General features: G+C 45.6%; 49 protein-coding genes, 2 tRNA genes and 2 pseudogenes (1 of these 53 running past the window's edge). 26 read left to right on the plus strand and 27 right to left on the minus strand.

The genetic code is table 11. The annotated features are described in order from the left end of the window. The 4 genes and pseudogenes from DLE54_RS12150 to DLE54_RS12160 all read left to right on the plus strand — a co-directional run. Window positions 1-466: pseudogene (locus DLE54_RS12150) on the plus strand (FecCD family ABC transporter permease); its annotated part reaches 28 nt to the left of the window's first position; the annotation flags it as partial. Between the two features lie 54 nt (window positions 467-520). Beyond that, window positions 521-1450, plus strand: coding sequence for an ABC transporter substrate-binding protein (locus DLE54_RS03720; RefSeq protein ID WP_227535636.1), 930 nt, complete (start codon window positions 521-523; stop codon window positions 1448-1450). 125 nt (window positions 1451-1575) lie between these two features. After that, a complete protein-coding gene (locus DLE54_RS12155) occupies window positions 1576-2016 on the plus strand; it encodes an ATP-binding cassette domain-containing protein (RefSeq protein ID WP_264755974.1) in 441 nt (146 codons plus the stop codon). After that, entirely contained in the window at window positions 1988-2266 is a 279-nt protein-coding gene (locus DLE54_RS12160; RefSeq protein WP_197708907.1) for a hypothetical protein, read from the plus strand. The genes DLE54_RS12155 and DLE54_RS12160 overlap by 29 nt, the downstream gene beginning before the upstream one ends. Window positions 2267-2335: 69 nt before the next feature. On the opposite strand, the gene DLE54_RS03730 is transcribed toward DLE54_RS12160, so the two are convergent. The 5 genes from DLE54_RS03730 to DLE54_RS03750 all read right to left on the minus strand — a co-directional run bounded on the left by DLE54_RS03730 (window position 2336) and on the right by DLE54_RS03750 (window position 8063). Then, entirely contained in the window at window positions 2336-3139 is an 804-nt protein-coding gene (locus DLE54_RS03730; RefSeq protein ID WP_110816301.1) for a DMT family transporter, read from the minus strand. 230 nt (window positions 3140-3369) lie between these two features. Beyond that, window positions 3370-3936, minus strand: coding sequence for a DUF3124 domain-containing protein (locus tag DLE54_RS03735; protein ID WP_011960023.1), 567 nt, complete (start codon window positions 3934-3936; stop codon window positions 3370-3372). Between the two features lie 32 nt (window positions 3937-3968). Next, window positions 3969-5294 (minus strand): TrkH family potassium uptake protein, encoded by a 1326-nt coding sequence (locus DLE54_RS03740; protein WP_011960024.1) that lies wholly within the window; start codon window positions 5292-5294, stop codon window positions 3969-3971. 99 nt (window positions 5295-5393) lie between these two features. Then, window positions 5394-6047, minus strand: coding sequence for a potassium channel family protein (locus tag DLE54_RS03745; protein WP_011960025.1), 654 nt, complete (start codon window positions 6045-6047; stop codon window positions 5394-5396). A 285-nt stretch (window positions 6048-6332) separates the two neighbouring features. Beyond that, window positions 6333-8063 (minus strand): proline--tRNA ligase, encoded by a 1731-nt coding sequence (locus DLE54_RS03750; protein ID WP_110816302.1) that lies wholly within the window; start codon window positions 8061-8063, stop codon window positions 6333-6335. Window positions 8064-8576: 513 nt separating this feature from the next. Between DLE54_RS03750 and DLE54_RS03755 the strand changes: the two genes are divergently transcribed. After that, window positions 8577-9311 carry a DUF4230 domain-containing protein gene (locus DLE54_RS03755; RefSeq protein ID WP_110816303.1) on the plus strand — a complete coding sequence of 245 codons (735 nt, stop codon included), beginning with the start codon at window positions 8577-8579 and terminating at the stop codon, window positions 9309-9311. A 19-nt stretch (window positions 9312-9330) separates the two neighbouring features. Here DLE54_RS03755 and DLE54_RS03760 read toward each other — a convergent pair whose 3' ends face one another. Beyond that, window positions 9331-10986 carry a cryptochrome/photolyase family protein gene (locus DLE54_RS03760; RefSeq protein WP_110816304.1) on the minus strand — a complete coding sequence of 552 codons (1656 nt, stop codon included), beginning with the start codon at window positions 10984-10986 and terminating at the stop codon, window positions 9331-9333. Between the two features lie 281 nt (window positions 10987-11267). On the opposite strand from DLE54_RS03760, the gene DLE54_RS03765 reads away from it, so the two are divergent. From DLE54_RS03765 to DLE54_RS03820, 12 genes are all read left to right on the plus strand, one after another. Then, complete coding sequence (locus tag DLE54_RS03765) at window positions 11268-11906, plus strand: phosphoribosylanthranilate isomerase (protein ID WP_110816305.1); 639 nt, start codon at window positions 11268-11270, stop codon at window positions 11904-11906. 100 nt (window positions 11907-12006) lie between these two features. Next, window positions 12007-12375 (plus strand): hypothetical protein, encoded by a 369-nt coding sequence (locus tag DLE54_RS03770; protein ID WP_110816306.1) that lies wholly within the window; start codon window positions 12007-12009, stop codon window positions 12373-12375. A gap of 184 nt (window positions 12376-12559) precedes the next feature. Then, window positions 12560-13810 (plus strand): tryptophan synthase subunit beta, encoded by a 1251-nt coding sequence (gene trpB, locus DLE54_RS03775; RefSeq protein WP_110816307.1) that lies wholly within the window; start codon window positions 12560-12562, stop codon window positions 13808-13810. 71 nt (window positions 13811-13881) lie between these two features. After that, window positions 13882-14709 (plus strand): tryptophan synthase subunit alpha, encoded by an 828-nt coding sequence (trpA, locus tag DLE54_RS03780; RefSeq protein WP_110816308.1) that lies wholly within the window; start codon window positions 13882-13884, stop codon window positions 14707-14709. Window positions 14710-14900: 191 nt separating this feature from the next. Next, window positions 14901-15875, plus strand: coding sequence for an acetyl-CoA carboxylase, carboxyltransferase subunit beta (gene accD, locus DLE54_RS03785; RefSeq protein ID WP_227535515.1), 975 nt, complete (start codon window positions 14901-14903; stop codon window positions 15873-15875). 140 nt (window positions 15876-16015) lie between these two features. Beyond that, on the plus strand, window positions 16016-17371 hold the full coding sequence (locus DLE54_RS03790; RefSeq protein ID WP_110816309.1) for a bifunctional folylpolyglutamate synthase/dihydrofolate synthase: 1356 nt from the start codon (window positions 16016-16018) through the stop codon (window positions 17369-17371). A 279-nt stretch (window positions 17372-17650) separates the two neighbouring features. Continuing rightward, window positions 17651-19255, plus strand: coding sequence for a TolC family protein (locus DLE54_RS03795; RefSeq protein WP_110816310.1), 1605 nt, complete (start codon window positions 17651-17653; stop codon window positions 19253-19255). A gap of 54 nt (window positions 19256-19309) precedes the next feature. Continuing rightward, window positions 19310-21913: a type I secretion system permease/ATPase gene (locus tag DLE54_RS03800; RefSeq protein WP_110816311.1), complete on the plus strand. Its 2604-nt coding sequence runs from the start codon at window positions 19310-19312 to the stop codon at window positions 21911-21913. Between the two features lie 2 nt (window positions 21914-21915). After that, on the plus strand, window positions 21916-23085 hold the full coding sequence (locus DLE54_RS03805) for an HlyD family efflux transporter periplasmic adaptor subunit (RefSeq protein WP_011960036.1): 1170 nt from the start codon (window positions 21916-21918) through the stop codon (window positions 23083-23085). 214 nt (window positions 23086-23299) lie between these two features. Beyond that, a tRNA-Val gene (locus DLE54_RS03810) sits at window positions 23300-23375 on the plus strand. Between the two features lie 38 nt (window positions 23376-23413). After that, window positions 23414-23490 (plus strand) — tRNA-Asp (locus tag DLE54_RS03815). Window positions 23491-23814: 324 nt separating this feature from the next. Beyond that, entirely contained in the window at window positions 23815-25242 is a 1428-nt protein-coding gene (locus DLE54_RS03820) for an aldehyde dehydrogenase family protein (protein ID WP_110816312.1), read from the plus strand. A gap of 155 nt (window positions 25243-25397) precedes the next feature. Here DLE54_RS03820 and DLE54_RS03825 read toward each other — a convergent pair whose 3' ends face one another. Further along, window positions 25398-25925: an Rrf2 family transcriptional regulator gene (locus DLE54_RS03825; protein ID WP_011960038.1), complete on the minus strand. Its 528-nt coding sequence runs from the start codon at window positions 25923-25925 to the stop codon at window positions 25398-25400. 125 nt (window positions 25926-26050) lie between these two features. Between DLE54_RS03825 and DLE54_RS03830 the strand changes: the two genes are divergently transcribed. Continuing rightward, on the plus strand, window positions 26051-26491 hold the full coding sequence (locus DLE54_RS03830) for a CopD family protein (protein ID WP_011960039.1): 441 nt from the start codon (window positions 26051-26053) through the stop codon (window positions 26489-26491). 75 nt (window positions 26492-26566) lie between these two features. Here the strand turns inward: DLE54_RS03830 and DLE54_RS03835 are convergent, their stop codons facing one another. Beyond that, on the minus strand, window positions 26567-27796 hold the full coding sequence (locus tag DLE54_RS03835; protein WP_011960040.1) for an NnrS family protein: 1230 nt from the start codon (window positions 27794-27796) through the stop codon (window positions 26567-26569). A 573-nt stretch (window positions 27797-28369) separates the two neighbouring features. On the opposite strand from DLE54_RS03835, the gene DLE54_RS03840 reads away from it, so the two are divergent. Further along, complete coding sequence (locus tag DLE54_RS03840) at window positions 28370-29206, plus strand: HesA/MoeB/ThiF family protein (protein ID WP_227535517.1); 837 nt, start codon at window positions 28370-28372, stop codon at window positions 29204-29206. Here DLE54_RS03840 and DLE54_RS03845 read toward each other — a convergent pair. Beyond that, window positions 29203-30501, minus strand: a complete 1299-nt coding sequence (locus DLE54_RS03845; RefSeq protein ID WP_110816314.1) for an AarF/ABC1/UbiB kinase family protein — start codon at window positions 30499-30501, stop codon at window positions 29203-29205. The genes DLE54_RS03840 and DLE54_RS03845 overlap by 4 nt on opposite strands. A gap of 300 nt (window positions 30502-30801) precedes the next feature. After that, on the minus strand, window positions 30802-31305 hold the full coding sequence (gene aroQ, locus DLE54_RS03850) for a type II 3-dehydroquinate dehydratase (RefSeq protein WP_110816315.1): 504 nt from the start codon (window positions 31303-31305) through the stop codon (window positions 30802-30804). A gap of 584 nt (window positions 31306-31889) precedes the next feature. Here aroQ and DLE54_RS03855 point away from each other — a divergent pair. Together DLE54_RS03855 and DLE54_RS03860 are read left to right on the plus strand one after the other, a co-directional pair. After that, on the plus strand, window positions 31890-32105 hold the full coding sequence (locus DLE54_RS03855; RefSeq protein WP_011960044.1) for a cold-shock protein: 216 nt from the start codon (window positions 31890-31892) through the stop codon (window positions 32103-32105). A 304-nt stretch (window positions 32106-32409) separates the two neighbouring features. Beyond that, window positions 32410-33561 (plus strand): DEAD/DEAH box helicase, encoded by a 1152-nt coding sequence (locus DLE54_RS03860; RefSeq protein WP_110816316.1) that lies wholly within the window; start codon window positions 32410-32412, stop codon window positions 33559-33561. Between the two features lie 263 nt (window positions 33562-33824). On the opposite strand, the pseudogene DLE54_RS03865 reads toward DLE54_RS03860, so the two are convergent. The 8 genes and pseudogenes from DLE54_RS03865 to ilvA form a co-directional block, all read right to left on the minus strand. After that, window positions 33825-34628, minus strand: a pseudogene (locus tag DLE54_RS03865) (sulfite exporter TauE/SafE family protein); the annotation flags it as partial. 51 nt (window positions 34629-34679) lie between these two features. Continuing rightward, window positions 34680-34922 (minus strand): cbb3-type cytochrome oxidase assembly protein CcoS, encoded by a 243-nt coding sequence (gene ccoS / locus DLE54_RS03870; RefSeq protein ID WP_011960047.1) that lies wholly within the window; start codon window positions 34920-34922, stop codon window positions 34680-34682. A 227-nt stretch (window positions 34923-35149) separates the two neighbouring features. Further along, window positions 35150-36052 carry a YdcF family protein gene (locus DLE54_RS03875; protein ID WP_110816318.1) on the minus strand — a complete coding sequence of 301 codons (903 nt, stop codon included), beginning with the start codon at window positions 36050-36052 and terminating at the stop codon, window positions 35150-35152. 139 nt (window positions 36053-36191) lie between these two features. Continuing rightward, a complete protein-coding gene (gene murB, locus DLE54_RS03880; RefSeq protein WP_110816319.1) occupies window positions 36192-37343 on the minus strand; it encodes a UDP-N-acetylmuramate dehydrogenase in 1152 nt (383 codons plus the stop codon). Window positions 37344-37415: 72 nt separating this feature from the next. Further along, the gene (locus DLE54_RS03885; RefSeq protein ID WP_110816320.1) at window positions 37416-37916 is read right to left on the minus strand and encodes a low molecular weight protein-tyrosine-phosphatase; all 501 of its coding nucleotides are present in this window, start codon (window positions 37914-37916) and stop codon (window positions 37416-37418) included. Between the two features lie 185 nt (window positions 37917-38101). Next, window positions 38102-38530 carry an RNA-binding S4 domain-containing protein gene (locus DLE54_RS03890; protein ID WP_110816321.1) on the minus strand — a complete coding sequence of 143 codons (429 nt, stop codon included), beginning with the start codon at window positions 38528-38530 and terminating at the stop codon, window positions 38102-38104. Between the two features lie 50 nt (window positions 38531-38580). Further along, complete coding sequence (locus DLE54_RS03895; RefSeq protein ID WP_110816322.1) at window positions 38581-39006, minus strand: energy transducer TonB; 426 nt, start codon at window positions 39004-39006, stop codon at window positions 38581-38583. A gap of 3 nt (window positions 39007-39009) precedes the next feature. Further along, window positions 39010-40563 carry a threonine ammonia-lyase, biosynthetic gene (gene ilvA / locus DLE54_RS03900; protein ID WP_110816323.1) on the minus strand — a complete coding sequence of 518 codons (1554 nt, stop codon included), beginning with the start codon at window positions 40561-40563 and terminating at the stop codon, window positions 39010-39012. A 344-nt stretch (window positions 40564-40907) separates the two neighbouring features. On the opposite strand from ilvA, the gene rpiA reads away from it, so the two are divergent. Continuing rightward, entirely contained in the window at window positions 40908-41567 is a 660-nt protein-coding gene (rpiA, locus tag DLE54_RS03905; protein WP_110816324.1) for a ribose-5-phosphate isomerase RpiA, read from the plus strand. 105 nt (window positions 41568-41672) lie between these two features. Continuing rightward, window positions 41673-42503, plus strand: coding sequence for an alpha/beta fold hydrolase (locus DLE54_RS03910; protein ID WP_011960055.1), 831 nt, complete (start codon window positions 41673-41675; stop codon window positions 42501-42503). Window positions 42504-42552: 49 nt separating this feature from the next. Here the strand turns inward: DLE54_RS03910 and argF are convergent, their stop codons facing one another. From argF to DLE54_RS03940, 6 genes are all read right to left on the minus strand, one after another. Further along, window positions 42553-43473, minus strand: a complete 921-nt coding sequence (argF, locus tag DLE54_RS03915) for an ornithine carbamoyltransferase (protein WP_011960056.1) — start codon at window positions 43471-43473, stop codon at window positions 42553-42555. Between the two features lie 200 nt (window positions 43474-43673). Further along, complete coding sequence (gene alr, locus DLE54_RS03920; protein ID WP_110816325.1) at window positions 43674-44798, minus strand: alanine racemase; 1125 nt, start codon at window positions 44796-44798, stop codon at window positions 43674-43676. A 139-nt stretch (window positions 44799-44937) separates the two neighbouring features. Then, window positions 44938-46581 (minus strand): ABC1 kinase family protein, encoded by a 1644-nt coding sequence (locus tag DLE54_RS03925; RefSeq protein ID WP_110817296.1) that lies wholly within the window; start codon window positions 46579-46581, stop codon window positions 44938-44940. A 261-nt stretch (window positions 46582-46842) separates the two neighbouring features. Beyond that, window positions 46843-47565, minus strand: a complete 723-nt coding sequence (locus DLE54_RS03930; RefSeq protein WP_110816326.1) for an SCP2 domain-containing protein — start codon at window positions 47563-47565, stop codon at window positions 46843-46845. A gap of 73 nt (window positions 47566-47638) precedes the next feature. Then, on the minus strand, window positions 47639-48760 hold the full coding sequence (ubiE, locus tag DLE54_RS03935; protein ID WP_110816327.1) for a bifunctional demethylmenaquinone methyltransferase/2-methoxy-6-polyprenyl-1,4-benzoquinol methylase UbiE: 1122 nt from the start codon (window positions 48758-48760) through the stop codon (window positions 47639-47641). A gap of 244 nt (window positions 48761-49004) precedes the next feature. Then, window positions 49005-49682, minus strand: coding sequence for an FFLEELY motif protein (locus tag DLE54_RS03940; protein ID WP_011960061.1), 678 nt, complete (start codon window positions 49680-49682; stop codon window positions 49005-49007). Window positions 49683-50106: 424 nt separating this feature from the next. On the opposite strand from DLE54_RS03940, the gene DLE54_RS03945 reads away from it, so the two are divergent. Both DLE54_RS03945 and DLE54_RS03950 read left to right on the plus strand, forming a co-directional pair. Further along, window positions 50107-51777, plus strand: coding sequence for an ATPase (locus DLE54_RS03945; protein WP_110816328.1), 1671 nt, complete (start codon window positions 50107-50109; stop codon window positions 51775-51777). Window positions 51778-52030: 253 nt separating this feature from the next. Continuing rightward, window positions 52031-53638 (plus strand): inorganic phosphate transporter, encoded by a 1608-nt coding sequence (locus DLE54_RS03950; protein WP_011960063.1) that lies wholly within the window; start codon window positions 52031-52033, stop codon window positions 53636-53638. Between the two features lie 103 nt (window positions 53639-53741). Here the strand turns inward: DLE54_RS03950 and DLE54_RS03955 are convergent, their stop codons facing one another. After that, window positions 53742-54257 carry a DUF697 domain-containing protein gene (locus DLE54_RS03955; protein ID WP_011960064.1) on the minus strand — a complete coding sequence of 172 codons (516 nt, stop codon included), beginning with the start codon at window positions 54255-54257 and terminating at the stop codon, window positions 53742-53744. Between the two features lie 221 nt (window positions 54258-54478). Between DLE54_RS03955 and recJ the strand changes: the two genes are divergently transcribed. After that, entirely contained in the window at window positions 54479-56305 is a 1827-nt protein-coding gene (gene recJ / locus DLE54_RS03960) for a single-stranded-DNA-specific exonuclease RecJ (protein ID WP_110816329.1), read from the plus strand. A gap of 19 nt (window positions 56306-56324) precedes the next feature. On the opposite strand, the gene DLE54_RS03965 is transcribed toward recJ, so the two are convergent. Together DLE54_RS03965 and DLE54_RS03970 are read right to left on the minus strand one after the other, a co-directional pair. Further along, the gene (locus DLE54_RS03965) at window positions 56325-56960 is read right to left on the minus strand and encodes a trimeric intracellular cation channel family protein (protein WP_011960066.1); all 636 of its coding nucleotides are present in this window, start codon (window positions 56958-56960) and stop codon (window positions 56325-56327) included. A gap of 233 nt (window positions 56961-57193) precedes the next feature. Continuing rightward, window positions 57194-57634, minus strand: coding sequence for a ClpXP protease specificity-enhancing factor (locus tag DLE54_RS03970; protein WP_110816330.1), 441 nt, complete (start codon window positions 57632-57634; stop codon window positions 57194-57196). Window positions 57635-57671: the final 37 nt, after the last annotated feature.

Genomic DNA, 57671 nt, shown 5'->3' on the forward strand with positions numbered 1-57671 from the left:
GGGCGGGCGGCGCTGAAATGCAAACCTTATTAAATAACCCGATGGCCAGCCCTTATACATTGGGGTTGGCCGCCGCCGCAGGGTTTGGCGCGTCATTGGTGATTGCCTTTGGCGGCTTTGGGTTGCCTTTGCAATATGCGGTGCCGATCGGGGCATTCGCCATGACCATGCTGGCCTCAGCAGTACTGTTCTTATTCGCCTCTTTAAGCAATTTGCCGCCGCTACTTTGATTTTGGTGGGTATTGCACTTTTGTTTATTTTTCAATCGCTATTATCCTTGGTGCAATTTATCGCATCCCCTGAAGTCTCCCAACAAATTCTATTTTGGCTCTTTGGTAACCTCAACAAAGCCACCTGGACCAACCTTGCCGTGGTTGCTGTGGTCAGTACGGTGTGTATGACCTTACTTATGCGAGATGGTTGGCAATTAACCGCGCTACGTCTGGGCGAAGAAAGAGCAGCGGCCCTTGGTGTCAACTTAACAAGGCTGCGGATCAGAACCCTTATTTTGGTGGCTATGATGACCGATAGAGGCACGTTTTCACTCGAAAAAACTCTGGCCATGAAGCCGGATGTGGTGGTATTAGCAAAGTGGCAATACGATACGCTAAAGGCTGAAATACCACGTTTTGAGGCCGCAAACATTCCTGTGGTAGTGGTGGACTATAATGATCAAAGTGTCGCTAATCACACCAACAGTACCAAGATTTTTGGACAAATTGCAGGGACAGAGCAGCGCGCCAATCAAGCGGCACAAGAGTATGCCGATGGCATTGCTGATATCCAAAAACGGGTTGAAGCGGCAGGGACTGCCAAGCCAAAAATCTATATTGAATTTGGCGATAAAGGCCCACAAGAGCATAGCTTTACCTTTGGCAAAAATATGTGGGGCGCTATTGCCGATACGGTAGGCGGTGAAAACATCAGTAAGCCTTTTGTTGAGAATTGGGGACCCATTAACCCCGAGCAGCTCTTAGTGAGTAAGCCGGACGTGATTATTATCTCAGGTACCGAAGTGGGTATGAAGCAGACTGATGCTATGGCAATGGGTATTGATATTAGTGCTGATGAGGCTCAGCGCCGGTTAAAAGGGTTTACCACCCGAAATGGTTGGGAGAATCTGCCTGCGGTGAAGAACAACCGTGTGTATGGTATCTATCATACCGCTTCTCGCTCGTTGTCTGACTTGGCATCGGCTCAGTTTATGGCAAAAACCTTGTACCCTGAAGCCTTTAAAGATGTTGATCCTGAAAAAACCTATACAGAGTTCCATGAAAAATATCTGCCCGTTAAACCCAGCGGTACGTTCTTTATTCAGCTAGGCTGCGGTGCAAGCCTTTGTAAAGACAAGGCATCTGCTGTAGAACAAGCGGCGCCAACAGAGGCAGCGCCTCAGACCCTGTCATGGTGGGATAAGCTGGTCAATTGGCTACGTCACTTGTTTACCTGATTTTTTGCCATTAACTTTATAAAGATATCATCATGCTTGAACTTGACCAGTTAACCGTGAAGCGTGGCGCACTTACCGTGGCCTAATCTATCAATGCCAAGTTTCATCCGGGCAAAATATACACGCTGCTCGGAGCAAATGGTGCAGGCAAATCAAGCTTATTAAAGGCAATCTTTGGTGAGTTAGCGTTTTCAGGTAACATTCGTTATCATAAAGCCACACAAAGTAAAGCCAACCTGATGTCTTGGCGAAAGCCTATTGCTTATATGCCCCAAGACAGCCATACCGATGCGGAGCTTAACACGCTTGAGGTAGTGCTATTGGGGCGTATGGATGCACTGGGCCGACATATTAGTGATGAGCTGATGCAAGAGGCCATTGAGCTGATGGCACAGTTGAATATCGCCGAGCTGGCACATCGGCCGATCCGTGCGCTAAGCGGGGGACAGCGTCAGCTTACCATGTTTGCTCAAGCCTTATTAAGTTGTCCCCAAATCTTGTTGCTTGATGAGCCTGTTTCAGCACTAGACATGAGACATGGCGCATCAAATCAATCTATTACATAAGGTGAGTCACTATACTCAGCAAAATCAGCTTATTTGCTTGATGGTATTACATGATTTAAGCCTTGCCGCTCAATTCTCTGATGAATTGTTGCTGTTATCTGAGGGTCATATTCAGGCTCAAGGCGCACCTCAAGATGTGCTACAACCGCACATTTTATGCCAAGTATATCAAGTAGATATCGAGATTCTAACCAGCTCTCAAGGGCTACCCGTCGTCTATCCTTACCGAAAAAATATGCAAAGTAAGTGACTAATATAAGTAACTAATATAAGTGGCTAATATAAGTAACCAGTATAAGCGCGTAATATTGGTACAGAGTTACTGTGCGGTTTTTTCGGGCAAGCTACTCACCATCCCTGCTAAGATTACCGCCACAATACCTAAGATCTCTAGTAGACCAATGGTTTCACCGGCAAAAACTACCCCATAAATGGCTGCAAATACCACGGTCAGATAAGACAACGCCGCCACCGTAAATTTTTGGCCAACATGATAGGCATGAGTCATTGCCAGCTGTGCCAATAATCCTGCACCGCCAATGCCCAGAATATAAGGTAAGCTCTCTACAGTTAAGCTGTGCCATCCTATCCAAGTTGCCAATACTGCCGAAATTGCCGCTGCGACTGCCGAGAAATAAAACACAATACGCCAAGCCGGCTCGCCCATAAAAGACAATGCCCGCACTTGTAATAGAGCAAAAGCGGTAAAAATGCCACCACTTAGAGTGATTAGGGTTTCAATTAATCGGTCCGACTCAAAGGCAGGTTGCAACATTAAGCAAATACCGCCTAAGCCCATCAATAGCGCCGTCCATGTCTTTATCGATGGCGTCTCTTTTAGCCAGACAATAGATAAAATAGCGATGAATACCACTGAGGTATAGTTTAGGGTAACCGAGGTCGCTAAAGGCAGCTGGCTTAACCCATAAAAAGATAATAATAAAGCGGTTGTACCGGCGACGCTACGCTTGATATGCCCCACAAAAAAAGGGGTTTTTAGGGTTTGCCCACGTACTAGGGTGCCACAAAAAATCATCAGCGCCGGTAAAAGCGATCGCCAAAAGGCCAACTCATAAAGATGCATACCCAGCTTTGTGCCTGCATTTTTTACCAAAATACTCATTTAGGCAAATAAGAAGGCCGCCACAATCATCCACGCCGAACCTAACCCATACTTTATTTTTATCATAGTACTATATCAAGTCATAAAAACCGTTATTGTACCACTGGCAAGCATTTTCTGATGACTTTGCTATGAAGACTTTGCAAAAGGGTGGGCAAGTTAAGCCTAACAAACAAGACAGCCCCAATATTAGGATTGGGGCTGGCTGATGCTAACTGATGCTGATGTTGTTATTTGGTGCCGAAGTAGTTTTTACCACCAGAGTCTTCAATGGTAGTGGCCTGGCCGGTGAAGGAGAATCCTTTATTGCTAAAGGTGCCGATCATAATGGTCTCAACCAAAGGTTTGGTTTTTTTCTCACTACTTTCAACCGCCACCACGAAGTTGGCACCATCACCACCGGTGTCATCAAGCTTTTCAACGATATAGTTGAGTGTGCCCATGGGCGGCAGCTCTATGGACTTGGTGAGATAAGGGCGGACATAGTCGCCTTTGGTATTGTAGTAATCAATTTTGGTGATATAAATCTTATGGCTTAAGCTGGTATTACGGATGCTTAAAGTGGCTGAAAGCATTACTTTAGGATTGTCCTCATCCACATAGATATTGGAGTATACCGGCACATAAAACAGCTTTTGGTAAGGCATATTACCAGCAGGAACTTTATCTATCTCAAGCTGTTTTATAGGATCTTTGTGCTCGTCGCTGTATAAAATATTGGGGTCATGCTCGGGTGCATTACAAGCACTTAAGCCAGTAATAAGCAATAAGGTAGCTAACGCTGATAATATTTTCATAACGCTCCTTGTGATAGTCCCAACGCTTGAGGTTAACCCACCAAGACGTTGGTTTCAGGATAATGTATCCGCGAGCTTTTTGGCATGGCAATAAGATAAGCTAAGGTTAGCGGACCTACGCGGCCTGCGAACATCATAAACATAATCACCACCTCACCGGTATGACTCAATTGTGTGGTTAGTCCTCGGGTCAGTCCCACGGTACTTAGTGCTGAGACCACTTCAAATAAGACATCTTCTAAAGAGTGCTCCGCTTCCACCACAGACAAGATAAACACACTCATAAATATTAGCATCATAGTAATGCTAATCAAAGCCAGTGATTTGCGCACCAGACGATCGGGAATACGGCGCTTAAAGATAATCACATGATCACGTTGACGCAAAAATGCCCACGTGGTTAAGATTAAAATAACAAAGGTACCAATCTTAATACCACTGGCGGTAGAGAGAGAGCCGCCGCCAATAAACATCAAAAACATGGTCAGTAGTGTACTGGCATCGGTCAGCTGCTCAATCGGTATGGTGTTAAATCCAGCCGTTCTTGGGGTAATGGCTTGGAACCAAGCTGCGGTCAGTTGATCACTAAGGCTTAAGTGGCCAAAGGTATTCGGATTATTGTGTTCCAGTAGCCAAAATAGCACAAAGGCGACAAGGTTTAGCCCAATAGTTGTGCCAACCACCACCTTGGTATTGACGCTGATCTTGTGCCAGCTGCGGTGGTCTATCAAGTCTTTAATAACAATAAAGCCTAGACCACCGATAATGATTAAACTGGTGATAATAAAATTAATGGCTTTGTTGTCCACATAGCCCGTTAGGTTATCACTAGTAAGTGCAAAGCCTGCATTATTAAACGCTGAGACGGTATAAAAAAACCCGTGATATAACGCATCAGATAATGGCATTTCTTGGACAAAGGCGATGCTTAGGGCAATAAAACCTAACAGCTCTACCGACAACGCAATGGTAATAACGGATTTGGCAGTGGTGGTGATATTACCAAAACTGGTCTCAGCAAATGCTTCACGGGCGATTTTTTGTCCGACTAGGTTTAGCCGGCGCTGTAAGCTTAAAAAAGCAAATACCGCGAAAGTCATGAACCCAAGCCCCCCAAGCTGAATGAGTATGGCGATAACCACCTGTCCTAAATGGGTGTAATTGGCCGTATCTACGATGGAGAGTCCGGTTACGGTCACCGCAGAGGTGGCAGTGAAGGCTGCCTGTAGCCAAGACACTGAGTTAATGGTCGCAGCAGGGAGCTTTAATAAACAAGTGCCAAGCGTAATGAGTAATAAAAAGCCTGTGGCTAAAATGGCCGGCGGTGAGGATAAGAGTTTGGTAGGCGTTGACGGCATGATGGTTGCTTTAGACCTCAGTTGTTTTATAGGGTCGTATCTTTATTCACGATAGCCGGTGCCGATGACGAGCATCAGCAGACAGGCATAAGAGCACAATTAGCTTTGAATAAACGACTTTGAGAGATACTTAAGGTCACTGACCAAGCCGGTATACACCAACCGGTCCGGATATTGAATCACCGTATCACTGTCAAAATTACGCTCTACATGATTATCACGAATAATCAGCAGCAAAGAGGTGTCTGGGTGACGGCTTTTGATTTTGCCCACAGTGATGGGCCGCAATTGCTCGGGGACATCAATACGTACCAAAAACTCATCATTACCCAGCGATAAGTACTGCTTCATCATAGGATAGGCCATAGCCTGAGCAATACGGATACCCATATCCTGTTCCGGATGGATGATGTTGGTCACACCAAGGCTGTCTAGAATATCATGATGGGCATCAGTCTTGGCTTTTACCCAAAGATTCTGGACCGGCAGCTTAATTAGATTGAGGGTACACAATAAACTGGCTTCTAAATCCTCACCGATACTGACAATAACCCCATCAAACTGGCTAAGATTGAGCTCCTTTAAGGTATCAATATCTGTGGCATCAGCAATCACCGAGTGGCTTAAGATGTCACTGACCTTATTGACCTCGTTCTCATCCATATCGATACCGAGCACTTCATTGCCTTGGCTTTGTAATTCAAAAGCACAAGCGCGACCAAATACACCCAGTCCTATAACAGCAAATTGCATAAGTTACCTCTATATAGCCATGGCTCAATAGCCAATCCAGTTCTGTACGGTAGATTTCACAGAGCTTTAGCTTAGATTAATAATTTATAGTGCTTATTAAGAGTACTATATTTTTCGGAGAATTATACTCCTAAAGTTTCTTAATAATAACCAACAAGAAAAGTTAAGTTACCAAATATAATAAATAGACGACAAAAAAAGAATCCCAAGTTTTTGGGATTCTTTTTTAAAACGACTAAGGGATACCTTGTAAATAATGTGTCAGCAGCCAAACAGTGTTAGAGATTACAGGCTAACTTTAGCCAGTAGCTCTTCACGGCTTAGTAGCTGCTTCTCGCCATCACGGCGGTCTACATATTCATATTTGTCTTCTGCTAAGTTGCGATCTGAGACCACGATGCGGTGCGGAATACCGATAAGCTCAAGGTCAGCAAACTTCACCCCAGGACGCTCATTACGGTCATCTAAGATAACATTTAAGCCTTTCGCTTTAAGCTCTTCATATAACGCTTCAGCAGTTTGCATCACTGTGTCCTCTTTTGATTTCATCGGCACAATGGCAATATCAAAAGGTGCAATAGAGTCTTTTATATCCGGTGTTTTGGCCCAAATGATACCGTTGTCATCATGGTTTTGTTCAATAGCCGCTGCGATAATACGGCTAACACCAATACCATAACAGCCCATCATTAAGGTCACAGGCTTACCATCTTCACCCATGACAGTGCAGTTTAGCGCTTTTGAGTATTTGTCACCCAGCTGGAAAATATGGCCCACTTCAATACCACGTTTGATACTAAGGGTGCCTTTTCCATCTGGAGAGGCATCACCCTCGACCACGTTACGGATATCGACGACGTCAGTGATAGTGGCATCACGCTCCCAGTTCATACCGGTGGTGTGCATGTCATATTCATTGGCCCCTGACACAAAGTCACTCAAAGCAGCGGCAGCACGGTCAACATAAACCGGCATATCTAAGTCTACCCCAATAAAGCCTTTTTTGAGGCCGGCCGCTTTCATCTCCTCTTCGGTAGCGAAGGTAAGTGGTGTGGCCACTTCAGCGATTTTTTCAGCTTTAATCTCATTTAAGGTATGGTCGCCACGCACAACCAGCGCCACCAACTGCTCATCTCCCTCAGAGCCATCTTCATTAATGCGATGACCTTTGACCACTAAGGTTTTTACCGTAGTGTGTAGAGGAATGTCTAGGAATTTAGCCAATTCTTCATTGGTTTGAATCTTAGGCGTTGAGACATTTTGTTTGTCTTGAGTGGGCGCCGCGCGCTCATCGGTACAAATGGCTTCTGCCAGCTCAACGTTGGCTGCATAGTCTGAGCCATCAGAAAAAGCGATGGCATCTTCACCACTGCCGGCCAGTACATGGAACTCGTGTGAGGCTGAGCCACCAATAGAGCCAGTATCGGCCAATACCGCACGGAAATTTAATCCCAAACGTTGAAAAATGCGGGTATAGGCATCATACATTTGTTGATAGGTTACCTCTAATGAGGCTTGATCTACATGAAAAGAGTAGGCATCTTTCATGGTGAATTCGCGGGCGCGCATGATACCAAAGCGAGGACGAATCTCATCACGGAACTTACCTTGGATTTGGAAAAAGGTCACTGGCAGTTGCTTATAGCTGCGCAGCTCACCGCGGGCCAAATCAGTGATCACCTCTTCGTGGGTGGGGCCCAGCACGAAATCACGGTTGTGACGATCGGTAAAGCGCAGTAGCTCAGGACCATAATCCTCAAAACGTCCTGACTCTTGCCACAGCTCAGCTGGCTGAGTCATTGGCATCAAGACCTCTTGGCCGCCAATATTTTGCATCTCTTCGCGCACAATTTTTTCAACTTTTTGCAGCACCTTAAGTCCCATCGGTAGCCACACATATAGGCCTGAAGCCAACTTGCGGATAAGTCCGGCTCTGAGCATAAGTTGGCTTGATACGATATCGGCATCACTTGGGGTTTCTTTTAGGGTAGCAAATAAAAACTGGCTGGCTCTCATAACTGACTCGACTTTACTCAATGTAGTTAAAGGGTGGTTAACGATAAAAGTTAACTCAAAAAAAATCAAAATAAATTTGAACAAAAAAAGCACCGTCAATAACGCCCGTCTGTTGATGGCTGATAACCAGTATTTAGGCGGGTATTACGGTGTTCAATGATAATAAGGAAAAATCATAGCGATAGCCTGACTATGTTAGGTAAAGTCGGGCTGTGACGCAATCCTTTTTTGACGTCTAACTGGATTTAGACAAATTTTAGCAGCATTTTGGGTCAATTTCCGCCAGATCTGCCTCAAACTTAAAAGGCATTACCCCTTTAATACAACAGACACACACTTATTTATTGGCTATATTTAGAGAACGACTTAACGGTTTTGATTAAAAACAGTTCAATCAACAATAGCGTCACTCAAAATGCCTCGAAATACGACATATTATAGCCGTGGCAAAGCCAATTTCAGCCAAATAACATTCAAATAACATCTAAATAATAACCCTATGAGAGATTCTTTATGAGCAATACTGTGCATACCCAGTCTAACAAAGCGGCTAAAAGCAGTGGCGTACTGTTTAAGCTTTTGTTTTTACTATTAATTATTTTAATAAGTGTCTTGTTATGGCAGCGGTTTCATCAAGACAGCGCCCCCAAGATTCAGACTGTAAGCCGTGACGGGGTGGTGAGTAAGATTCAACAGCTCAACCGTCTTGAGACCGTGGCTTATAATGTCGATACGGTGATTACCAGTGAGCAGCCAGGCAGTTGGCAACGCTTGTGGCAAGACCAGCAAAAGGGGCTGTTTATCGCGCGTGGCCGAGTGGTGGCGGGTGTGGATCTGAGCGAGCTTAGCCCAGAGATGGTACAGGTGAGTGATCCAAGTGCAGAACAAATCGCCAAAGCTCAGGCCACTGCCGAGGCACAAGGCAATAGCGATGTGCCCATTACCTTAATGCCCAATATCATGATTACCTTGCCACCGGCTCAGATATTCACCGTGTACTTAGATGACATTGATGTTTATGATTGGAAATCAGGCGGCTTATTCGGCATGATAAAAGCAGAGCCTGAGATTTTGGCACAAGCTCAAGCCAGCGCCAAGGCCGAGGTGCTAAAGCGCGCCTGTGCTGATGGGGTAATGCAGCAAGCTGAAGACAATGCCAAAAAAGAGATGCAGCAGTTATTTTCTATGACCGGTGCTGATGTTAGTGTGACCACTCAAGGTGCCGGTGCCTGTCAGCCGATGCAGTAGTTGACACTTATAACCTTAGTTAGCCACGAGCCTTAAACTGCTCAATGGCATAACGGCGCGCTTGTTTGTGTTCTACCATAGGTAGAGGGTAGTTAACATGAGCAAACGCGCCTTGTTTGCTAAGGGCTTTACGCAGTTTGTTTTCATCATGCAGTATATTAGCCGGTATGTCTTTAAGCTCAGGTAGCCAGCTTTTAATAAAAATGGCATCCTTATCATGCGTTTTGGCTTGGCTAAACGGGTTCATGATACGAAAGTAGGGCGCTGCATCGGTGCCTGTTGAAGCGCTCCATTGCCAGCCGCCATTGTTAGACGCAAAGTCTGCATCAATCAGATTTTGCATAAAATAACGCTCGCCTAAGCGCCAATCAATAAACAAATCTTTGGTCAAAAACATCGCAGTCACCATACGCAGTCGATTGTGCATAAAGCCAGTTTGATTCAGGCAGCGCATGGCTGCATCGATAAGCGGCACCCCTGTCATCCCTTGACACCACGCTTGAAAGTCATCGTTATCGTATGACCAGTTTAGCTTATTGTCAGTGTCCTTTTTATAAGCAGCGCCTTTGACGATGTCAGGTCTATCGACAATCACATGACGATAAAAGTCACGCCAAGCCAGCTCACTTATCCAGCGCTCGACATCACTTTTGCTGTTATTCTCAAATATTTCAAGCTCTGATTCACTGTCTGCAAGATTTTCGTCTGCAAAGCTTTTAGATTCTAGTCTTGCGTCGGCGGTTAGATAGCATAAGCGCGGGCTAATCATTCCTAGCGTTAGATAGGCTGACAGCTGACTGGTGCCCATCAAGGCAGGCTGATCACGCGTTATGCCATATTCTTCAATGTCTTGTTGCACAAAGCCATTTAGCCGGTCTATCGCGGCTTGCTCACCGGCAGGGTAGGCCGCTCTAGCTGACTCAAGTATCGGTATCGTTTCAGCATTATTCTCTGAGAGCTGATAATGGGATGTAAAGCGCTGTAGTACAGATTGATGACTGTCTTTTATAGATTGCATCGAGCTGGTATGTTGAGTGCTGCTTGTATCTGTCGAAGCTTGATTGATGTTTAAGTCGGTTAATTTCTGTTTGATATCACCCTCAGCTAAGCTGTTAGTATCATACAAAACAGGGGGGCTTATCTCTAATGTCTGCTGCCATTTTTTATAAAATGGGGTGAAGACTTTATACAGGGTATCATCACCGGTTTTGATGGTATTGGGCGGCAAGATACATTGGTCGTGGTATTGATTAAATTTAATATTAAGTTTAGACAGCCGCTTTGCTAATGCGGTATCACGCTGCTGCTCATTGACTTCATACTCATAGTTACAGCCCACATGGGTAATATGATTGTCGACACAAAAAGCTTCGATAACATCAATACTATCTGAATACGACTCAGCTTGTAATACCGATAGCTTCATACCTAGCTTATGATTTAAGTCATTTGTTAAATGCGTCAGGGTACGCATCATCAAGTCAACCTGTGAGATAGACATGTCATGAGCAAGCCACTGCTTTGGGGTCATCACAAACACAGCTTGAAGACAGGACTCTGTGTGTTGTGAGGCTTGCACAACTTGATCTAGCAAAAGCGTCAATGCGGTATTGTCATGCAAGCGTAGGTCACGACGAAACCACATAAGCGCCGATACTTTATAAGAGTGAGACATGTTTTTATCCTTGATATTGTGTGGTGCGCAAGTGGAGAGGCGATAGTGGCAATAGCACAGTCATGGCACAGAATTTAAGCTCAAATTTTGACTGTCTAAGCAGTAACAGAGGGCGTGATAATCGCTATGAAAAGTATGATAGGATAAGTGAGTGATAAAAACCGTTTAATCACGTTAAGAAAACAAGTATATTAAGTCAATTAAGTCTGTTAAATCAATTCAACCTACTAATGAATAAAAGATCATCAATTGACTAAAGCAGATAAATCAATGAGGGCGCGATGCAGATAAAGTTTTGCGGATTTACCCAAATACAAGATGTTAAGCAAGCAGTGGCAGTTGGCGCTGATGCTTTGGGTTTTGTGTTTTATCCGCCAAGCCCTCGAGCAGTGACCGCCATGCAGGCAAGTGAGCTGATGCAGCATATCCCTGCTTTTGTTAGTGTGGTGGCATTGGTTGTCAATATGAATAAAGACGCGCTGATTGAGCTTGCTAATACTGCTACTTTTGATGTGATTCAGTTTCATGGTGATGAGACGCCAGAGCAGTGTCAGTCACTAGCCCAAGCTGTGAACAAACGCTGGATTAAAGCACTTCGTATTAATAAAGAGCAAGATACGCCTGACTCGATTCGAGCCCAGATTGGCGCCTTTGCACAAGCCGGTGCCAGCAGTATCTTACTTGATGCGTATCACAAACAGGCGTATGGCGGAACAGGGGAGCGCTTTGATTGGTCACTCATTCCAAAAGATGCTAGTTTGCCGATTATTTTGGCAGGCGGATTAACACCGCAGAATGTGGGTGAGGTTATTAATCAGAGTTTACCGATACAGGCTGTGGATGTAAGCGGTGGCATTGAGTCGGCAAAGGGTATCAAAGATGCGGGCAAGATGGCGGCCTTTGTTAGGGCGGTTCGTTAAACCTACTCAGTAAGCAACTACTCAGTAAGCAGCTAAGTAGTCAGTTAAATCAACCGTTTGCCTTTTATTGAGCTGTCTTAACTCAGGAGTAAGCCACTAAATGGTAAGTTACATTGAAATTAGACATATGGTCTTAGATAGCTTTTATTCATATTTGCTTGATAAACCTCAAGGTGCTAACGGTTATGAGTCTATTTTAGGATATACGCTATATGATTTTGAAACAGGGTTTTCAGATATAGAAGTCTTTATTATTGATTTTGTCGTCTATGTTCTGTGTCATGATTTTCCGGAATCACAAGATTTGGCTAAAACACTTAAAAAGTCATTATTAAAACGTATTGATTATGATTTTGCTGGATTTATTCGCCAAATTAAGCCTGGAATAGATGATAGAGAGGAGTTTTTAGCTGATGTGTATTCGATGGGTCTGATTTCTGAACAAAGAAGACAAGGTTTCAATAAATAGCGGTGCCAATGTACGTGTCAGGGCATTACCATCAAGGTCAAAAGACCGCAGATTATGGTTGACACGTGATGATGCTATGACGCTGAAATAGATTGTGATGACAAATAAAAAAACAGGCTATATTTAAAGCTATTACACTAGAGTATTAATTTAATAAATAATAAAACAGGGTGAGTGACGATTTATGAATAATTTTGAAAATGTTCCGCATAATGATCAAACGGACGACACAACAGTAGACTATAACCAGTATCCCGATGCCAGTGGTCACTTTGGTATCCATGGCGGCCGCTTCGTATCAGAGACCCTTATGGCGGCACTAGAGGAGCTTGAGACCTTATATTATCAAGTCAAACAAGACCCTGCATTTTGGCAGGAGTACCACAATGACTTAGTCAATTATGTGGGTCGTCCAACGCCGCTTTATCATGCCAAGCGTTTGAGTGATGAGATTGGCGGCGCGCAGATTTATTTTAAGCGTGAAGATTTAAACCACACCGGCGCGCACAAAGTAAACAACACCATCGGTCAGGCGCTACTGGCTAAGATGAGCGGCAAAAAACGTATTATTGCCGAGACCGGTGCGGGTCAACATGGCGTGGCAACAGCGACGATTGCAGCACGGTTAGGACTTGAGTGTATTATTTATATGGGCGCAGATGACGTCGAGCGTCAAAAAATGAACGTGTATCGTATGCGTCTGCTTGGGGCTAAAGTGGTGGCGGTTGAGTCTGGTTCACGGACGCTAAAAGATGCGATGAACGAGGCGATGCGTGATTGGGTGACCAATGTTGATACCACTTATTATATTATTGGGACGGTTGCCGGCCCGCATCCATATCCACTATTGGTGCGTGATTTTCAGGCCATCATTGGTAAAGAGGCGCGTCTGCAGCATCTAGAGAAAACCGGCAAACTGCCTGATGCACTTGTCGCCTGTGTGGGCGGCGGATCCAATGCTATTGGTCTGTTCTATGAGTTCTTAAATGATACCGATGTCAAAATGTATGGCGTAGAGGCCACAGGTGATGGTATCGAAACCGGCCGTCACTCAGCGCCGCTAGCGGCAGGCCGCGTCGGGGTGTTGCATGGCAATCGCACTTATCTGATGGCCGATGATGACGGTCAGATCCTAGAGACGCATTCAATCTCAGCAGGCCTTGATTATCCGGGCGTGGGCCCTGAGCACAGCTTCTTAAAAGATGTGAAGCGGGTAGAGTATGTGGGCTGTACTGATAAAGAGGCGCTACATGGTTTTCATGAAGTGACCCGAAAAGAAGGTATTATTCCGGCGCTTGAGTCCTCGCACGCGGTCGCTTATGCCTTACAGCTTGCCAAAACCATGAGTCCTGAGCAGAGCATCATCGTCAATATGTCAGGCCGTGGTGATAAGGATTTGCACTCGGTAATGAAGGCTGAAGGCATTGAGCTTTAAGCCAATTATTTAATACAGCGGGCGTGTTATAGGCCCGCAGCAGTTATCACCTTATATGTTAAGAGACCATCATGACTCGAATTGAAAGCACCTTTGAGACCTTAAAAGCGCAAAACAAAAAAGCCCTAATCCCTTATGTTATGGCCGGTGACCCTTCCCCAAATAGCTTCGTGGACTTACTGCATGATTTAGTAAAACATGGGGCCGATATGATTGAAGTGGGATTGCCATTTTCAGACCCAATGGCGGATGGCCCGACTGTGGCATTGGCTGGTGAGCGCGCCTTAGCAGGCGGTACCAGTACCCATCAGGCGCTGGCTATGGTCAAAAAATTCCGTGAACAAGACATCAGCACGCCCATTATCTTAATGGGTTATCTCAATCCGATTGAGATTATCGGTTATGAGGCCTTTATTGCCTTGTGTCACGAATCAGGGGTCGATGGGGTGTTGGTCGTGGATCTACCGCCTGCTGAATCAGGTAATTTTGTTGAGCGCTTGGCGGCCCATGATATAAATAAGATTTTCTTATTATCACCGACCACCTTGCCTGAGCGCCGTAAGCAAGTAATGACCCACTGCGGCGGCTATATTTATTATGTATCGCTTAAAGGGGTGACCGGCTCAGCAAGCTTAGATACCCAAGCGGTCGGTGAGCAGGTGCAGGCCATCAAGCAAGAAACCAATTTACCCATCTGTGTCGGCTTTGGTATCCGCGATGGGCAGTCTGCTGCGGCCATTGGTCAGTATGCAGATGGGGTGATTGTGGGCAGTGAGCTGGTGAAGAACTTTAGCGGACTGAGCCACACTTCACGTGCTGAGGATATTGCCACTGCTCAAGCCAACATAATGACCAAAATGGATGAACTGCGTCAAGCGTTAGACGCCCTAAGTGCTTAATGATAACCGCTAAACCTCTTTGAGCGCCAAACCGCTAAGTGTTTGGCGTTATTTACGCCATTTGAAAACCTGATATTTGTTGAGATTTTGTTGACGTTATACTTGATTGTATCAAGGTTAACGGTATACTGCTTGAGGGTAAAACCCTCTTTCTTTTTTTAAACCTTTTTATAACTACATCAGATTTATCTATGACAAAAAATAATAATGACCTATCTAACAGCTCGTCTAACCCTCCCTCTAATAGACCTGTGGCCGGCAAGGAAGCTGAGTTAGAAATTCAACGTGAAATCCATGCCGCTCAATCGGGTCAAAGTGAGTCTTGGCTGTCGCGACCTATACCTACCGTTAAGCGCAATAGTCTGCCGCAATTGACCGCAGTAGAGACTGAGCCCTCCACTGAGTGCCCACAGTGTCACTCGATGATTACCAATACAGCACTTATTTTTAATGCTTATGTGTGTCCTCACTGTGACCATCATTTGGCCATGACTGCCCGTGAGCGTTTGACTGGCTTTTTGGATCATGTAGAGGCCGAATTGGGTCAAGAGTTTAGTGCCAGTGACCCTTTGAAGTTTGTGGACAGTAAGCCCTATCCACAGCGCATGGAACAAATGCAAACAAAAACTGGGGAAACCGAAGCGCTCATCGTGTTACAAGGTAAGCTGCGTGATATGGATGTGGTGGCTTGTGCCTTTGATTTTCGCTTTATGGGCGGCTCGATGGGCTCGGTAGTGGGCGATAGATTCGTACAAGCGGCTGAAGTGGCGTTGACCAATAAAGCCCCACTGATTTGTTTTGCCGCCTCTGGCGGGGCACGCATGCAAGAAGGCGTACTGTCTTTAATGCAAATGGCGCGTACTTCTGCGGCCATTGAGCGCTTACGCTTAGCCGGTATTCCTTATATCGTGGTATTGACCAACCCAGTTTATGGCGGCGTAACGGCCTCCTTAGCCATGTTAGGTGACATTCATATCGCTGAGCCTAAGGCTATGATTGGTTTTGCTGGTAAGCGAGTGATTGAGCAAACCGTACGTGAGACGCTAGAGGAGCCATTCCAGCGTGCAGAGTACTTGCTTGAGCATGGGGTCATTGATCAGGTGGTACATCGCCATCAGATGAATGACACTGTATATCGCCTATTGGCTAAGCTGACCCACGTGTAAGCTTAGTCAAGTTAGATAGCTTATATGGATGTGTGATATAAGTTATTTAGCACCTAGGATTGTATTCTTATAAGCAGCCCTTAAACGCTAAGGGTTGCTTATCTATTTTTGAGCGAAGAGATATTGTGAGCATACCCTCTATGACCCCACAAATTAACGATGTTAATGCACCCACGTTGACCAGTCCTTTGTCAGATTGGATTTATTATATGCAGCAAATCCATGTATCCGCCATTGATATGGGTTTGTCTCGAGTGCTGCCTGTCGCTGAGCGATTGGGCTTGGTAAAGTCTGCCAAAGAAGATGCCTATGTTTTTATGGTTGCAGGTACCAATGGCAAGGGCTCAACAACTGCGGTTATTAGCGCAGTGTGTCAGCAGGCCGGCTACAAAACCGCGCTTTATCAATCGCCGCATTTAATTGATTTTAATGAGCGGGTGCGTATTGATGGCAAGCCAGTTGGTGACCAAGTACTTATCGATGCGTTTTATCAAGTTGAGCAGGCGCGGCTGGCTTGTGATTTGACCTTGTCATTTTTTGAGATGACCACGCTTGCAGCCATGCTCATTTTTGCCGAGGCCCATTGCGATGTTTGGGTATTAGAGGTGGGACTAGGTGGCCGCTTAGATGTGGTGAATATTATTGATGCTGATTTGGCTGTGATTACCAATATTGGTATTGACCATGTGGACTGGCTGGGGGATACGCGTGAGAAGATTGGCTTTGAAAAAGCAGGTATCTTGCGTGAGGGCGTGCCGCTCATCTACGGTGAGACAGACATGCCGCACTCGGTGCGCAGTCAAGTTGAGGCCTTAAATTGTCCTTGTTTTCAGGTGGGCAAAGACTATGATTTTATCTTGCCAGACTCAGGCCGGTCTGGCTTATCACAGTCAGACTTAGAGGCGCACTGGCAGTTTAGTGGTGCTGCTGTGACTATGCAATTGCCTATACCCAAGCTGTCATTGGTAAATACTACCAATGCCGTGGCGGCACTTTTAGCCTCTCCATTAAAAATTGAGGCGGCAGATATTGAGGCGGCATTAGCAAAAGTTACCTTAGCTGGCCGCTTCGATGCTCGCGACTTGCTGGGTCGTCATTGGTTATTTGATGTGGCTCATAATGAGCGTGGTATGAGCTTTTTACTCAGTCAGTTTGTGCCTTTGTGGCAGCAACATAAAGCCCGTTATCCTACGGCTAAGTTGCATTTGGTGTTCTCTATGCTGGCTGATAAAGACATCAGCCATGTGGTCGAATTACTGGTTAACTCAAACCTACCGATTCACACTTGGCATCTGGCTGAGATTGACCATCCGCGGGCAGCACATGTTTCTGAGCTTATTGACGTGCTCAAGCAGCATCAGCAAAGCGCCATTATTACCTATGAGCGTTTGTCCGTTATTGGTGAAGCAGTTGCCGCAACCACTTATCCTGAAGATCTTATCTTGGTTTGTGGATCTTTTCACACCATAGGAGAGGTGCTACAGCCCTTGGTATAATATCGATAAGTTATGAGTCACTCACAAAAGCGCAGCGCGTCATATAGGCACTGCGCTTTTTTTATCTCCTTAATATCTTAACTATTTATTCCTATTAAATTTCGAAATTAATTTAGAAACAGTTTATAAAATAACTAATATGTGTTGATATAATGTAGTAGTATTGAATTGTTGTGTAAAATAAGTAGGGCTTAAGAGTCGGGGCTTATTACGCGACAGTTTTATCCTAAGCATGCCCGCTTGCATCGCTTTATCTTCCAACCAATAAGTTAATACACTATGATGTTCAGTCCGCATAAATACAAAAAAAAATTGTTGGTCGCCTTGTTATTAGTCACCGGATCAAGCTGGTCAGCTCATGCCAATACGGTCATCACGGATGTTCAAATTAACTCATTAATTGCTCAAGCTATTGACACCCACCCTTTGGTAGGATCAGCTCGAGCTGAGCAACAGGCGACCCTCGAAGGTATTAATGCCGCCAAGCTTAACCTGCTACCCACACCCAGCTTCTCAACGGGTTACAATACCGATGATGATTTGGTCTCTGAAGTGGGTATACGCCAGCCACTATGGACCGGGGGGCGCTTAACTGCCAACGTTAACCAAGCAATTTTTGATGACAAAGCGGCAGTTGAAAATATTTATGAGCAGCAAAACCAAGTGGCCAAAACCACCATTGAGGCTTGGCAAACTTACATTAATGCAGTGGCCCAGCAGCGTGTCTATCTCCAAAATATCACCCAATTACGTAATTTTGAGGCGATGATGCAGCGCCGAGTCAATCAAGGGGTCTCAGCGCGTATTGAACTTGACTTAGTCACCAACCGTATTTTGCAAGAAACCAATGCCTATGAAGCCGCGCAGGAACAGCAGCGTATTGCAGAGGCGCGCCTACAGCAGATTACAGGTCATCCGCTGCCACCTGGCAGTGAGCACAGCATTCCACCGCTTAACACCTTGGTTGAGCAGGCCAAAGCGGCCTCGGCAGGCTTTGAAAAAATGGCATTTAATGATGCCAGCTTCTACAACCCATCCGTGGTAAAAGAAATCTTCCAGATTGAGTCGGCCAAACAAGAGGTTAAGGCACAAAACGCCTCAAAATACCCGACCGTGTATGCCGAATATAAGCACACTTATGATTATGATAACAAAGAGGATGATGGGCAGTTTTATGTGGGCTTAAACTATCAGCCTGGAGCCGGGTTTTCAAACTTTGCCTTAACGCGCGCCTCTGAAGCACGTGTAAATAGCTTGGTACAAAATAAAGAAGCCGCGCAGCGTAATGTGATGGAAAATATCCAAGTACAGTATCAGCAGTTTGCCAGTGCACGGAGCCGTGAGTTGTCTTTGGTATCGGCAGTAGCGGGTGCCCAAATTGTACTTGATTCCTACCAGCGCCAGTTTATCGCCGGTCGAAAATCCTGGCTTGAGGTCCTAAATGCTGTGCGTGAACTCAGTGATTATCAGATTCGCTTAGTCCAGACCCGATCAGATATTCTGGGTGCATTTTATAAGCTACAAGTGGATTTTAGCTTGATGCCTTGGCAGACTTTTGCCAAAAATCGTCAACCGGTAAAAATGTTTAAAGTCAGCGATCCGGTTAAAGACTGGATGAACACTCAAAACATCACTACCCCACAGTCCCAAAAATTCGGCTACGGTCAACCGACAGTGGTTAATGCCGGCCAGCCCGATGAGTATATTCAAATTACCTTGCCGGCTGATGCTCAGCATCAACTCAATCAAGGTGGCTATATTGTACTCAATGACAGTCGTTTATTGGATGAGCCTACGTTCACTGATAAAACCGTGCAAAATGACCCAAGTCCGCCGGATTCAATGAGGGTAGATACCGACTCTAATGCCAACTCCGGCAATTAACAGCAATGTCTGCTCGCATTTTTTAAGATAATAATTTTTTTATAAGTGGTCATTATGAGTACTAATCAAAATCCAGAAAACAATCTAGGCCCCAAAAGCTCGGGAGCGTCACCGGACCATACAGATGGCTTGGGTGAGTTGGTCAGTAGTGACCAGCAGTTAACCACTGCCCAGTCTTTGGCCGATGCACTCAAACATATTTTAAGCCAGCAAGGCTATCCGGTAGACAATATCCGTTTGCAAGATGTTATTAGAAAGCATGATACCTCTCGGGCGATAGAGCAGGGCAGAGGCATCAATACCTTAGGCGGTATTGTCGAGGTGCTCAGAGGTCTAGGTATTGAAGAGTCTCCAGAGATTTTACAGCAGCCAGATGCAGCATTTTTACCGCTTCTGGCGTATCACATCAGATATGGCTGGGGAGTTATTGACGGTAAGAGCCCACAAGGGTCTTGGAATCTACGCCAAGAGGCTTTTACCCATCCGGCAAGCTTAGATGAAGTCAAACTGGTTTTACGCCTGCGTCTAAAAGAAAATCATATCAAAAAGCGCAACGCCAACTTTAGTGATTTACTAAAAAAGGATTTGTTTCGTTACAAAGGCGTCGTGATAGAAGCCGTTATCGCCTCCTTCTTAATTAACTTCTTAGCGTTAGCGGTGTCTTTATTCTCAATGCAAGTGTATGACCGAGTCATTCCGACCCGAAGTCAATATACGCTGATTATCTTAGCCAGTGGTGTGGCACTGATTATTATCTTTGAATCTTTCATGAAATTTGCACGCTCTAAAATCATGGATAAGGTGGTGGTAGGGCTCGATCAGTATTTATCACGTGAAGTGTTTCAGCGTCTGCTCCGAGTGCGTATCGACCAAATGCCAGGCTCAGTAGGCTCTATGGCGGCACAGTTAAGGGGCTATGAGCAGGTACGTAGCTTTTTTACGGCCAGTACTCTATTTGGTCTGGTTGATTTACCTATGACCATATTATTTATCACGTTGATTGCTTATATTGGCTCACCTTTGGTGGCATTGGTGCCTATTATTGCCGCTATTATTGCCGTTACTATGGGATTAACAGCACGCAAACGTATTGATGCCATTGCCGCTGAAGGTGCTTCTGCCTCCTACTACAAAACCGGTCTATTGGTTGAAACGGTAGAAGGGGTTGAAACCATTAAAGCAGGGGCGGGTAGCTGGAAGTTTTTATCGCGGTGGCTTGATGTGATGAACATCACCATCAAAAACGATTTAAACATGAAACACGCCAATGATAATTTAAGTTATTTTGCGCAGATGCTGCAGCAGTTTAGTTATGTGGGTATTGTGATTGTCGGCTCTTTTGTGGTGATGAGCGGTGATATGACAATGGGTGGCCTAATTGCCTGTTCTATCTTGGGCGGGCGTGTATTGGCACCGGTTATGGCCATTCCAAACTTATTGGTACAGTACTCGCATGCCAAGGCTGCAAAAAGCATGATTGAGTCTATCTTTGCGCTAGAGCAAGATAACCATGGGGTAAATTATCCGTTGTCTCCTACCAAAATCCGTGGCCATTATCAGTGTGATGACTTGGTATTTAATTACACCGGTAATGATCGTCCTGCTGTGAGTGTCAAAAGGCTGGTCATTCAGCCTGGGGAGCGTATCGCTATTTTAGGCCCCATTGGTTCAGGCAAATCTACTTTATTAAAACTGCTCTCAGGTCTATACGCACCCACCTCAGGACGTATCTTGTTAGATGGATTAGATATTCAGCAAATTAGCCGTGAATCGCTGAGCGAGCAGGTAGGCTACTTACAACAAGATCACCGCTTGTTCCAAGGCACACTGCGTGAAAACTTACTTATCGGTATGCCTGCACCCAATGATGATGTGCTCCATGATGCGCTGCAAAAGACAGGACTGATTAATCTGGTATCGAACCACTCAAGCGGCTTGGATTTGCCGATTAGTGAAGGCGGCCGAGGTCTGTCCGGTGGTCAAAAGCAGCTGGTGGCCTTCACGCGTTTGCTACTTACTAAGCCATCAGTGTTATTAATTGATGAGCCGACCGCTTCTATGGATAACCGTCAAGAACAGCGCTGCTTGCAGGTACTGCGCCATGAGCTGCAGCAAGGTCAGACTTTGGTGGTATCGACTCATAAAACAGCGCTACTTGACTTGGTAGATCGCATTATCATTATGGACAACCATCAGATTGTGATGGATGGGCCAAAAGAGGCCGTGCTTAAACAGTTGATGCAAAATGAGCAAGCCAAACGCCAAGGCAGTAATGAGCAAATTACTCAGCAGCAAGCGCCAAGAGCCGCCATACAGGCTACGGCAAAAGGCCCTAATTCGCCCCAGCCAGGAACGCCGCCGAACGCCCCTCAGTCTCAAGATCCTGCAGGTCAGCCGCAACATCCAAAGCCAGCGGTTGATGATATAAATGCCGCCAATAGCGGACAAGCGCCAAGCCGTCCTGCCAATCAGCAGATTGTTATTAAACCGGCCTCTGAGATAAAAGCTACGCAGACGCCAAGTGCAGATGTTAACGCCACTACCAATCAATCACAGTCAACATCACAGATCAACCAAGCTGGCGCTGAAGACCAAAGAGCGGCATCAACAGCTGTTAAAAGTAGTATTGTCATTAACCCAAAATCTGAAGAGAAGTAGGCATGTCTGATTATCAATATACCCCCACTAAGCCCAAAGTTGGCGGTGCTCGCCTTAGTATCTGGATTGCCTTGATTGGTATCACGGTGTTATTGGTATGGGCTTATTTTGCAAAAATTGACCAAGTTACCCGTGCAAAGGCCACAGTAATAGCCAGTGCCCGTACTCAGGAGGTTCAAGCTTCAGATGGTGGCGTGTTAACTCAGATTTTGGTATCAGAAGGCGATGATGTCAAAAAAGGTCAGCTGCTTGTGGTATTAGAAGAGGAGCGTGCACAAGCCGCCTTTGACAGCTCGGCCTCTAAATCTGCAGCTTTAGAGGCTCAGTTAGCCCGTTTAAATGCTGAAATTTTTGATCGGCCTTTGAGATTTCCAGACAATGTACGCAAATACCCAGAATATGTAGAGAACCAAACTCAACTTTATAATCGTCGCAGACAGGCTATCAATGAAGAGGTTTCTTCCTTAGAGGATATGCTGGTGCTGGCACAAAAAGAGCTGGATATGAATGAGCCGTTATTGGCTTATGGAGACGTCAGTCAGGCAGATGTTATTAAGCTGCGTCGTCAAGTTGCTGATATTAAGGCACAAATTAATAACAAGCGTAACAAATACTTCGAAGATGCTCAGGCCGAAATGACCAAAGCGCAAGAAGATTTAGATGCAGAGCTAGAGCAGTTACGAGATCGCAGTCAAGTGCTACAAGAGAAGCGCCTGCTATCGCCTCAAGATGGTAAGGTGAATAATATTAACATCACCACCATCGGTGGTGTGGTTAAGCCAGGTGAGGTGATTATGGAGCTGCTCCCTACCAGTAGCGACTTGATTGTAGAGGCAAAGGTTAGCCCAGCAGATATCGCTTATGTTCAAGAAGGGCAGGTAGCTTCAGTAAAACTTGATGCCTATGACTTCTCAATCTTCGGGGCCATGCGTGGTACGGTTACCTATATTAGCCCAGATACCTTGCTAGAAAAAACCCCAAAAGGTGATGAGCCTTATTACCGAGTGCTGATTAAGATTGGTAAAGCTGAGTTTGCTGGCCGCGGCGATGAGATTGTCATCAAGCCCGGTATGACCGCCAGTGTGGATATAAAGGCCATGGAGCGCAGTGTATTGTCATACTTAACCAAACCCATTACCAAAACCTTATCTGAGGGGTTAGGTGAGCGCTAACCACCGCTTAGAGTTTCTGATTGTACTTGCTCATCTACGGTATCGTATCTGCGATACAGGCAGGTGAGTGAGTAGCATAAGAGGCGTGGACAAAGTTATTATCTGGCGGCTCATCTTCTTTGTTGTGGCAAAGCTTTTGAAATCATTTTATTTTTTTTGCAAAAAAAGTTTGACACGCTGTCTTAAATGTATATAATACACATCCACAGAGCGAGGGTGATTAGCTCAGTTGGTAGAGCGTCTGCCTTACACGCAGAATGTCGGCGGTTCGAATCCGTCATCACCCACCACTATATTAGTTAGTGTTTAAACTTACTAATCGACCTAAGCAGCGGTAGTTCAGTTGGTTAGAATACCGGCCTGTCACGCCGGGGGTCGCGGGTTCGAGTCCCGTCCGCTGCGCCATATTTTAAAACTTAGTTAACTTTTTTAGTTAAGCACAAAAGTTTCAACCTCAAGTATTTATACTTGAGGTTTTTTTGTGTCTAAAAAAAGGACATGCTAAACCTCACGTTTTGCTAGTTAATGGTCGCAGTGTAAGTTAAGGGCTCCGCACAATCTACTAGACCGCATTTAGTCGCCTAACAACATCTCTTATAAAATCAATAACAAAAAATAATGGTATCGCGGCTATGCATTCTCTATTCTATAAAACACATATAACATGCTAACCCCAATCTAATAACCCGATCTAATAACAAAATTCAAAAAATAAACCATAGGTGATGTATGCAGCATTTTTACCCTTTATATTTAGCCAATAAAGCCCACGAAGGCAGCGATGATGCGCTTGAAGTGATTAATAAATACAGTCAAGAGCCTGTCGCTGAGGTGGCCCGTGCCGATGAAGCACTATTAGAGGAGGCCATTGCCGCAGGGATTAAAGCAGTTCCTGAGATGCAAGCCTTAAAGCCTTATCAAAAGCAGCGTATTTTGCTGGACTGTGTGGCCAAGTTTACTCAAAGATTTGATGAATTTACTGAAGCGCTAATTGCCGAAGGCGGTAAGCCAGAAGCGGCGGCCAAAGCAGAAGTTAAGCGCTTAATTGCGACCTTTCAGTTCGCTGCAGATGCGGTCACCACTATGCCAGAAGGTGAGGTCATTCCCTTAGATGTGACCGAGGCCAGTGCCGGCTATCGCGGCTTTACCAAAAGAGTGCCTATCGGACTGTGTGGCTTTATTTCCCCCTTTAATTTTCCGTTAAACTTAGTGGCACATAAGATAGCGCCTGCCATTGCGGCCGGCTGTCCGTTTATCTTAAAGCCGGCCAGCTATACCCCCATTGGTGCTTTATTGATCGCTGAGGTGTTGGCGCAAACTGAGCTGCCTGAAGGGGCGTTTTCTATTATGCCCATGTCATCGAAGATAGCGGACAAATTAGTCACTGATGAGCGTATTAAGCTGCTCTCTTTTACCGGCTCTGATAAAGTGGGCTGGGATATGAAGGCGCGCGCCGGTAAGAAAAAAGTCGTGCTCGAGCTCGGCGGTAACGCGGCTGTGATGGTAGAGCCTGACGCAGATCTCGATAAGGCACTGCCACGGATTATCACTGGAGGCTATAGCCAGGCCGGTCAGGTCTGTATTAGTGTACAGCGGGTACTCATTCACCAAGATATTTATGCCTCTGTAAAAGATAAATTAGTTGAGCTTGCCAAACAAGTCAAATCAGGTGACCCCAGTGAGGCTGATGTGGTGGTAGGCCCTATGATTGATAAAGGAGAGCTTGAGCGTATTCAACAGTGGGTGAAAGAAGCGGTTGATGCTGGCGCGACCATCTTGTGCGGTGGTGAAACCAAGGGCTTGGTGATGGAGGCGACCATTCTTGAGAATGTCAGCCACGAGGCCAAGCTTTATAAAGATGAAGCCTTTGGTCCGGTGATGATTTTAGAGTCCTATGAGGACTTTGAAAAAGGGATGGCGCTGGCCAATGATACCCGTTTTGGCCTACAAGTGGGTGTGTACAGTAGCAATATCAATAAAGCCTTGCAGGCCTGGGATACCCTAGAGGCGGGCGGCGTGATTATCAATGATGTGCCCACTTTCCGAGTCGATAATATGCCTTATGGCGGGGTAAAAGACTCAGGCTTTGGTCGAGAAGGGGTGAAATATGCCTTAGAGGACATGACTGAGCTTAGATTGATGGTTGTTAAAGACTAAATCTATAGGCTTTAATGCTGATGCTTAAATGCGGTCAACACAAACAACAGCCCCATCAATAGATGGGGCTGTTGTTTATGAGGTTTGGCACTATTTAGTGCTGCGGAGCTTGGCGATAAATGAGATGTGATATCTTGTTTAGCGGCGACTTATCGTTAATTTATGGCTTGAGTCGATGCTACTGTGCCGGTATGAAACTTTAAAATCTGCCACAGCGCCTCTTCATTGGCCACAATATCAGCCAAAGTGTAGTTATCCATGACCTTCAAAAATGCCCCAGTGGCTTCCGCAAAAACAGACTTTAGCTTACAAACAGGGGTGATGGCGCAGTAATCTGCAGGCTTAGGTTGCGCTTTGCTCTTTGAGTTACTGCGGCTTTGGGCATCACAGCCGGGCGCAGGAAAACAGGGCACCACATGAAAATCAGGCTCAGTTTGGCGAATGACTTCTCCTAAGTTGATGTCTTGGGCGGCTTTGGCCAGACGAATACCGCCATTTTTGCCACGGATACTTTCAATATAGCCAATTTGCGCCAATTGATGAATGATTTTGGTCAAGTGGCTGCGCGAGATTTGGTAGCTGTTGGCAATATCCGTAATAGTGGCTAGGGTATTGCGGTCGGGAATGACCGCCAAATACATCAGTGTACGTAGAGCGTAGTCACTATAATTGGTGAGGCGCATTAATTTTACCCCTTAAGTTAACGTAAAGCAGCAGGATAACTTGTTTTGTCAGTGCCGCTGCGATAGCTGTTATAATTATGTTGGCGAATCTAAAATTATTCTAAAACCCTAAGCAAGGGGGCGATATGCTAAATTACCTATTAATTGCACATCTACTGGGTGCTACTGTCTGGACAGGCGGCCACTTAATCTTATCGTTGGTGATCTTGCCCCAAGCTTTACGTAATAAAGAGCTTGGCGCACTGATGGCCTTTGAAGCGCAGTTCGAAAAAATAGGTATGCCCGCTTTTGTATTACAGGCGCTCACCGGCGTAGCGATGATACATAAGATGCTACCAGATGTGTCAATGTGGTTTGATACCCGTAATGACATTGGCCTACTGGTCAGTATCAAGCTAACCTTACTATTGCTAACCCTATTGGTGGCGCTGCATGCCCGCTTTCGGGTCATTCCGCAATTAACTGCGGCGCGGCTTAACTTTTTTGCTCTGCATATCGTGGCGGTCACCTTGCTTGGTGTCTGTTTTGTGATAGTCGGCTCTTTATTTCGTACCGGTCTTGGCTAAGCAGCAGCTCTATTTACTCAATGGATGTGTCGTAATCACTAAGCTATTATACCTCTAATTGAGTATTGACTTCTATTACCCAAACAGTCCATCTTCTCTTTGCTTGGCCAGTATTGGCCAGTAGCTGATGCCAAACAGTACAAAGCAAGCTATCCAAGCACTTTGGGCCAGTATAACCCATGTTAAATAATACTCCAGTGCCACAAGGGGCATCACAACCCGAAAGATGAAGGCAAATACCATCAGGATAAAGATAAAGTTGACGGTCTTTGGCGGAGTATGAATGCTACGCCCTGTATGACCTAACGACACTCGAGACATCATCGACACCGTCATCATGCCAACACCTGATAAAGCCAAAGCGTGCACCGCAATGCTGTGCGCAAAGTTGAGCCAAGGCTGCACTGCAAATAAGACAAAGCTTAGGCACATGCCCAAAAAAGCCACAAATAGTGACCACAATAGCGGCTTTTGCCATATTCTAGGCTGATACCAGCCTATAAGACGGACACCATTAACCAAAGCCACCACAGCCGCTGAAATACTGATGAGATAAGGTTGAGGGTAGAAAATATCGGCCAACATAAATATTAAGAATGAGCCAAGACTGAGCCCATCTAGTAGTTTGCTGTTTTTTACCTTAACCTCTTGATCGCTATCGAAGCTTAAGCCACGTTCAATAAAAAATGGCACCACACGTCGGCCAATGGTGAGCACAATACCCATGACTAAATAGAGGCCCAAATAAATTCCGACTCGAAAATAGCTTTGTTCGCCACTAAAAATGCTCCAGTAGCAAAGCATATTACCTAAGGTAAGCAGCACAAGCTTTGAGACAATACCCATTTGTTTGTACTGCTTAACCGCAAGCACAGCCTTGATAACGGCATATGCACTAAGCAGCATAAATCCCATATCACCAACTATGGCTAGGGTGAGCCAGACAGTCTCATTACCTGCCAAGCCTACAGCTGACCAGCCAATACGCGCCAGCAACCAAAAGCCAAAGATGACGCCCAAGCGGTAGCCATAAGGCATCATTATGCCGGTCCAAGTCTTAACCGCAGTCAGCAAAAATCCAGCAATAATGGCCATGGCATAGCCATAGAGCATTTCATGGGCATGCCAATAAAGCGGATTAATATCTGCTGTCTGCATTGAGCTGTGGCCTGTGAACATAAGCATCCACAGCAGCATGGTAATAATGGCAAACACACTGCCACCAACAAAAAAAATGCGAAAGCCTAGGTTTAAAATAGCCAAAGGTGAGCTGGGACGTTGATTGGGAGATTGAATCTGAAGCATAGGGCGCCTCGTTAGGTGGAATTTCTCAAAGACAGCAGGCTAACACCAAAAAAATACAGTTATCTATGGGCAGATAAGGTGTAAACAACTGAAGCATTGAGCCATAATAACAAAAGATGTATTTATAATGAATGTTTTATTATAGCGGTTTATCTGCGCAATGGATAGCTGAAAATTTAAGCTTTGGATGGTTGCAAGATAAGCTTGGATCTAAGCTTGGAGTTAGGACAACATAAAAAAGAAAACCCTCTATCAAGACTAGGGATGATAGAGGGGGTGGAGAAAGGCGATTATTATTTTATTATTATTATTTTGTTTGAGTTAACCATTATAAAATCAAAAGGTTACCTGTTTTTTACAGCGGGTTATTAATAAATTAAAAGACCGGCGGTAAAGGCAATATTATAGGACAAATTACCTTTAAAGTAAATGATAATTATTATCAAATGGGTGTTTATCTACTGGGTATTTAATCCGATGTCTAAAGGCCGATTATCCAGTTTTGGTAAGGTGTTATAATGGCCCTTTAATCGATAATACATACCCACGGCGTGGGTAAAAAAGAGATCAGATATGGCACAAGATAAGAGGGGCGCAATGGATATGAATTTAAGCGATGCAGAGCTGATGCGTTATTCACGCCAAATTCTACTTGAAAGCTGGGATATTGAGGCCCAAGAAAGATTAAAAGCCAGTACGGTAGTGATTTTAGGTGCAGGCGGACTTGGCTGCCCAGTGTCTGAGACTTTGGCACGCGCAGGTATCGGTGCGATTCATCTTATCGATGATGATGTGATTGAGGCCAGTAACCTACAACGGCAAACCTTATTTACCGCAGAGGATATTGGGAAAAGTAAGGCCAAAACTGCTTGCCAAGCATTGTCGCACATCAACCCTTTTGTAAAACTCAGTTATGCCACTGAGCGGTTACAGGAAGATAATGCCAAGCAGCTATTGCTTATTGAGCAAGCCCAAGCGGCAAGCGGCCCTTATTTATTGCTAGACTGTACCGATAATTTTAGCGCGCGCGACATATTAAATCGGGTGAGTGTCAAGGAGCGCCTGCCATTATTATCCGCCTCAGCCATTGGTATGTCTGGACAATTGGCTTTGTATGAGCCGGCTCAGAAAAGTGGCTGCTATCACTGCGTATTTGGTGAAACCTTAGGCAGCTTAGAGCAATCAGAAACAAGTGATACCCAGAGCTGTGCCAATTCTGGGGTGCTCGCCAGTACCACCACTATTATGGGTAATTTGCAGGCCAATGCCGCCTTACAGTATTTAGGGCGGGGCAAAAACCCGCTGGCAGGTCAGCTGCTCATCTGGGAGGGTATTCATATGACGCAGCACAAGCTGCATTACCGCCAAGACAAGCAGTGTGAGGTATGTGCCAAGCCTTATGACATTTAATAATCGATGTAGTGCTTAACCAGAGGGCTTAAGTCAATCTCTACGCCAAGATTAACCAAGTTCCAGTATTGGCCCGAAACCGTACGGTCTATCATCATGGTAGAAGCTGAGGGCTGAAATTGTTTGAAGTATTTAAGCCCCTGCTTGGCTTGAGAGATGGCCTCGTGATGAACTTGGCTGCTACCAAAATCAAAGGGTCCGCTATGATAGGGAGCAATAGATAGGGGTTTTAACCCAATCTCTAGCCACTTTTGATAAAAGCTGCCTGGTACCAGCACCTCATCGACTCGGCGAATATCTAGAGCAATTAAGTCTTGCTCAAGCGCGGTCACATCACCTTTTAGAGCATGCTTAGCAAAGCGTCTAAACAGCTGAATCTCAGCATCACTGTACGTACGAATCCCACCAAAATCATAAGCAATCACGCTGCCATCAGGACGAAAAGCGAAGTTGCCAGGATGTGGATCACAGTGCATGCGATACAGCTCAAAGATTTGTCCGGCGCTAAAATGAAACAGTCTTGTGGCAATCTTTTGTTTTACCTCATTGTCCCAGCCAGCAGCTACGCTTAATGGCTCACCAAGCTCCTCGGTCAAGGTTAGGATGCGCCGTGTCGAGTGGCTTTTTATCACTTTGGGAATAATTAAACCTGGATCATCGGCATGAAAAGCGGCAAAAATAGCCAAGTTTTGTGCCTCTTTGATGTAATCTAGCTCATCTTTTAGCGTATCACGTATTTCATTGAAAATTTGATCTTGTAGCTCTTTGCCCATGCTGAGCACACCAGTCATTTTCAGTGCCATTCTGACCTGTTTAAGGTCGCTATCGCAGTTTTTATCGACATCAGGATACTGCACTTTGACCACAACGTGTTGACCTGTGGGTAAAATGGCCTTGTGAACTTGGCCGATGGAGGCCGCAGCAAAGGGCTGCTCTTCAAAGTGCTCATAGGCCTGCTCAATTGGCATGTTAAGCTCACGCTCAACTTGTGACTTAATTTGCGAATAGGGCATGGCAGGCGCGTCATTTTGCAGCTTCTCTAGTGCTGCGGCCACCTCGGGGGGAAAGACTTCTTTGTACTGTGAGGCAATTTGCCCCACTTTCATCACCGCCCCTTTCATCTCTCCTAAGGTGTCAGCAATTTGGATGCCGACATCTTGTAGCATTTGCGAGCGGGCTTCTGCGCGCTTATTTTCATCACTAGAGAGACTTTTAAACGAGTTTTTAGCCGCCTTTCCAGCGATACTTGCGGTCATACCGGCAAGCTTCATAAACCGTTTGCTTGATGATGTCATAGTTTGCAATGCCTTAACCCTTAAAAGGGATGTCTAAAGGGGGACAAGTGAGAAGTTAGGCTCACTGTTATGAGCCGAGCCCAATGATATATTGTTTGTTTTGAAGCCTATTATAAGCGAAACCGGTAGTTTGTCAGTGTCATTTTGAGGTATTAAATGGCGATGACTGTCCTATGTTGCTCGTGGGTAAGTTATTTTGGTAACCGCTTAAAGGGTGAGCTAAGCATAAAGCGTGGTCTACGTTGAGGCGGTGACCTAGGTTTAGGTCATTAGCTGTGCTTAAACGGCTCGATGGTGTGATTATTTATCTTCATCTTGCTGCAATAAATAGCTCAGTGCCATGTCATAACCCAGATGGCCTAAGCCGCAGATAACACCGACCGCTTTGTCGCTAAAATACGAGTGGCTTCTAAAGGGCTCACGGCTGTGGATATTGGATAAATGCACCTCGATAAAAGGTTTGTTTATACCAAGTAGCGCATCACGCAGCGCAACGGAAGTGTGGGTAAATGCCGCAGGATTGATAATTACTGCATCAATTAAGTCTTCAGCGTCCGCTAAAATACCGTGATGTTGAACGGCATCGACCAGCTCGCCTTCATGGTTTGACTGAATACTAATCAGCTCAATATTTTGAGCATGAGCAGTCGCCGTTAAGCGCTGTTCAATATCTTGTAAGGTGGTGTGGCCATAAATGTGCGGCTCACGCAGACCGAGCAAATTTAGATTGGGTCCATTAATCAGCAAAATACGGCGGTGCTGAAAAAGCTTAGGACTAGCGGCTGTGGAAGGGGAGTGCGACATAAAGTGTTTTTTTCCGTTATTTATTTTTCTGTTATTTAGAGGATATCTGATCACATCGAGTAAAGCGCCATAGGCGAACCTATAAAGGCCAATAGTTATCATATGGCATTTTAAGAGATTTTAAAAAGTGATAGTCATTATTTCTTATATCAATACTAAAAGTAGGCTTTTAACTGGGCGTTTACTCGATTTTGCCTCAAAATAGGCGCCTATACAGCTATAATAGCACACCTATTAAGTAGATATTAATAGGGCTTAACCCTAGATAATTAAAGACTTGGCGTAAAAGTTAGATAAAAATTTTGCGCAGATAGTGTGAAAGTTATGTTAAAACACTTTGTGTTAATAAAAGGGCGTGCTATGATTAGTTTTAGATAACAAACATGTCTGTAGTGTTACAGAGATGAGAAAAGCCTGTTTTTAAAGGCAAATTATCGTTTAATGAGCAATATAGTACATCGGCTTTGTTATTAAGTGGTCAAGAGCCACTTCTTATACCCAGTGTTAGCATTTCAGGCTTCAGCTTATATGCTTTAATTGGGGTTAAATTGAAGTTTTGTTAATTAAGTTTTAGGAAGTAGATTATGTCAGCTCGTGAGCAAGGTACTGTTAAGTGGTTTAATGATGCAAAAGGCTTTGGCTTTATTCAACGTGAAAGCGGTGAAGATATCTTCGTTCATTTCCGCGCTATCCAAGGTGACGGCTACCGTTCACTTCAAGACGGCCAAAAAGTTGAATTTATCGTAACTGAAGGTGAAAAAGGCTTACAAGCTGAAGAAGTTACTAAAGTAGACGCTTAATTCAAATGCCGATGAAGCGTTTGTGAGATTAAGCTGGTAAGCCCCACTTTTATCAAATGCTTTCCCGCTTTTATCAAACGCTTTATAAGTTACACAGCCAATATGCCAAATCTTATAGCCGCCGTGCAGCGTAGGATTTGTTATGTTGGCTTTTTTTTGTTTGTGATAGTTGTGCCAGCAACAGCAGATGTATGGTTAACATAGAACGATTGTTACGGTGCTTAGGATTAGGATGGGCAATAATTGGGTCAATAGCCTATAATAGATAAAGATAATATTAACCCACAAAGATTAAGGAAGTTTAATGGATGAGTTTATTACCTTTGCTGATTTGTCCTTAAGTGACAGTATCTTACGCTCAGTCAATGACTTAGGTTTTACCGAGTTGACCGGTATCCAAGCGCAGATTTTACCGCATACGTTAGCTGGGCAAGATGCCATTGGTCAGGCACAAACCGGAACAGGTAAGACAGCCACTTTTTTAATTACTATTATTGAGGCATTACTAAAGCGCCCATTTGCAGATGATGAAATGCGTTATATTGGCGAGCCAAGAGCGCTGATTTTGGCACCCACTCGAGAGTTGGCCAATCAGATCTATGACGATGCCATTGCCTTGACTAAACACACCAGCTTACACAGTGTGTGCGTGATGGGTGGGATTGATTATGATAAGCAGATTGCCGCGCTAGATAAAAGCTATACCGATATTTTGATTGCCACCCCCGGGCGCTTGATTGACTTAATTTACAAAGGCCATGTGTTTTTAGATCGTATTGAAGCCTTTGTCTTAGATGAAGCCGATCGTATGCTAGATATGGGTTTTATTCCAGATATTAAGCGTTTGATGCGTTATATGCCGCCCAACACCGATCGTCAAAGCCTGCTGTTTTCGGCCACCTTTAACCAAGATGTGATGAATCTAGCGTATCAATGGCTTATGAATCCGGTGTTCGTAGAGATTGAGCCTGAGCATAAGACCAGTGATTTGGTTGAGCAGCATTTTTATCTGTTGACCGAAGCCGATAAACATCAAGCATTGACCCAGATTTTGGCGCAGCCTGAAACAAAAAAGGTGATCGTATTTGCCAATCGCAAGGATCAGGTAAAACGCTTATATACCAAGTTAAGCGCGGATCACAATGTGGTGATGCTTTCAGGTGATGTGGATCAAGCCAAGCGTGAGCGTTACTTGGATAAATTTAAAAATGGCAATGCTAAGGTACTTGTGGCGACTGATGTGGCGGGACGTGGCATTCATGTTGATGACATCAGCCATGTGGTCAATTACACCTTACCGGATCAGCCCGATGATTATGTACATCGCATCGGCCGTACTGGGCGGGCCGGCCAAAAAGGCATCAGTATCAGCTTTGTTAGTGAAGATGATGCCTTTAACCTGCCGGCCATTGAAGCGCATTTAGACCGCCACTTAAAGCTTGAGCAGTGGGGCTAAGCTTTTAAGTCAAGGTGTTTAAATTAAGGCTGGGTTGATGATGAGGTTGACTCAGCTGGCGGATGTTGGTGATTGCTCATATCTGCCATATCTGCCATGTCTGCCATATTGTGATGGTCATGGCTGGTATCCATCGGCTCATCTGTCAAAGAATGATGGGGCATATCTTGGTGATTCATAGCATGGTGGGCGCTATCATTTTGATGGTTATTCATATCAGACATATCTGACATATCGTGGCCTGAGGGCATGTCTGCCATGTGATGAGCCTCATGCCCACTATCATGATCGGCTGCGTTGTTGATATGCATACTGTGTTCACTGTGCTCTGGCATGCTGCTGTCCATCATTTGATGTTGGCTATGCGCTGCGTGACTACCATGATGATGACCGTCGCCATGCTGCATGGTCAAAGGAATAAAGATAACAGCCAGCCCCGAGAGCAGCATAATAAGGCCATTTAATTGACGCAAACGAAAGCGGCCAATCTGTTTGTGTAGCCAGCCGACGGTCTCATGGGTGGCCACCAGCATCGGCACAGTCCCTAAGCCAAATACGAACATCAATAGCGCCCCTGAGGCCACGCCATTACCCACCGCTGCCATCAATAGAGCGCCATATACCAGACCACAAGGTAAAAAGCCCCAAAGCAGACCAGCGGCCAACGCCCGAGGGAAGGTGGTCAGCGGGAATACTTTTTGGCGCAGTGGCGATAATTTTTTCCAGATGCCCATGCCCACTTTTTCAAGCTTATTCAAAAACGGTAAGCCCAGCATATTTAGACCGATAAATGCCAACACTAACCCCAATAAAATCCTAGGTAAGTTGTTGCCCATCATTAAAGGTGCCAAAACTGTGGTACCAATAAGACCGGCTATCACCCCTAAAAAGGCGTAACTGAGCAATCGGCCGAAATGGTAAGTGACGATAAGCATCCGCTTTTTTGTGGCGCTAACTTCCTGCATCGATAAGCCAAAAGCGGTCACAAGACCACCGCACATCCCTAAGCAATGCGGAGAGCCAAAAAAACCCATGGCCAAAGCGGCAACAAGTAAAGGTGTTGTCATAATACGTATCCAAAAGTTTATTAAGAATAAAAATCTAGGCGTCCATCAAGACTATTTATCGTGGGTCTCTACAGATTCGGCGGGGGCTTTATTGACCTGTTCAGGCTGTGCTTTTTTGGCAGGGGGCGGGGTGGAGAGTGCTTGACGTCGCTCTTGGCGGTCATCGAGAATCACCCGCTGTGATTCGTTATCTAAGTCTTCAAACTGGTTGGATTTTACCGCATAACGCACCGCCCAAATGCCAATAACAAACAGCATAAGGCTCAGCGGTATCAACAAATACATACTGACCATAACGAGATTTCCATTTTAATAGGGCGCCGCTTAATAATGAGGCGTCTATAATGATGAAAAGGAAGCTTATTTTGAGCCAACTATTATACGCTTGTTGGACGCTTAGTGCTGAGGTTTGCTTAAAGATTACTCAAATAAAGTCTTATCATATCGGTTAGCGGTCAAATGAGGGCATAATTGTGGGGATAGGTTTGGGGCAGCTGGTGATGATACAAAGAGTACGTACGCTAAAATACTTTGACATCTTCAGGCTTACGGCTACGTAGTAGGGTGTCAAAGCTGACTTCACTGGCGCGGCGACAGTTTTGTTGTGGCGCAAATACATCACGGGCATAAGCGGCCAACTCATATAAAGTGCGCCGTGAGTGCTGCGCATTATCTTTAGGATGTAGCCAGCTTTTTTGCATGGGCAAAGGCGCCACTATCGGGCTGGTATGAATGTTATTGAGGGCAAATTGACGGCGGGTACGCGTCATGTGATAGGCATCAGTAATTAAATAAACGTCAGATAAGTTAAGACGCTTGGCAGTAAAGCGGGCATTCTCGCAAGTATTCATGCTGGCATTTTCGGTAATGATATTATCAATGCCATAGTTAAGCAGCCAGTCACGCATCCAAGGTGCTTCTACCCCTGTTAAGATAATGGGCAGGGGGTTTTTTTTATAATGCCAAATGACCGTCTGCATCCGATTCAGGCTGTATTGATTTAAGACAATGCTATTGGGTGAAAGCTGTGGGGTGTTTTTTTGGGCTGGACTTGATGGCAGCCGATTGGCTACGTGGGTATCTGAGCCCTTATTTGCGATGGCGGATTTTTGACGGTTGGGCTTATGATCGGCTTCAGTGAGCCCACCACCGAGTACCACATAGGCGGTTGGCTCATGCTCTGAGCGCCAGTTTAAGGGCAGCGTAGGCGCAGTGGCTGACTCAGCTTGGTTGGCGTTTAGATCATATATCAGCGGCCGCATGGCATGATTGGCTTCAGGTATAGGCAGGTGATTTAATACCCACAGGCCTATCGTCGAAAACAGCGGGGTAAAAAAGCTGGCCACGCTTAGCATTAGCAGCATAATGACTGCGATAATACCTCGCTGCACTGCCTTTAAACTGCGCTGTAAAGCCTGACCCATGATTTCCACACTAGGTTTGTCGAAGAGAGCTAAGAATTATAGCCAGTTATGGGTGTGATTTGCCATTGTTTTATTGCGATAAAATTATGAAAAAAACAACTTGTGGGCGGGTTAATCCTCTACAAAAAAAGTTGATCACTTAAGGTGCGGCGGTATAACTGGCCTGCTCATCTACCCAGACTGGCTCACGCTCAAGCTCAATACCGAACTTGTCTTTAATGCTGCGCTGAATGAACTGCTGAGTGGCTAAAATATCCGCTTGAGAGGCAGGCGTGGTGCTGTCCAAAGTGCTGTGATTGACCAAGACTAAGGCTTGTTTGGCATGGGTTAAAATCGGATTGATACCTTGGCCTTTAAGTCCGGCAGTATCGATCAGCCAACCGGCTGCCACCTTAGTATGTGCCTCATCAACGCGGTAGCCAACAATCCCAGGATACTCATGTTGTAACTGTGCAAATTGCTCCGTGCCGATGATGGGGTTTTTAAAGAAGCTACCACAGTTAGGGAGAACAGCAGGGTCGGGCAGCTTTGATTGACGAATGTCAATAATGGCATGCATCACATCAATTGGGCGAATAGCTGAGCGATTATCCGCTTGAGCCAGACTCAATGCTAGGCAGGCCACATCACCATAATCGGCATTAACTTGGGTGGCGTCTTTGTGCAGTTTAAAGCCTACGCGAGTAATGAGCCATTGTCCGGCTTGCTGCTTAAATAGGCTATCGCGGTAATTAAATTGGCAGTCCGCTTTGTCAAAGTCATGCCATTTTTGAGTGGGTAAATGAAACGCTTTAATATGGGTAAGACAGTCCTCTAGCTGCACCCCATAAGCGCCAATGTTTTGTACCGGAGAGGCACCGACCAGACCTGGGATTAAGGCTAAGTTTTCAAGCCCATACCAGCCGTTATTGACGGTGTAGAGTACCAGCTCATGCCAGTTTTCCCCGCCCATAACCTCAAGGCTTACGCTGTGCTCATCTTCGGCCAAAACCTCTATGCCTTTGAACACAGGATGTAATACTTGAGCTTGTAGCTGTTTGGGTAGAATCACATTACTGCCGCCTGAGAGCACGAACAGCGGCGCATCACCTTCTTTTAGCTTGGCAATAGCCGGTTCAACTTGCGCCTCTTGCTCAAGGGTTATCAGCTGCATTGCTTGGCAAGACAGGCGCATAGTATTGTGTGCCAATAATTGGGCAGGGGCAGTTATCAACTTGGCCAAGTTAAAATCAGAGTCTGCCTGATTTGAGGCAGTAGTCACAGAGGCGGTAGTGTGAAAAGAGGGGCACATAGGCAGCTTACGACTCAGTTTGGGTGAATAAAAAGGGCAATCAAATAAGGCGGATATTTACAAAACAACGGCTTACATCTGCCATGAGACAATCCAAGCGTCTACCGAAGATTCTAGGCGTTTAATGACCTCTTCAAAGCCCTCTTTACCGCCATAATAAGGATCTGGGACATCTTGCTTAAGGTAGCTGATGTCCACCTCACTCATCAAGGCCAGCTCGGCCAGTTTTGTTGTAGGGGCGCTTTGGGACACTTGATCTTTAATGGCTTGTAAGTCTTTTAGGTTTTGCGCATCCATTGCTAAGATTAAGTCAAAGTCGATAAAATCTTGTGGGCTAACTTGACGCGCCACCAGCTTGCTGATGTTGTAGCCGTGCTGCTTAGCATGCAGCTGCGCTCTGGGGTCAGGGTGCTTGCCAATGTGCCAGTCGCCCGTACCTGCAGAGTCGATTTTCATCGTAAGCCCAGCAATGGCGGTACGCTGTCTCATGATACCCTCAGCCGTAGGCGAGCGGCAAATGTTCCCAAGACATACTAGCAATACAGACTTTGGCATAGCATCTGACATCGGCATAATAAAACCTTTAAATTTTTATAAATAAGTAGGTGCCGTGGCTTTGGGCTTACAAATAAGCGCTGCCGGCAATAGGGCGCTATTCTAACAACCTTGACCAAGAAACGATAGGGGCAGAAGCTTAACTGCAAAAAGTGAATAGGTGGTGATGACAAAGAAGCCAACTTGCCCTGCGGGGCGTTAGATTAGTCACCTTGATGTTTAAAGCGTTGTAAGTCTCGGCGCTGCTTTTTATTGGGCTTCGTGTCTGGGCGGGCAAGATTGGCAAGCTTACGCTGCTCGGCATAATATTCGCGGCGCTTAATACTCTCCTCGGTCTCCTCGTAAAGCGCTTGAGCTGCCGTGGCATTACCGCGCTGCACGGATAAGGCTGTCACCACGACGGTCTTTTCGGTCATGGCCGTGGCTGAGCCTTGGCGCAGGGTTAACTCATCACCGATGCTAATCTCTTTGCTGGTCTTAACACGGCTGCCTGCAAAATGCACCTTACCGCCCTCAATGGCCTGTTTAGCAAGACTGCGCGTACGATAAAAACGCGCCGCCCACAGCCATTTATCTAAGCGCACCTTTTGTAAGTCAGTCGTATGCGTATGAGGTTTTTTAGAGGTCGACATAACAAAGAGTATTCCTATAGTAATGACAGTTAACTTACGCTTAAGCCAAATCAGCGCCGCTCATCTGCGCTAGCATCTTCAGGCGTTGTTTCTGGGATAATAAATTGCACCGGCACATAAGCCACACCATTTACCGGTGTGCCATGAATCATAAATGGGTGCAGTTTTGCTTTTTTAAATGCGTCAAGGGCATAATTATCCAGCCTTCGGTCACCACTGCTTTGTGAGAGCTGGGTGTGTGTGATATTGCCCTCTGTATCTACCAAAAGCTTGATCACGAGCGTATAGGAGCCGGCTATAGAGCGACTCAAAACCGCCCGTGGCACTTGTAAGTTTGGGCGAGATTTCCATGAGGCATGGCTCATAGAAAAATCATATATTTTGCCATCTGTTAAATCGATAAGCTCTGCTTGAGCCGGCACGAAGCCGGCAGCTAAGGCGATAACAAGACAGGCTTTTGCGGCAGTATTTTGCATGACTTACTTCAAAAACAGCTGGTAGCTGATGTTGTCAGATACTGGCGAGCACTCATAACCAATTTCTTGTAGTGTATCTTGTACGGCTCGTGAGCTGGTGGCCGTTGCCTGAATACCCACTAAGACTCGGCCATCTGCAGCGCCGTGATTGCGGTAGTGGAATAGGGTAATATTAAAGTCAGTGCCAAGCTTTTCTAAGAAGTTAAGCAAGGCGCCTGGACGTTCAGGAAAACTGACTTTAAACAATTGCTCATCTGCTAGGCCAGCATGGCCGCCGATTAAATAACGAATGTGAGATTTGGCAATATCATCATCGGTTAAGTCGTGTGCGTTATAGCCTGCCTCTTGCAAAGAGTTGGCGATGGTATGGCGCTCTTTATCCCCTTCTTTTAGAGCAATACCAACGAAAATCGAAGCCGGCTCTAACGAGTCAGGAGCAGCTATATTGCGTACTCGGTAATTGAATTCGGTGATGTTGCGGCCCTTTAAGTCTCGGCAAAATTCTAAGAATGCACCGGTGCGCTCAGGGATGGTTACCGCAAAGACCGCTTCTTTTTTCTCGCCAATTTCGGTGCGCTCAGCGATATAACGCAAGCGATCAAAGTTCATATTGGCGCCTGAAATAATGGCAACGCAATTTTTGCCGGTCAATTTATGGGTGCTTAAATACTTTTTCATACCCGCCAGCGCCAGTGCACCTGAGGGCTCAACAATACTACGGCTTTCTTCAAACACATCTTTGACCGCAGCGCAGACCTCATCATTACTACAGGTGACCACCTCCTGCTCGATAAGCTTGCCAGAATTATCGCTTTTTTGGAGGTTGACCACCTCAAAGGGTAAGGTGCCAATCTGTGCGACGGCGGTGCCATCGACGAATAAGCTGACTTGGGATAATTTGACCGGTTTATTGGCCGCAATCGCAGCTTTTAAACTCGCAGCGCCCTCAGGCTCGACCGCAATGATTTTCACCTGGGGTGCCACATCACCTAAGAAGGCTGCAATACCAGCCAACAGACCGCCGCCGCCCACAGGCACGAACACATACTCGACATCGCGCCACTGCTGATTAAGCTCAAGCGCGACGGTACCTTGACCGGCAATCACCAACTCATCATCGTAAGGCGGGATATAAGTGAGCCCCTCTTTGATGGAGCGCTCGATGGCGTATTGGTTAGACACATCGAAGCTGTCACCATATAAGTCAACTTTACCCCCTAAGGCTTTGACGGCTTGCACCTTGATATCGGGCGTGGTGGTGGGCATGACGATGGTATTGGTAAGGCCTAATTTGGCAGCTGAGAAGGCCACACCTTGCGCATGGTTGCCGGCTGAGGCACAAATTACGCCACGCGCTTTTTGTGTCTCAGTCAGCTGACTAATTCGGTTGTAAGCCCCCCGCAGCTTAAAAGAAAAAACAGGTTGTAAGTCTTCACGTTTTAAACGAATGTCATTGTTAAAACGAGCAGATAGCTTTGGCGCATAGTCTAAAGGTGTCTGAATAGCGGCATCATATACGGTAGCCTGAAGAACATTACGAACCCATTTTGAAAGCATAGATAATCCTAAAGGTTGAGTTGGGGGTTAATTGTGTTGTGCATTGCTTATTTGTTATAAGCTTATAGCTCACACAAGCTTTGACAATGGATTGCCTAGTGTAGATAGACAAAGGCAATAACGTTAAGTAATCATTAAGCCTATGCTGTTTTTTTTAATCGTGCAAGTTTTAGCAGCGAAATTATTGATGATAATAGGTTATTTGACTGATAACTTTTATTGTCCTACGAAAAAAATCAACTTTGAGGGTAAAAGTGGCGAAAATACGGGGCAGATTTGATATTATGGCAGCTGATTATTTTCGACATAATATCTTCTTTACTTCATAAACAAAAAGGGCAGTTATGAGTCAGCAACTTAAGCTTAAACAAGAGGTCGCAAAAGCGGCATTGGCTTATATCGATGATGGTATGATTTTGGGTGTGGGCACAGGCAGTACGGTCAACTGCTTAATTGAGCTTTTGCCTCAGGTCAACCTAAAAGGCGCTGTGGCAAGCTCACAGGTGACCCAAGATAAGCTTGAAGCGCTTGGCATTGAAGTTATGGACTTAAACTACGTGGGCGAGCTTGACCTGTATATCGATGGCGCAGATGAGGTCAATCCAAACCTGCAACTGATCAAAGGCGGTGGCGGCGCTTTAACTCGCGAAAAAATTGTAGCCGCCGCTTCAAAACAATTCATTTGTTTAGTAGATGAAAGCAAATGGGTGACACAGTTAGGGCAAGAGTTTCCGGTACCGATTGAGGTGTTGCCCCAAGCGCGCTCTTATGTGGCACGCCAATTGGTTAAAATGGGCGGTGAGCCTGTGTACCGTGAAGACTTCATTACCGATTACGGCAATGTAATTTTGGATACTTATAATCTAGACATCACGAGTGCCAGTGAGTTTGAAGCGCGTTTGAACAATATTGTGGGCGTGGTATGTAACGGTATCTTTGCGGCCAATCAAGCTGATAAGCTGCTAATTGCCAAATCAACAGGTGTTGAGACGTTACAGCGCTAATATAAATTGGCTACAGACAGCCAGGCTATTTGTGGTTAAATATAAGGGTGAAGTCAGCATACTGGCTTTACCCTGTTTTTTTGCTCGCACAAGGAAGTCGTTACCATGCCTTACATTACCCTTAACAACGCCCATATCTATTACGAAGACAGTGCCCCCAATGAAAGCCGCTTTGAGCCGCAGTATCGCAAGCCGGTGATGCTTTTTGCTCATGGTCTGCTGTGGGGCACGCCGTTATTTGATAAACAAGTGGCTTATTTTCAATCAAAGTACCGCTGTATTGCTTTTGATTTTCGAGGTCAAGGTCAATCAGAGGTAACCAAAGATGGCTATGATATGGATAGCTTAGCGGATGATGCCATTGCTTTGCTAGAGGCATTAGACATTGATAAGTGCCATTTTATTGGGCTATCAATGGGTGGCTTCGTTGGCCAGAGGGTGGCAATCAGACGCCCAGATTTACTCAAATCTTTGATATTACTTGAGACCTCAGCTGATGCCGAAGACCCCAAAAAGGCGGTCAGCTACAATAAGCTAATGCGCGCCATCTCTTGGCTTGGTATCAGACGAGTCAGCAAAAAGGTTATGCCCATCATGTTTGGTAAAACTTTTTTGTCAGATCGCACGCGCCGCGAAGAGTATCAGTTGTGGCTAAGTCACCTAAATAGCAACAGCAAAAAAGGGGCGATACACGCCACACGCGGGGTGATACAGCGTGAGGAGGTATTGTCAAAGCTTGGTGATATAACAACGCCCACGCTGATATTGGTTGGTGATGAAGATGTCGCCACCCCTTATGATAAGGCGCAGCGCATCCACTTTGCTATTCAAGGCTCAAAACTTGCCGTCATTCAACGAGCAGGGCATACCTCAACGGTAGAAGAGCCTGAGCAGGTCAACCACAATATTGAGTGGTTTTTAAGCCTGCTGGATTAAGGCAGTTGTCTTTACTGACCAAAACGAGCGTCAGTCATGTGACGCTGGCCTAGTTAAGCTTGATTTTATCTTTAAGCAAAAATTCCATTAAGGCTTTTTGGGCATGCAAGCGGTTTTCGGCCTCGTCCCAGACCACAGAGCGGGGGTCATCAAGCATATCATGTGAGATTTCCTCGCCGCGGTGGGCTGGCAAGCAGTGCATAAATAGCACCTCAGGGTCAGCTTTGTCTAACATAGAAGGCGTGACTTGATAAGGCGCAAAGCGGCGAGCCCGAGTATTTTGCTCGCTTTCTTGGCCCATGCTGGCCCAGACATCGGTGACAATTAAATGCGCATCTTTGGCCGCATCTTGCACATCATCAACCAAGCTTACGCAGTGCTTGAACTTCTCCATCAGCTCAGGGTTGGGCTCAAAACCATAAGGTGCAGCCACACGAAGCTCAAAGCCAAACTGATTTGCCGCGGCCATAAACGAGGAGCACATGTTATTGCCATCGCCTACCCAAGTGACAATCTTATCTTTAATACTGCCGCGGTGCTCATAAAAGGTCTGCATATCAGCCAATAGCTGGCAGGGGTGGAAGTCATCGGTTAGCGCATTGATAATAGGTACAGAGGAGTATTGGGCAAATTTTTCTACCTTTTCATGCTCAAAGGTACGAATCATAATAATATCGACCATGCTTGAGATGACCCGTGCTGAGTCTTCAATCGGCTCACCGCGGCCAAGCTGGGTATCTTTGGGGGATAAAAAGATGGCATGACCACCAAATTGTCCCATACCCGTTTCAAATGAAATGCGGGTGCGGGTAGAGGACTTTTCAAAAATCATGCCCAAGGTACGGCCCACGAAGGGCTGATATACTTCGCCTGCATGCTGCATTTTTCGAAGCTCACTTGCACGCTTAATTAAAGCTTCAAGCTCGGCGGGAGACAAATCAAGTAGAGTTAAAAAATGGCGCACGCTCATGGGACTCTCTTTAAATCGGCTATTAATGGATAAGGGGTTTCGCTAAAGATAAATCAGTAAAAGCTAAGTTAACAAATAGATTAGTAAACTCTCAGTATAGCGAACTTTTTGGGGTTGTGAAAACAGTTCAAGGCCATTTATTTCACACACCTCTCATTAAATTCGCTTTAAAAATGGCCTAAGTACAATGTTTTAGTCCGCTAGAGCACTTCGCGCAGTGGCCGCTGAGTAACCCGGCACAATAATTCATAACCTAAAGTATGTGCAGACTCAGCAATCTCATCGACGCTGGGCGCACCGAGCTCAGGGTCGCCCCACAGCATTACTTGGCTGCCCACTTTGGGGTTTGGGACATCGGTTAAGTCAATGGCAATCATATCCATGGCGACGCGGCCAATGACTGGGCATTTATAACTGCTATGCTCGCCTACCAACTGAACGCTGACCCAAGCTGAGCCATCTACCACACGCGGATAGCCATCTCCGTAGCCGATACTAACAATGCCTTTTACAATGGGGCGGTTGGCCACGAAGCGGCTGCCATAACCCACAGAGGTGCCCGCTGCAATATTGTGAATGGCCATTAAACTGGCTTTAAAGCTCATCACCGGTTTTAGCTTGAGCGTCTGAGCACTAACGCCTTCAACAGGAGAGCTGCCATACAGCATAATACCGGGGCGCACCCAATCAAAATGGCATGCTTTAAAATTTAAAATACCCGCCGAATTGCATAAAGAGGCCTTAATACTGGGGTCTACTTGCTCACGTAACTGCTGCAATGCTTGGGTAAAGGTGTCAATTTGTTTGGCATTAGAGGGATGGTTTGGTGCATCGGCATTGGCAAAGTGGCTGGTCAATATCAGCTCGTAGCCTGCATCCACTAAGCTTTGGGCCACATCGCCTAATTCATCAGATTCAAAGCCTAAACGGTTCATACCGGTATTTAGCTTAAGCCAGACCGTACGGCAAGGCGAGTTTTCGGGCGGTAAATGATTAAGCGCCCACTGTACTTGGTCTTGATGATGAATGATGCTTTGGCACTGAGCCTCAATGGACTGCTGCCATTCTGTTTCGCTAAATACGCCCTCAATAAGCACCAAAATCTTGTCCCAGCCAAGCTCACGGATATGCTGAGCCTCAGTGAAGCACGCCACGCCGAGGCCATCTGCGTCTTTTAATGCCGGCAAGCAGTGTGATATACCATGGCCATAAGCATCGGCTTTGACCATCGCCAGTACCTTGGTGGTATCAGGCACAGTATCAATGACACAGTTTAGGTTATGGGTTAAGGCTTTAGAATCAAGAATTATTGAGGCACTACGCATGATTAACACTCACAGTTTAAATAGGGCTTGCTCACCCATTAAAAAATATAAGGCGGCTGAGCCTCAGTGAACGCAAGCTCAGTAGTTTTTTATGTTTAATTTTACTTTTTTATTTTAAGGGGCCAGATGTAGATTGGGATTAGCCCAAAATACGCCACAGCACAAACACAACAGCCACGATATAAAATAGCGGCGACAACCAACCAACAACTTGAGTGGCAATGGCAACACTGATGACAAACCCTGCCAAAGCTATCCAGTCACGGCGTCTGTCATTGAGCATATCCGCGCGGATTTGTTGTATTTCACGCAGTTGCTCATCTTGCCTAGCACCTTGAGAGGCCAAGCTTTGTAGTCCTTGGTCTAGCAGTTTGGGCACTTGGGCAGTTGACAGTAACAGCTCAGGTAATTGTTCGCGCAGCTGACGCATATTACGCACCGGATCAAGCTGCTCTTTTACCCAGCCGGTTAAAATAGGCTTGGCAAGTGACCAAATATCAAGCTCTGGGTATAAGTCGCGACCTAGACCCTCGACATGAACCAACGTCTTTAACAGCAGCATCAACTGCGGCGGGATACTCATATGATGACGACGGGCGATGTCTAAAATCTGCATCAAGACCCCAGCAAAGTCGATCTCATTAATCGGCTTTAATACCATAGGCGCTACAGTACGGCGCATATCTCGGGTGAGGGCATGCTTATCAGTATTGGGTGGTATCCAGCCAGCGCGGCTGACGATATCGACCAAGTTACTAAAGTTGTTGTTCATCACCGCAAGCAGCATACGTGCCACAATCATCTGGTCATCGGGCGACAGCTCACCCATAATGGCACAATCTAGACCAATATATCGAGGATATTGACGATAAGCTTCAGGGGTATCGGCAGGTAGGGTCTCGACAAAGACGTTGCCTGGGTGCATGTCAGCGTGAAAGAAGTTATCACGAAATACTTGGGTAAAAAAGATGGTTAAGCCTTTTTCCGCCAGCGCGGCACGGTCATAGCCAAGCTTATCAAAGACTTCGGTGTGTGAGATGGGCACGCCAACGATACGCTCCATAACCATCACATTTTTTGAAGAGGCATACACTTCAGGCACATACATCATCGATGAGCCTAAGAAGTTGTTGCGCATTTTGGTGGTATTATCTGCCTCAAAGGTCAGATCCAGCTCATTGAGCATAATCTGACGATAGTCTTCGACCACATCAATAATGCGTACTGCTCGAGCCGCTTCAATACGGGCTGAGGCCCATTGAGCCAAGTCGCGCAGCAGCTCAAAGTCTGCCACGATTTGCTCACGGATATCTGGGCGTACCACCTTAACCACCACCTCGCGGCCATCATGTAAGGCAGCTGTGTGCACCTGAGCAATGGAGGCGGCGGCCAGAGGCTTGGTATCAAAGCGGGCAAATAAATCATTGATGCTATCCCCCAGACCCAGCTTAGCATCTTGGATTTGAGTGATAGCAATATTGACATCAAAGGGCTTCACTCGGTCTTGTAGCTGCACCAATTGCGCGATAATCTCGGGGGTGACCAAGTCGCGGCGGGTGGAGAGCAGTTGGCCAAGCTTTAAAAATAAGGTACCCATCTCCTCTAGGGCAAATTTCACCCCATTGGGCTGATGGCTTTTGCCCCAAGCGGCTGGGTGCGACTTAATCATACGGGCCACGGATTGTAGCTGCGGCGCATCTTCTAAAGGTAAGTGGGTATCAAGGCGATAATGTGCAGCGATGCGCCAAAGCTCAAGAAGGCGTTTGCGATGAGATAACAGCATGTAAAGCGGGCCCATTTTAAAAGGTGTGAAAAATATAGCTAAACGTTAACGCTATAAAGGCTCAAATAGTTGACCTTAATGATACCACGGGTCAATCATTTTAAGAATGGGTTAAGCGCCATTGTGAGTACAATTGTCCGCGCAGATTTATCGACTTAATCTTATATTCAGGACAAAAAAAGCCGCCTTGAGTCAGGCGGCAGTAGTTAGATACAAACCGTGAAGATAGAAGCTGTACACAATAAGCCGATGAATAAAGGATTACTGAGTAGAGTTAGGCTCAGCCCCTGCTTTTAGGCGGGCTTGTTCCGCTTTTATCATCGCCAGGCGTGCCTCTTCACGCTGCACATCAGCACGCAGCTTAAGCAGCTGCTGCTTTAAGTCGTCTACTTCCGCCTCTACCTCAGGGTCCACTGGGGCATTACCAGCTACCTCATTCGCCCAGTCAGCGACATCATTAAAAGCATGCTTGGCGGTATGTGACACATTGCCTTTAAGAGACTTGATTAATAGGCCTAACTGCATCGCCGCCGTACTACCAATAATAGGCTCAAGTTGGCCGGCAATATCAGGATTAAACCCTGAGATAAGCTGCTTTAGCTGCATTAATATGCGGTAATCCCCCTCAATAGGCAAGTTGCCACTGGCATCTCGCAATAAGTTTAACAGCTCGGCTAAGTTTTCGACCTTAATGGTGCAATCTGGTAAGCTGCGGCCAAGGGCGGTATATTCTTGCCAAGCTTGGCTGCGCTCATCTTGCACACCGCCTGCGGTCTCAAACAAACCTGCGTGCAGGTGGCTGACCGGCTCAAATCTAATGTGACTGTCATTAAAATGCACATCTATATTAAAGCTCGGTACCGCCATAGTTAAGCGCAGCACTTTACCTGACAGCGGCAACAATCCCGCCTTGGTAATTTTATCGCTTAAGATCGCAAAGTTCACCAGTTTTTCTGCAGCAGTTAAAAGCAAAACTGTTATCATAAAATACCGCCTAATAAAGAGATGTGAGTCTGTTAAGTGGGTGCAGCGCTATAGGTTTTTCTTATCAAACCTGCTATTTTTTGAAGCCGCGATGCACCGCAACAATACCTGCCGTTAGGTTGTGATAGTCACAGTTTACAAAACCTGCATTTTCCATCATACCTTTCAGCGTTTGCTGATCTGGGTGCATACGAATCGATTCTGCCAAATACTGATAGCTTTCAGAATCATTGGCCACGATTTTGCCCATAAGCGGTAAGGCAGTAAATGAATAAAGATCATAGGCTTTTGATAGTGGCTCAAAGATAGGCTTTGAGAATTCCAAAATAAGCAGGCGGCCACCTGGCTTAAGCACACGGTACATAGCGCGCAGCGCTGCATCTTTATCCGTGACGTTACGCAGACCAAAGCTGATGGTCAATAAATCAAAGCTTTCATCTTCAAAAGGCGATAAGGTTTCAGCATTAGCCAATACAAAGTCAACGTTATTACAGCCTGCGTTAATCAAACGCTCACGGCCGACATCGAGCATGGCCGCGTTAATATCAGATAAGACAACGCGGCCATTACGCCCCACCTCGCGGCTAAAGGCTTTAGCCAAATCCCCTGTACCGCCGGCGATATCTAACACTTGCTGACCGGCACGTACCCCAGATAAGCTAATGGTATAGCGCTTCCATAGACGGTGAATACCAAAAGACATTAAGTCGTTCATGATGTCATATTTTTTGGCCACAGAGGTAAAGACATCAGCCACTTTGGCTTGTTTTTCTGCTTTTTTGACTTTTTTATAGCCAAAGTGAGTCTCTTCTAGACCATCGGTGTCTGGGGTGTGCGGGTTGTTGATGTCATCTTTTGGGTTAAAGCGCGGCAAGCCTGATTGACCTGTATATTTTACAAAATCATCTTCAGCAGGCTGATTGGCAGCAGACGCTTTGGGTGTATCTTGGCTAAAAGGGCGGGTGGTCTGTTGACCTTGCGGGGTGCCGGCAGGTAACTCGCTCACATCACTAAACTGGGTGTTTAACACAGTGGTTTTTTGGCCATCTGTGGCAGCACTTGACTGCAACGACTGCTGCACTTTGGCATTGGTATCTTGGTTGTGGCTCAAGCTTTGTTTTACCAAGTCATTTTGTAGGTTGGCTGTGTTGTCTAAGATAGGGTTTGAAGGCGTGGCGTTGTCTGATTGGCTCATTATCGATCCTGATTTTAATAATAAAAATTTAATAATAAAGACATGAAGGGTTTAAAAGGATTGGCGGCTGTGGGTCGCTACATAAGGGGTCGTCTTATATCAGTGCTGACTGTACCCTTAATGATACCTGAAATTAGTGGGGGATGCTTAAGCTGATCCCCCAATTTTGCCGCTTTCTCTGGTTTTGCCAGTCAAAGCACTGTGACTGGGGCGCTCTTTTTAAAGCGAGTAAGGCATCGCTTAATTATGCGCTGTGTACTTGGTCAATAATCTGTAGTTCACGCTCGCAAAACGGATCAATAAAGCTGCCCACACTTTTTAATGGTTTCATGGCCGCAAAGCCTGAGTCGATGAAATCATATAAAGGTTGAAGATTGCGCTTATAGGCTTGTTTTTTAGCCAGCTTAAAGGTTTTTTGCAAAATAAAAGAGTTTAAATACTTGTCACTGCGGTAACACACCTGCTTTAAGTCTTCAATTTGTTGACGGCGTGCTTGCTCATCATTGACCGCCACATAAGCGGCCTGCATATTATCCTCATTCACCTCTAGGTTATTGTCAAGCAGCCACTGCGCCAGTTTCAAATCCAATTTGGTTGAGGTAATCGCAGTCTCTACACCCAAGGTACCGGTCTCTAGGGCTGCAGTAGGCGCAAGTTTCTCAAGCTTTTGCGCTTTGGGTACAATCACCTCAAGCTGACGCACGATCTGATCTAAGCTGTCGCCACCGTACAAGTGATTTAAAAAATACTCAGCCATAGGTTTGTTTTTGGGCTGTGAAAATAGCTCAGCGTGGGTGCGGCGAATACGGTCTTTTTGCCAGTTTTGCACTTGGCTAAGCTTGGTAGTTAGCTCAGGATTATTATGGTGTGGCAACTCCCAATACTGTTTTAGATGGGTATTTAGATTAGATAAAGCAGACATACGATGGCTCCTAAACACTGTTCATTAAAAAAGGGGCAAGTAAAAAATAAAAAAATAGCTTGTTAAAATGCTAAACCGCCATTTGCGTTGTCACAAATTTATGGCATTGTAGTAAAAAATTGATTTATAGTTGGCTTTTTGGATGCCCACTTACATAAGTTACTCAAAGGCTATTTTATCAAACCTTATTTTAATTATGATAATACTATAAGTAAGGGCTAGATAATATCAAAGCCTAGCATGATTAATATGTATAAGGCCTGTATAAGCTGTTTTTCTATCTGAGTGTTGAATAGTTGCATGACAAGGGCTGTGGGTCATACAACAGCAGGCATAGATACTAAATAAGTTATAAATGACACGTCATAAAAAATAAGACACACTCAATTGATTATTGGACGATTTGAATAATAAGGATTCACTGATGGCTAAGCAAAACCAAATCGACGCTAAAGAGATTCGCATTGACGCTGATCCTTTAAGCACCTTTCATATGGACGAAGAGACACTGCGATTAGAGCTGGTTAAGGCGCAATATGCGCTACGAGAGACCCGTCAGCAAGGGCAAGCCACAGGGCTGTTGGTGTTGGTCAATGGTATGGAGCTATCTGGTAAAGGGGCTGCGGTGACTCAGCTGCGTCAGTGGGTCGATCCTAGACTACTAAACGTCGAAGCCAATATTGGCACCTTGCCCAGTGAGTATGAGCCCCTATGGCAAGCGCATGTGGCCAAGCTACCGCGCCATGGCAACATCACCGCCTACTTCGGTAACTGGTATGCCGACTTAATGGAAGGGGTGCTACAAAAAATGAAGCAGGATAAAAACAAATCTCAACACAATGAGCTTGCTGACTGGGAGGCGTATATGCGCGGTCAATTACAGGTCTTGTCTGAATTTGAAACCGACTTAATCAACAACCATACCAAACTGTTAAAGTGTTGGTTTCATATAGATGAGCGCACCTTAAAGTCGCGCCTTAAAGATAACAAGGCTGATCCTGAGTGGTTATATCACATGGACTGGCAGGATAAAAAACGGGTGAAACAGTTTAATGACATTGCCAAAATCATCTTAAGTCAGCAATCAGATTGGGTCATCATAGATGGCTCTGACCCTGAAGAGGGCGGGGATAAGCATGACAAAAAGTCCCATAAAGACTTGGGCTATAGTGAGGCGGCCAGCTTACAGTTTTGTCATGAAGTGCTGCATGCAACGCAGTCAGCTTTAATCAGCAGTCAACAAAATGACAGCAAACATCCTTTGGTATCGCAAGTCAGCCGCAATATCAATGCCGCCTTTTCATGGGCAGATGTGCCTGATAAGCTCACCGATATAGATGATCCTGATATGGGTAAGTCAGATTACCAAAAAGCTTTGATCAAAAAGCAAGAGCGCTTAGCTGAGCTATTACGAGCCCGTGCCAACTCTGAGGGCAAAGGCGGCAGACAGGGCAAATCTGCTGCCAAAAATCACCATGTGGTGTTTGCTTTTGAGGGCATGGATGCTGCCGGCAAGGGCGGCGCAATCAAGCGTTTGGTGGCACTGTTAGACCCACGTGAATATCAGATTTATAACATATCAGCGCCCAACCAGATGGAGCTACAGCACCCTTATTTATGGCGCTTTTGGCGACGGATGCCGGAGTTTGCGCCCAATCTAAAAGAGGAGCGCTTAAGCCGAGTGGCCATCTTTGATAGAACCTGGTATGGCCGAGTACTGGTCGAGCGCATCGAAGGTTTTGCCAGTGAGGCGGCCTGGCAGCGGGCGTATGAAGAGATTAACCGTATGGAGCGGGACTTGGTAGATAAAGGGACCATTGTCATCAAGTACTGGCTGGCCATAGACAAGCAAGAGCAGCTCGACCGCTTTGAGGACAGAAAAGATACGCCGCACAAGCAGTTTAAACTAACCGAAGATGATTGGCGCAACCGAGACAAGTGGCATGAGTATGTACAGGCGGCAGCGGATATGTTGGCGCGTACCAATACTAAGCATGCACCTTGGCATGTGGTGGCCACCAATGACAAGCGAACTGCACGTTTGGCTGTGCTTGATCATGCCATTGCTCAGCTTGAAAAAGTCATTAAAACTTAATCAAAAAAAACAGCGGTTTCAAGTTGCATCGGACAAGGGTATAATATGCAGAATTTATGCCCCAACAGGTATAATTGATAGTTATTAATGCCGACAACTTTCCCATAGACTTTATCAAGTAAGCCTTGATTGCTGGTGCGATCAAGGTTATTACAGTTGTCGTATGTCTCGATCAAACGGACTTGTACTAATTCATTGAAGCCCCGATCTCTCGGGGTTTTACATTTTCACATCCGATTGGCTCAGAAATCTCATGCTTCCAAAGTCAACTACATCAAGTAGCGCCCAGTTTACGGGTTCGAAAAAAGCTAATATACTTTTTGGTCTATTCCTGTTTGTCATGACCGCATATTTTATGTGGTGGGGCTTGGATTATACCAATCACCAGCAGACGCCATTATTTATCGTGGCTACCGTGTTTGGCATATTTATGGCCTTCAACATTGGGGGGAACGATGTTGCCAACTCCTTTGGTACATCGGTAGGCGCGGGTACTTTATCCATTCCGCAAGCCTTGGCCATTGCCGCCATTTTTGAGGTATCTGGGGCGGTGCTTGCTGGTGCTGAGGTAACCGATACCATTCGTAAAGGTATTGTTGATTTAGATGCCTTATCAGTGACGCCCAACCAGTTCATCTATGTGATGCTATCGGCGTTGATTGCTGCGGCGTTCTGGCTATTGTTTGCTACCAAAAAAGGCTTACCGGTTTCTACCACGCACTCCATTATTGGTGGGGTAGTGGGCAGCTCGATTGTTATGGGTATTCAAGTGGGCGGGCCTTCATTGGCATTTTCTACCGTGCACTGGGATCAAATAGGACAAATTGCTTTATCTTGGGTATTGTCACCTTTATTAGGTGGTATACTGGCGTATGTGCTATACAGCCAAATTAAAGTCAATATTTTGTCTTATAATGACCGTGTTGAAGCCCGAGTTAAAGAGCTTAAAGCGGCCAAAAAAGCACTAAAAAAACGCCATAAAGAATGGATCAATGAGTTGGCTGAGTCGCTACAGGTGTCCTATACGTCAAAGATGGTACGTGACCAAGAGATTTATAAAGACGAGGATACCGAACGAGATGATCTGGAGACAGACTACTATCAAGAGCTTTATGATATCGAGCGTGAAAGAGACAGCATTGATACTCTAAAAGCATTGCGTCAATGGGTGCCTTTGGTGGCCGCATTAGGCGGTGTGGTTATGACTTCTATGGTGGTGTTTAAAGGCCTACAAAACGTTGATATGAGTCTAACCACGTTAAATGGCTTCTTAATCATGATTATGATTGGGGCGCTTATTTGGCTGACGACCTTTATTTATACTAAGAGTATTAAAGGCAAGCAGAAAGAAGACTTGGGCCGTGCTACCTTTATTTTGTTTAGCTGGATGCAGGTATTTACTGCAGCAGGCTTTGCATTTAGCCATGGTGCCAATGATATCGCCAACGCTGTGGGTCCTTTTGCAGCCATCATGGACGTTATTCGTACCAATAGTATCGCCAGCGAAGCGGCTGTACCTAGCGCGGTTATGGTCACCTTTGGTGTCGCCTTAATTGTGGGCTTATGGTTTATTGGTAAAGAGGTTATCCAAACTGTGGGTACCAATTTGGCCGAGATGCATCCTGCGTCAGGCTTCTCAGCTGAGTTATCAGCAGCAGCGGTAGTCATGGGCGCCTCTATGCTGGGTCTACCTGTTTCTAGTACGCATGTACTTGTGGGTGCGGTATTGGGTATTGGTATGGTGAATAAAAACACCAACTGGGGTTTGATGAAGCCAATCGGTTTGGCTTGGGTAGTTACTTTACCTGCTGCCGCTACCATGTCTATGGTCAGCTACTTAATTTTAAGCAACGTATTTTAAGCGTATAGAGCCCCTAAGCGTCGCTAAATAGACTTAAAAAGCCCTCAATTAGTGTGAGGGCTTTTTTGTGTTTGGCTTAATAGCTTATTAAAAGATAAGGGGCTTAAACGTTTTTACCGTGCTGTTTTTGCTGAATGCTTTTAGCAATTTTATAGCACTCATTGATGTGGTCGTTCGCGATTTTTTTGAAAATCATATAGCCCATGGTAGCGGCCACAAGCTGGCCACCTAGTGGAATGAATTTGGTCACTTGCTTGGCAACAATACGGCCACCATAACCTTGAACTGTCTTTTTCACCACACCACGAGTTGCCATTAGGCCGGCAAAATCAACGGCACGGTTTTTCATCTCATTCCAATGCACTTCTTTGGCATCTAAGTCGATGGCAGATTCACGCTCAGAGATAAGGCCAAAACGCTCACTGATTTCAGGCAATAATTGGGTCAAAATACCTGCATCAATGGCCACGTCCATAAAAGGAACCGGAATAATGGCGGCGCCCGCTGAGTATTTGGCGCGTTTTTTTACCAGTTGCTCACACTCTTTTTTTACTTGCTCTAAGTTTAGATCTGGATCAATGGTTTCAGGGAGTTTTTCTGCTGCAGGAACAGTTATCATAAAGTATCCTTAAATGAAGGGTGAGAAGTTATAAGGTTGCCCATTAAATGGCATTATGTGCTAATTTTAAAGAATTGCACTTTTGACACAAGTGGCAGTTTGTATCTTTACGCCTGCTGTCGCTAAATTTTGTAAATATATGATTATTTTATTTTAATACCGTTTTTGAGTATTTGACCCCATATTAATATAAACCCAATTAGAGTTGAATAAAGACCACCATGCTAAAGTTAACCCCCAGATTTACCGGCACCTTGCCTGATGATTTACCTGCCTGTTTTACCCAGATGTATCAACAAACCCCGACCCTGACGCGCCTATTTTTGGCACGTGGCATTCAAAGTGACCAAGACTTAGACTATGGGTTATCTGCGCTACTGCCCGCGCAAGGTCTGAGCGATGTCGATGAAGCGGTGACGCTGATGGATGAGGCCATTGAGGCTCAGCGGCGTATTTTGATTGTTGGTGATTTTGATTGTGACGGAGCGACCAGTACGGCGCTGATGATGCGCATCCTGTCACAGATGGGTGCCGTCGTAGATTTTGTGGTGCCGGATCGTTTTAAATATGGCTATGGCCTGACGCCTGAGATAGTACAGCTGGGTATAGAGCAGTACCAGCCGGATATGATTATTACTGTAGATAATGGCATCTCAAGCCATGAGGGGGTTGATAAGGCCATTGCCAATGGCATTAAGGTAATTATCACCGATCATCACCTCACCACTAAGAGCAAGCCTAATGCCCATGCTGTGGTGAATCCCAATCAGCTGGGCTGCTCATTTGAGAGTAAGGCCTTGGTGGGCGTAGGCGTGGCCTTTTATCTGCTCGGGCGTCTGGCCAAGTACCGCCGAGAAGCGGGGCGATCAACGGCCCAAGTGAGCCGTTATTTAGACTTAGTGGCCTTGGGCACCATCGCCGATGTGGGCGTGCTTGATCACAACAACCGCATCTTGGTCAATCACGGCTTGGCTGCGATAAGAGCAGGGCGCTGCTCGCTGGGTATATTGGCGCTGCTTGAGCTGGCGGGGCGTGATTACCAAAAGATGAGCGTACAAGACTTTGGCTTCGTCATTGGCCCTCGTATCAATGCGGCAGGGCGCATGGACAATATGCGTATTGGTATTGAATGCTTGATGGCCGATGACATGAGTGACGCCAAGCGTTTGGCCTTTGAGCTTGATAAGCTGAACAAGGAGCGCCGCTATGTTGAGGGCGAGATGCGTGAGCAGGCCGATGAGATTTTAGGTCAGCTGCAGCCAAACTCAGACCGCAGTCAGGGACAGACGACTGATGAGCAAAGTGATGATAGTTTAAAGCAACAAGCAGAGTCTTTTACTGATAAGGCACAGCCGCGCAGTTTGATTTTGTATCAAGACAACTGGCATCAAGGGGTTATTGGTATTGTGGCCGGCCGTCTTAAAGAAAGCCATTATCGACCTGCCATTGTATTTGCTCCGGCAGATGATACTCAGCTTGACGGGCAAGATGCGATTAAAGGCTCAGCACGCTCTATCCCAGGCATTCATATTCGTGATGCCATAGAGCGCATCGCAGAGAGCCATCCTGAGCTGATTACCCACTTTGGTGGGCATGCCATGGCAGCGGGGCTTACGCTTAAAAGAAAGGATTTTAAGGCGTTTGCTGAGGCATTTGAGCTGCAAATGCAAAGTGTGGAAGCTTCGGTATTTGAGGAGCAGCAGTTCACCGATGGTCAACTGCTGGCAGAAGACTTTAGCTTACAGTTCGTTGAGGCGTTGACACAAAACCATATCTGGGGTCATGGTTTTGTGCCACCACAGTTCGATGGTGTGTTTGACGTGGTGCAGGCGCGAATTTTAAAAGACAAGCATTTAAAGCTATCGCTAAAATACCCTGGGGTGATGTATCCTATTGATGCCATCTGGTTTAACTATGATCCCAAAAAATGGGATTACCGTGCCCAACAAGTACATGTATTGTTTGAGCTTAGTATTAATGAGTGGCAGGGTAATCAAAATATTCAGCTGATGGTAAAGGACGTAGCGGTCACCCAAATTAGCCCCTAAGCCGCTATGAATTAAATGACTATTTGACCAAGCGGATAGAAGGCAAATGCCAGTCAAAGCGCAGTGCCAACACGCGAATAAAGAAAATAACGCCGAGGGTGATCAAATCGTTCATACCGGTTTGCACCCCAAGCGCATCTAATAAAAAGTAAAAGCAGGAGCCAATCACGCTGGCGGTAATATAAATCTCTTTTTGTAATACCAGTGGAATTTCATTACAAATAATATCACGAACCAAGCCGCCAACAATGGCCGTACAGACTGCCATTAAAATGGCAATGACCGGTGCCACGCCTTGTGATAACGCTACTTTAAGTCCAATGACGCTAAAAGCGGCCAGACCCACAGCATCAAAAAGCTTCAAGGCAGTATCAATCTTGTGATACAAATGAAAAAATATTTGTAGTGCCAATGAGGTAATGGTAATCACAATCACATAGTTCAAATCTGTCATCCAAAATAAAGGATGGCGATTGAGCACCACATCACGGATAGTTCCGCCGCCAATGGCATTAGCCATAGACACCAAAATACAGCCAGCGATATCAAACCCTTTGTGCTGGGCAAGTAAGGTGCCCGCGATGGCACACGCAATTACTCCGATCATATCGAAGATATAAATTAAGATATCGGGACTAACAATATAATTTGGCATGGCATCATCACATAAAATCAAGCAAAGACAGTTGAGAGGGGGAATAAGTCGCTTATTATTCGGGGCGTATTATATAGTTAAAGTCTAACTAAAGGCAGTGTAAGCAAAATTAAAAGCCATTATTGTCATAAATAGCAGCGCCTAACTTTTTTATGCTGCAAATTAAAAGGCCTCTGAGTAAGAGACCTTTATCATTAATTACCATGTGTTGTGAGCGTATTGCTAAAATGGCGTTATTTTAACACTCGAAGACCAGCTTTATTTTCACGTTTGGGCTTGTCACTTGTGGCAGGTTTGGACTTAGTAGGCTGAGGTTCTTGCTCCAAAGGGGTGTAATTATCATATTCACTGGGGTCAAAAGGCATGCCCACGGTCTGATCTTCTTTGGCAAAAATAGCCATAACTGCCTGCATAGGAATCCAAAGCTCACGTGACACACCACCAAAGCGGGCATTAAAGCTGATGTAAGTGTTGTCCATATTCATATTACCCGTAGCGCGACTGGCAATATTCAGCACAATCTGACCATTTTGTACATGCTCAGTAGGAATGACTAAATTGTCTTGGGTGGCATCTACTAAGATGTAAGGGGTTAATGCATTGTCCTCCATCCATTCATAAAAGGCACGAATCAGATAGGGGCGAGTGGGCGTTAAAGTCGGCTCTTGTGGCATAGTCATCTCTTTTTATTTATTTGATTTACTGGGGTTA

Source organism: Psychrobacter sp. YP14, from assembly GCF_003209315.1.
GTDB classification, from domain to species: Bacteria; Pseudomonadota; Gammaproteobacteria; order Pseudomonadales; family Moraxellaceae; genus Psychrobacter; species Psychrobacter raelei.

Excerpts from the sequence above, each read along its gene's own strand:
- DLE54_RS03805 (WP_011960036.1), top strand. The coding sequence starts at position 21,916 with ATGTCTGATTATCAATATACCCCCACTAAGCCCAAAGTTGGCGGTGCT.
- ccoS (WP_011960047.1), bottom strand. The coding sequence starts at position 34,922 with ATGGTCAGTATGTATTTGTTGATACCGCTGAGCCTTATGCTGTTTGTT.
- DLE54_RS03755 (WP_110816303.1), top strand. The coding sequence starts at position 8,577 with ATGAGCAATACTGTGCATACCCAGTCTAACAAAGCGGCTAAAAGCAGT.
- DLE54_RS03720 (WP_227535636.1), top strand. The coding sequence starts at position 521 with ATGACCGATAGAGGCACGTTTTCACTCGAAAAAACTCTGGCCATGAAG.
- DLE54_RS03925 (WP_110817296.1), bottom strand. The coding sequence starts at position 46,581 with ATGCTGTTATCTCATCGCAAACGCCTTCTTGAGCTTTGGCGCATCGCT.
- DLE54_RS03800 (WP_110816311.1), top strand. The coding sequence starts at position 19,310 with ATGAGTACTAATCAAAATCCAGAAAACAATCTAGGCCCCAAAAGCTCG.
- DLE54_RS03745 (WP_011960025.1), bottom strand. The coding sequence starts at position 6,047 with ATGCAATTTGCTGTTATAGGACTGGGTGTATTTGGTCGCGCTTGTGCT.
- DLE54_RS03910 (WP_011960055.1), top strand. The coding sequence starts at position 41,673 with ATGCCTTACATTACCCTTAACAACGCCCATATCTATTACGAAGACAGT.
- DLE54_RS03885 (WP_110816320.1), bottom strand. The coding sequence starts at position 37,916 with ATGCCGATGTCAGATGCTATGCCAAAGTCTGTATTGCTAGTATGTCTT.
- aroQ (WP_110816315.1), bottom strand. The coding sequence starts at position 31,305 with ATGTCGCACTCCCCTTCCACAGCCGCTAGTCCTAAGCTTTTTCAGCAC.
- DLE54_RS03930 (WP_110816326.1), bottom strand. The coding sequence starts at position 47,565 with ATGATAACAGTTTTGCTTTTAACTGCTGCAGAAAAACTGGTGAACTTT.
- DLE54_RS03835 (WP_011960040.1), bottom strand. The coding sequence starts at position 27,796 with ATGCTTCAGATTCAATCTCCCAATCAACGTCCCAGCTCACCTTTGGCT.
- DLE54_RS03955 (WP_011960064.1), bottom strand. The coding sequence starts at position 54,257 with ATGATAACTGTTCCTGCAGCAGAAAAACTCCCTGAAACCATTGATCCA.
- DLE54_RS03740 (WP_011960024.1), bottom strand. The coding sequence starts at position 5,294 with ATGCCGTCAACGCCTACCAAACTCTTATCCTCACCGCCGGCCATTTTA.
- rpiA (WP_110816324.1), top strand. The coding sequence starts at position 40,908 with ATGAGTCAGCAACTTAAGCTTAAACAAGAGGTCGCAAAAGCGGCATTG.
- DLE54_RS03840 (WP_227535517.1), top strand. The coding sequence starts at position 28,370 with ATGGCACAAGATAAGAGGGGCGCAATGGATATGAATTTAAGCGATGCA.
- DLE54_RS03855 (WP_011960044.1), top strand. The coding sequence starts at position 31,890 with ATGTCAGCTCGTGAGCAAGGTACTGTTAAGTGGTTTAATGATGCAAAA.
- DLE54_RS03890 (WP_110816321.1), bottom strand. The coding sequence starts at position 38,530 with ATGTCGACCTCTAAAAAACCTCATACGCATACGACTGACTTACAAAAG.
- DLE54_RS03950 (WP_011960063.1), top strand. The coding sequence starts at position 52,031 with ATGCTTCCAAAGTCAACTACATCAAGTAGCGCCCAGTTTACGGGTTCG.
- DLE54_RS03845 (WP_110816314.1), bottom strand. The coding sequence starts at position 30,501 with ATGACATCATCAAGCAAACGGTTTATGAAGCTTGCCGGTATGACCGCA.
- DLE54_RS03735 (WP_011960023.1), bottom strand. The coding sequence starts at position 3,936 with ATGAAAATATTATCAGCGTTAGCTACCTTATTGCTTATTACTGGCTTA.
- DLE54_RS03790 (WP_110816309.1), top strand. The coding sequence starts at position 16,016 with ATGACCCCACAAATTAACGATGTTAATGCACCCACGTTGACCAGTCCT.
- ubiE (WP_110816327.1), bottom strand. The coding sequence starts at position 48,760 with ATGAGCCAATCAGACAACGCCACGCCTTCAAACCCTATCTTAGACAAC.
- DLE54_RS03945 (WP_110816328.1), top strand. The coding sequence starts at position 50,107 with ATGGCTAAGCAAAACCAAATCGACGCTAAAGAGATTCGCATTGACGCT.
- accD (WP_227535515.1), top strand. The coding sequence starts at position 14,901 with ATGACAAAAAATAATAATGACCTATCTAACAGCTCGTCTAACCCTCCC.
- recJ (WP_110816329.1), top strand. The coding sequence starts at position 54,479 with ATGCTAAAGTTAACCCCCAGATTTACCGGCACCTTGCCTGATGATTTA.
- DLE54_RS03770 (WP_110816306.1), top strand. The coding sequence starts at position 12,007 with ATGGTAAGTTACATTGAAATTAGACATATGGTCTTAGATAGCTTTTAT.
- trpA (WP_110816308.1), top strand. The coding sequence starts at position 13,882 with ATGACTCGAATTGAAAGCACCTTTGAGACCTTAAAAGCGCAAAACAAA.
- DLE54_RS03750 (WP_110816302.1), bottom strand. The coding sequence starts at position 8,063 with ATGAGAGCCAGCCAGTTTTTATTTGCTACCCTAAAAGAAACCCCAAGT.
- alr (WP_110816325.1), bottom strand. The coding sequence starts at position 44,798 with ATGCGTAGTGCCTCAATAATTCTTGATTCTAAAGCCTTAACCCATAAC.
- DLE54_RS03940 (WP_011960061.1), bottom strand. The coding sequence starts at position 49,682 with ATGTCTGCTTTATCTAATCTAAATACCCATCTAAAACAGTATTGGGAG.
- argF (WP_011960056.1), bottom strand. The coding sequence starts at position 43,473 with ATGAGCGTGCGCCATTTTTTAACTCTACTTGATTTGTCTCCCGCCGAG.
- DLE54_RS03875 (WP_110816318.1), bottom strand. The coding sequence starts at position 36,052 with ATGGGTCAGGCTTTACAGCGCAGTTTAAAGGCAGTGCAGCGAGGTATT.
- DLE54_RS03830 (WP_011960039.1), top strand. The coding sequence starts at position 26,051 with ATGCTAAATTACCTATTAATTGCACATCTACTGGGTGCTACTGTCTGG.
- DLE54_RS03795 (WP_110816310.1), top strand. The coding sequence starts at position 17,651 with ATGATGTTCAGTCCGCATAAATACAAAAAAAAATTGTTGGTCGCCTTG.
- DLE54_RS03820 (WP_110816312.1), top strand. The coding sequence starts at position 23,815 with ATGCAGCATTTTTACCCTTTATATTTAGCCAATAAAGCCCACGAAGGC.
- DLE54_RS03730 (WP_110816301.1), bottom strand. The coding sequence starts at position 3,139 with ATGAGTATTTTGGTAAAAAATGCAGGCACAAAGCTGGGTATGCATCTT.
- murB (WP_110816319.1), bottom strand. The coding sequence starts at position 37,343 with ATGTGCCCCTCTTTTCACACTACCGCCTCTGTGACTACTGCCTCAAAT.
- DLE54_RS03970 (WP_110816330.1), bottom strand. The coding sequence starts at position 57,634 with ATGCCACAAGAGCCGACTTTAACGCCCACTCGCCCCTATCTGATTCGT.
- DLE54_RS03760 (WP_110816304.1), bottom strand. The coding sequence starts at position 10,986 with ATGTCTCACTCTTATAAAGTATCGGCGCTTATGTGGTTTCGTCGTGAC.
- trpB (WP_110816307.1), top strand. The coding sequence starts at position 12,560 with ATGAATAATTTTGAAAATGTTCCGCATAATGATCAAACGGACGACACA.
- DLE54_RS03765 (WP_110816305.1), top strand. The coding sequence starts at position 11,268 with ATGCAGATAAAGTTTTGCGGATTTACCCAAATACAAGATGTTAAGCAA.
- DLE54_RS03895 (WP_110816322.1), bottom strand. The coding sequence starts at position 39,006 with ATGCAAAATACTGCCGCAAAAGCCTGTCTTGTTATCGCCTTAGCTGCC.
- DLE54_RS03860 (WP_110816316.1), top strand. The coding sequence starts at position 32,410 with ATGGATGAGTTTATTACCTTTGCTGATTTGTCCTTAAGTGACAGTATC.
- DLE54_RS03965 (WP_011960066.1), bottom strand. The coding sequence starts at position 56,960 with ATGCCAAATTATATTGTTAGTCCCGATATCTTAATTTATATCTTCGAT.
- ilvA (WP_110816323.1), bottom strand. The coding sequence starts at position 40,563 with ATGCTTTCAAAATGGGTTCGTAATGTTCTTCAGGCTACCGTATATGAT.
- DLE54_RS12160 (WP_197708907.1), top strand. The coding sequence starts at position 1,988 with ATGGCGCATCAAATCAATCTATTACATAAGGTGAGTCACTATACTCAG.
- DLE54_RS03825 (WP_011960038.1), bottom strand. The coding sequence starts at position 25,925 with ATGCGCCTCACCAATTATAGTGACTACGCTCTACGTACACTGATGTAT.